We start from the raw sequence: 57671 nt of genomic DNA, 5'->3' as shown, positions 1-57671 counted from the left end.
ATTTTTTATTTTAGGAAACGGAACAAATACATTGATAAACGATGGGATTTTAGAGACAACATTCATATCTCTTAAAGATATAAACTATATAGATGATAAAGGTGACGGAATCGTTGAGGTTGGCGCAGGGTTAGATTTCTCAGATTTAATAGATTATATGGGAGAAAAAAATTATTCTGGATTAGAAAATTTAGCGGGAATTCCAGGAACTGTTGGTGGATTAGTATTTATGAATGGTGGAGCTCACGGGACAGAGATATTTGATAAAATAATCTCAGTTGAAATTATAGATGAAAACAAAGAGATAAGAAAAATTTCTAAAGAAAATTTAAAGTTTTCGTATAGAGTTACAGAGATAAAAGAGAAGAAATGGGTTGTAGTAAGTGCAACATTTAAATTTGATATAGGATATTTAGCTGAAGTGGTAGACAGATACAAAGTGAAGAGAAGCGAAAATCATCCGTTGAATGAACCGAACTTAGGAAGTACATTTAAAAATCCAGAAGGATATTTTTCAGCAAGATTGATAATAGAAGCAGGACTCCAAGGTGAAATTGTTGGAAATGCTCAAGTATCGATGGTCCATCCTAACTTTATAGTAAATAAAGGAAATGCTAAGTTTATGGATATTATCAATATAATTGAAAAAGTAAAATCTGGTGTAAAGGAAAAAACAGGAATACAACTAGAAGAAGAAATAATAATTGTAAGAGACTAGGAGGAGTATTATAACATGAAGATAGCAGTTGTTATGGGTGGAATTACATCTGAAAGAGAAGTTTCTTTAAGAAGTGGAGCTGCAATATTAAATAGCTTATTAAGACAAGGATATGATGCATATAAAATTGATTTAACACACGAAAATTTAGTGTCAGCATTTTTAGATAATGAATATGACTTAGTTTATTTAGCTCTTCATGGAGAGTATGGAGAGGATGGAAGAGTTCAATCTATACTAGATATGTTAGGGAAGAAATATACGGGTTCTGGAGTTACTGGAAGTGCTGTAGCAATGAATAAGATTTTAACTAAAATAATAGCTAAAGATTTAGGAATTAGAATGGCAAAAACATACTACACAGTAGATGAAATAGATAGTTATCCAGTTGTAATTAAACCTGCTAAAGAAGGTTCGAGTGTAGGTTTATATATTTGTAACACAGAGGAAGAGGCTAGATTGGCATTTGAAAAATTAAAGGATAAAGAACCTTTAATAGAGGAATTTATAAAAGGTGATGAATTAACTGCGGGAGTTTTAAACGGAGAAAAATTAGGCGTAGTAAGAATAAAGCCAAAATCAGGACTATATGATTATGAGTCAAAATATACAGTTGGAAAAACAGAGTATGAATGCCCAGCACAAATAAGTTTAGAAGCTTATGAAGAAGCAGCGGAAGCAGCAAGAAAAATTCATGAAAAATTAGGATTAAAAGGAATTACAAGAAGTGATTTCATACTAAAAGATGGAAAAACATATTTCTTAGAAGTTAATACTTGTCCTGGAATGACAGAAACAAGTTTAGCTCCGAAATTAGCATCACTAAAGGGATATTCATTTGATGATTTAACAAGGATTCTAGTTGAAAGCTGCTAACCATAAAATATAAGAAATAACAGGGAGAGATTCTTGAAAAAAATACTTAAAATTGCTATAATATTGGCACTAACTTTCATTATAATTCAAATAGAAAAAGATTTCAAAAATAGAGAATTTTTTAATATTTCAAAAGTTCAAATTAGTGAGGTTTCAAGAAGTTTAGAATCAGATTTAGAAAAAATAAAGAATGAAATTTTAGGAAAAAATATCAACGATTTAAATTTAGATGGTTTAGAGAAAAAATTACTGAAAGATGTTAGAATTAAAAAAGTAAGTATATCGAAGCAAAATCTAAATGAAATAACAATTGATATTACTGAAAAAGAGAGTAGTTATTATATTCAGCACAAATCTAAGATATATACAATGGATGAAGATGGAACAATTTTTGGAAGACTAGAGGAGTATCCTAAAAAAAGTATGCCGATTCTTATGATTAAGGAGAGTTCTGAAAAGAATAGCCTTTTACAAATTATGCAGAAATTAAAGCAATTGGATTTGAAAGACGAGGTTTCTCAGATTTATGTTGAAAATAAAAATTTAATGTATGTGATTTTAAGAGATGGAACCAAAATAAAAACAGGAACAGAAGTTTCTAAAAATAAGTATGAAATAATGATGAGTCTGTATAAAAGTATAGTTAAAACGAGAGAGATTGATTATATAGATATAAGATTTAAGGATATAGTAGTAAAAGAGAAGGAGGGGAAAGGTGCAAGATAATATTACAAAATTAGCTTTAGATATTGGAAATGGAAAGATAAAGTTTATTTTAGGAGAACTTAGTACAGAAGGATTAAAGTTAAGAGTATTAGATTATTTAGAAGTACCTAGCGAGGGAATAAAAAGATCTGTGGTTGAAGACCCAGAATTGTTAGTTACAAGTATAGCTAAAGGGTTGAAAGAGCTAAAGGAAAGAAACGGAAGAGATTTTGAAGCTGTTTCTTTAGGAATTAGTAGTGATAGAATCCTATCTAAAACAGATCATGGATGTATTGAGTTTGAAGAAAAAGAGATTACAGCTCAAGATATGAATAATTTAGTGGAGTTAGTGAAGGAAAATATACTGAAAGATGACGAAATCATTATAGAACAAGAAGCTTATAATGTTAGAGTAAATAGTTCTGGGATATTAAAAAATCCAATAGGGCAAGTTGGTAAAAGTATTCAAGGAGATGTTCATCTAATAACAATAAAAAAGGAAGCTTTAGATCCACTAGTAGAAGTTGTTAATAAAGCAGGCTTAGAGATTGAAGATATATTCTTAAATGCTTCAGCATCTGCAAAATCAACATTAGAACAAGAGGATAGACAGATGGGAGTAGCTTTAATCGATATAGGAGAAGGAGTTACAGATATAGCTATCTATAAGAATGATAAGATTATTTATACAAAATCTTTATCAATAGGTGGAATGCACTTTGTAAATGATTTGAGTTATCTTCTAAAAATACCTAAAAAAGAGGCAAAAGAGATTTTAGAGAGATTGAGAGGTAAGCAATCATTTGATGGTTTAATAAGAACTTATAATGGTGAATATAAATTGGATGAGATAAAAGAGATAATAGATGCAAGAACAGGAGATCTAATAAACTTTATCTCAAAAACTATTGAAGAATCAGGATTTAATGGATACTTAGGAAAAGGGCTGGCATTTACTGGTGGAGCTGTCTCTATAGATGAGATTTTCAGTAAGGTTGGAAGCAAAATGGAGTGTGCAGTTAGAAAAGTTAATCCTTTCCCACTAAGAGGACTTGAAAATGTAAACCCTTCAATGTCTACAGTAATAGGTATTTTATTGACAAAACTAGAAACAGAATTCAAAAAGAGAAATGAAATAATAGGTGAAACCTTAGAAAAAGAAGTTGTAACAGAGGAAAAACAAGAGGAAACTTTTGTGGAGCTTCCTATAAATGAGACAGTCTTTAGACAAGAGGACTTTGAAGAGGAGTATGAGGAAGAAGTAGTTACAGATGGTGCTTTAAACAAAATAAAAAAATGGATTTCTAACTTTATATAATAAGGAGCTGTATGAATATGTTTAATAACGAATGTGAAGTAAAGATAAAAGTAATTGGGGCTGGAGGAGCTGGAGGAAACGCTATAAATGATATGATTGCAGCTGGAGTGACAGGTGTAGAATACATTGCAGCAAATACTGATGCTCAAGATTTAAATAACTCTTTAGCAGATATAAGAGTTCAATTGGGAGAGAAATTAACAAGAGGACTTGGAGCTGGAGCAGATCCTGAAGTAGGAAAGCAAGCAGCAGAAGAGGATGTAGAAAAATTAAGAAACTTATTAGAAGAAACAGATATGTTATTTATAACAGCAGGTATGGGTGGAGGAACTGGAACAGGTTCAGCTCCAGTTATTGCTAAAATAGCAAAAGAGATGGGTGTTTTAACTATCGGTATAGTTACAAGACCATTCTCTTTCGAAGGTAGAAAAAGAAAAAATAATGCTGACTTAGGATTATCAAATCTTGAAAAGCATGTAGATTCATTAGTAATCATACCAAATGATAAATTATTTGAATTACCAGAAAAAACAATAACTCTTCAAAATGCTTTTAAAGAAGCAAACAATATCTTAAAAATAGGGATTAAAGGAATCGCTGATCTAATGATTGGTAGAGGTCTTATAAACTTAGACTTTGCAGATATTAAAGCTACAATGCAAAATTCAGGAGTAGCAGTATTAGGATTTGGAGAGGGAGAGGGAGAAAACAGAGTTGCTAAAGCTACTGAAAAAGCTTTATCATCACCTCTTTTAGAGAAGTCTATTATGGGAGCAAGCAAAGTTTTAATAAACATTGCAGGTTCTTCAAACTTAGGACTTATGGAAGCACAAGCAATTGCAAATATAGTAAAAGAAGCAGCTGGAAAAACTGCTGAAGATATCATGTTTGGTATCACTGCAGATGAAACTTACGGAGATAAGATTCAAGTTACAATTATTGCTAATAGTTTTGGTGACGAGCAAGAGAAAACTGAATCATTTATAAATGTAGAAAAAAAAGCTGAAGCTCCAAAGGTAGAGGAAACAGCAGAAGTTAGAGATGAGTTAGATCTTCCACCTTGGATCAGAGCTAACAGATAATATTAATAGTATCAAAAAAAGCTTGTAAAACTTTAAAAATTATGATACTATTAATAATACCCTGCTCAGAATCATTACGTGTTTTGGGCTAAAACCATAGGGAGGAGGTAATAACATGAAAAAGTATGAATTAATGTTCATCATCAATCCAACTATATTAGAGGAAGGAAGAGAAACTGTAATAGCTAAAGTTAACAACATTTTAACTACAGCTGGAGCAACTGTTCTTAAATCTGAGAAGTGGGGAGAGAGAAAGCTTGCTTATCCAATCGATAAGAAGAAAACAGGATTCTACGTACTAACTACTTTAGAGATGGACGGTACTAAGTTAACTGAGGTTGAGTCAAAGCTTAACATAACTGAAGAAGTTATGAGATACATGGTAGTTAAGAACGACTAATTAGACTAAAGAAAACGTTTATTCTCAAATAAGGAGGTTATTAGAATGGCAGAATTCAGAAGAAGAAGAGCTAAATTAAGAGTTAAAGCTGAAGAAATCGATTATAAAAATGTTGATTTATTAAAGAGATTCGTATCTGATAAAGGTAGAATCAATCCTTCTAGAGTAACTGGAGCTAACGCTAAGTTACAAAGAAAGATAGCTAAGGCTGTTAAGAGAGCTAGAAACATCGCTCTTATTCCATACACAAGAGTAGAGAAGTAAAAATAATGAGACTGAGGATTTTATCTTCAGTCTCTTTTTCTATTTCTTATAAAATTATATTTGAACCAAAAAATAAAAAAAAGACAGGCTTTGTTGTTTAAAGCTGTCTTTTTTTATAAGCATTATTTGCTTAATATTTTTCTAAGTCTAGCGCTTAGAGTATTAGCATTTGCTTTAAGGATTTGCATAACTTCAACTTCGTTAGCAGCCTTTAGAGATTTTAAAGTTTTAGTACAAACTTTAACTTTAACAGTAACACCGTTGATAACGATCTTAGTTGTTTGTAAGTTTGGTCTCCAAATTCTTCCAGTTACTCTGTGTGAGTGAGAAATTTGATTTCCGAAAGTTATTCCTTTTCCAGTAATTTCACATCTTTGCATTCTATTACACCTCTCTTTCGTTATAAACATGCAAATAATTATACCATTATCGAAAGAAAATATCAAGGTATTTTTTAAATTATTTGGAATAGTTTATAAAAAGTATTAAATATGCTATAATATTTGAGTAAAATATATATAGAAAAGGTGATATGTAGAATGAATATTCATAGCTATAAAGTATTAGAATTCAGTAAATTGAGGGAAGAACTGACTCAATATGTAACAATTGAAGAAAATCAAGAGAAAATTTTAGAGTTAGAACCGTTTAAAGATATAAATTCATTGAGAAAAGAGTTGGATATCGTTAATGATTTTATGGATTTTTTAAAGTTTGATGGTGGCTTTGATCCTGCAGGAATGAAAGACGTTAGAAATATAACAAGAAAATCTCAATTAGTAGGAATGTATTTAGAGCCAGAAGATTTGTGGTCATTAAATATAAATTTAAGAATTTTCAGAATATTCAAGGGAAGATTAGAAACTTTAGAAAAATATAAAAATCTTAGAGCAAGATTTGTTTCTATTCCGACTTTGAAAAATTTTGAAGATCTTATAAATAAAGCGATTGATCCAGAGAGAAATATAAAGGATGATGCATCAATCGAATTGAGAGAGTTAAGATTCCAAAAAAAGAATATGGTAACAAATATAAAAAGAAAGTTTGAAGATTTATTTACAAATCCAAACTTTGCAAAAGCAATCCAAGAAAAGATTATAACAACAAGAGATGGAAGAAGCGTAATACCTGTTAAAACTGATTTTAAGGGGCTTATAAAAGGAATTGAACATGATAGATCATCTAGTGGGTCAACTGTCTTTATAGAGCCTATATCGATTGTCTCGTTAAATAATAAAATGAGAGAGTTAGAAGTTAGAGAGAGAGAAGAGATTAGAAAAATTCTTTTAAGATTAACAGATCAAGTGAGATTAAACACTGCAGTTATAAATGAGATTGGAGCTGCAATAATGTACTTAGATATACTGAACGCAAAATCTCAGTATGGAGTAGAAAAAAAGTGTAGTATTCCAGAGGTAAATAATAAAGAGATGGTATCTTTAGTGAAGGCTAGACATCCATTTATAAATCAAAATATAGTTGTGCCTTTAACATTTGAAATAGGAAGAGAGTATAATACTCTTTTAATAACAGGACCAAATACAGGAGGAAAAACAGTTGCTTTAAAAACAGCTGGATTATTAACTCTTATGACATTAGCAGGGATACCAATTCCAGCTGATGAAAAAACAAGTATTGGTTTCTTTGGAGGAGTTTATGCTGATATAGGTGATGAGCAAAGTATTGAGCAATCACTATCATCATTCTCGGCTCATTTGAAGAATATTCAAGATATACTAAACTCTGTAACAAAAGCGTCTTTAGTTTTATTAGATGAGTTAGGTTCTGGAACTGATCCGATGGAAGGATCAGCTTTTGCAATGGCTGTAATTGATTATCTAAAAGATAAAAAATGTAAGTCGATGATAACAACTCACTATAGTGAAGTAAAAGCTTATGGTTATAACGAGATTGATATAGAAACAGCATCGATGGAATTCAATGTAGAGACGTTATCGCCAACATACAAACTGTTAATAGGAGTACCCGGAGAGAGTAATGCTTTAACAATAGCTAGAAGACTTGGAGTATCTGAAGTTATTATAGAAAAGGCGAAGAGCTATATAAGTGATGAGGATAAAAAAGTAGAAAAAATGATTTCTAATATCAAGGATAAATCATTAGAGTTAGAGGCTAAACAGATTGAAGTTGACGCACTAAAGGCTCAAGCTCAAAAAGATAAAGAGGAATACGAAGAAAAATTAAGAGTTTTAGAAAAAGAGAAGAATCAAATCCTAAAAGAGGCTTATGAAAAAGCAGAATCTATGATGAGAGATATGCAAAATAAAGCAGCAGCTCTAGTTAATAAAATTCAAAAAGAAGATAAGACGAAAGAGGATATGAAAGAGGTTCAAAAGAAACTTAATATGCTTAGAACATCTTTACAAGAAGAGAAGAGTGAGAATGTTGAGGTAAAACCAAAGGTTGCAAGAAAAATTGATTATAAAGTTGGAGAAAGAGTATTTGTAAACAGTTTAAATCAATACGCTATAGTTAACAAGATTAACTTAAATAAAGAAACACTTAATATTCAAGCGGGAATTTTAAAATTAGAGGTTTCGATGGATGATGTTAAAGTTGTTGTTGAACCAAAGAAAAAAGAGTATAGACCAATAAATGCACATACAAAAACTAAGGTAAAAAATGAGGTTGATTTAAGAGGAAAACTTGTAGACGAAGGAATTTATGAGCTAGAAACTTATATGGATAGAGCATTAATGAATGGATATACAGAGATATATGTAATTCATGGTAAAGGAACAGGAGCTTTAAGAAACGGAATTATGGAGTTCTTAAAAACATCTAGATACGTTAAAAACTTCAGAGCTGGAGGACATAACGAAGGAGGAATAGGATGTACTGTGGTGACTCTAAAATAACTTTGATTCTTGCAGCAGCAGGAGTAGGAAAGAGAATGAATTTAGGGTATCCTAAGCAATTTTTAGAGATAGATGGAAAACCACTTTTTATTATTGCTTTAGAAGTAGCTCAAAAAAGTGATTTAATAGAAGATATAGTAATTGTAACAGGAGAAGACTCTATAGAATTTGTGAGTAAAGCTTGTGAAGAATATAAAATTTCAAAAGTTAGAAAAGTGGTAGCAGGTGGAAAAGAAAGACAATATTCTATAGAAAATGCGTTGGAATATTGTGAAGATAATAGTATAATAGCTGTACAGGATGGAGTTAGACCATTTTTAAAAGAGAGATATTTTTCTGAAAGTTTAGAGATTTTAGATAAGGATATAGAATTATCTGGAGTTGTTGTGGGAGTGCCATTAAAAGATACTATTAAAAGAGTAGATTTAAGTGGAGTTGTTGTAGAAACTCCAAAAAGAGAGCAATATATAGCAGTTCATACACCACAAATTTTCAGAGGTAAAGTATTGAAGGAGGCTTATAACAAAGCTAGACACGATAACTTTTTAGGAACGGATGACTCATCTTTAGTGGAGAGATTAGGTAAAGAGATAAAAGTTATTATAGGAGATTACGATAATATAAAAATTACAACGGTAGAGGATTTAAAATTTCTTTAAATGATAAGGAGAGATAGATGAACGTATTTTTGGCTCAAATAAAACCAATGTTGGGGAATACAGAGAAAAATTTAAGTAAAATGGTAGAGGTGATAGAAAGAGAGATAGAAAAAGGAACAGAGTTAGTGGTGTTTCCAGAGCTATCTTTAACAGGGTATTTATTAGAAGAAATGGTATATGATGTAGCTATAGAGAAGATACCTGAGATACTAATAGAACTATCTAAGAAAATCTCTATAATATTTGGAGCGGTTGAATTAGGAGAAGATTTATATCACTATAACACAGCATTTTACTTAGAAGATGGAGAACTAAAGCATAAACACAGAAAGGTTTATCTACCAACTTATGGTCTTTTTGATGAGGGAAGATATTTTAGAGAGGGAGATAGCATAAGAGCTTTTAATACAAAGTTTGGAAGAGTAGGGATGTTAATATGCGAAGATATATTCCATCAAAGTAGTTCGTATATTTTAGGTCAAGATGGAGCACATACCATTTTTGTTATAGCAAACAGTCCAACAAGATTTACAAATAAAGGACTAGAGATTGGAAATCTTTGGGAATCGATTTGTAAAACAACATCTGTAAGTAACGCGTGTTTCACTTTAATGGTAAATAGAGTTGGAGTAGAGGATGGAGTTAACTTCTGGGGAGGAAGTTTAGCGATAAATCCATCGGGTGATACAATAAAAAGATTAGAGTATTTTAATGAGGATGGAGCTAATATCTTAATAAATAAAAGAGAAGTAGCAAAGGTTAGATTTGCATCGGGATCGAGTAAAAATGAAAAAATAGATTTAGTACTAAGTGAATTAAAAAGAATTAAAAAAAGTAGATAGATTTATTGAAAGGGAGTACCGATGAATAGAACTTTAAAAGTAACACTGAGTATCTTTTGTGGATTATCTATTTTAGCAGGAATTTTTTATGCTACAAAAGAAAATCCAAGGGTTTATTTAAGCGATAGAATAAACTTAGCTTATGTAAATGAGGATATAAACCATAAAGATTTTGAAAATCTAATAGAACTTTTAAATAAAGCTGATTTTAATGTTGACGATAGTATGAAAGAGGGATTAAAATATATAAAAGGACTTTACATATTGTCGGATAGTAGTTTTATATCTGATAAAAAAACGGCTGTTGGAATAGTTGACTTTGGATATCTTTATCCTTTGATGAAATTTAGAGTAGAAACATATTTTGATAAAGCAGATGATATGTATCTATTAAAAGAGGAGTATAAAAAGAAATATTTCAATGGAGAGAGACTTTATTTAAAAATAGAAAAGGGAAATTTCTTAGTTGCAACAAGAGAAAAGGATATAGAGAAAGCATTAAAAAGTGAAAGATATTTTAATCAAAATATAATAAAGATATTGGATAGAGAAAATAACAATAACTTAGGAATGTTAATTTTAAATCTTGGAAAAAATCCTTTAGGAGGATTTGATGAACTTGTTTTAACAGGAGATGTAAATTTAAAAAACGAAGTAATATTAACTGCTAATATTGGTGGAAAAAATGATATTATAAAGAGTTTTAATGGAATTGAAGACGATAATTTATCAGGTGACAGAGTTGTTGAAAAAAATAAGTTATACTTAAGAAGTTCAAGAGATGCAGAGTTAAGATCATTTTTATTTTTCTTAAACTATTTCTTCAGAAATAGTTTTATAGATGGTGTTGCTTCAAAAGTAAATATAAATGTTCCTAAAGATGATAAGAGATTGGAGAGTTTACCAAAAGAAAATCTTATTGATGTAAATATCTCTTCGAAGCAGTTTATTTATAGTTATCTAGATATTAAGATCAAAGATAAAGAGATAGGGAAAGTTGAGTTGAAAGGATTAGCACAGGATAATAGATTAAAAATAAGTACAACTTTAGATGAAGAAACAACTCTTAATCTATTAAAGGCAGTTAAATAGGAGGCTAAAAAGATGATAAAAATATATAACACGCTTAAAGGCGAACTAGAAATATTTAAACCTCTAAAAGAGGGAGAGGTATCGATGTATGTTTGTGGTCCTACAGTTTATAACTATATTCACATAGGAAATGCAAGACCAGCAATATTCTTTGATACGGTTAGAAGATATTTTGAATTTAGAGGATATAAAGTAAAGTACGTTCAAAACTTTACTGATGTTGATGATAAAATGATAAAAAGAGCTAACGAAGAAGGAATAACTCTTGAGGATGTAGCTAAAAAATATATCGATGCTTATTTTGAGGATACAGCAAAAGTTAATTTAAAAGAAGAGGGAATGATTAGACCAAAAGCTACAGAGCATATCGGTGATATGATAAAAATCATAAAAACTTTAATCCAAAAAGGATACGCATATGAATCTCAAGGAGATGTATACTTTGATGTAAATAGCTATAAGAGCGAGTATGGAGAGTTATCTGGACAAAGTATAGATGACTTACAAAGTGGTGCAAGAATAGATGTATCTGAGATAAAGAAAGCTCCATTAGATTTTGCTCTTTGGAAAGCTGCAAAAGAGGGAGAACCGTTCTGGAACTCGCCTTGGGGGAAAGGTAGACCAGGTTGGCATATAGAGTGTTCAGCAATGTCTAACAAATACTTAGGACCAACGTTTGATATCCATGGAGGAGGACAAGATCTTATATTCCCTCACCATGAGAACGAAATAGCTCAATCAAAATGTGGAACAGGTGGAGAGTTTGCTAGATACTGGATACACAATGGTTACATAAATGTAAAAGGTGAAAAAATGTCAAAATCTCTAGGAAACTTCTTCCTTTTAAGAGAGGTTTTAGAGCAATTCGAAGGAAGAGTTGTTAGATTCTTTATTCTGAGTTCTCATTATAGAAAACCGATTGATTTCTCTGATAATGAATTAATTCAAAGCAAAGCAGGATTAGAGAGAATAGAGAATGCTGTAACTAGAGGAAAAGAGAAGTTAACATCTAAGCCAGTTGATGGTGGTTCTGATTTAACAGAACTAGCTCAAATGTTGGAAATATCAAAAGATAAATTTGTAAAATGTATGGACGAGGACTTCAATACAGCGGGTGGAATCGGAGCTATATTTGAACTTGTAAAAGAGTTAAATAAAGCTGCTGAAGAGGAGAAAATATCAAAAGCTGGATTTGAAGCTATTGAAGCAACAGTTGAATATATAAGAGATGTAATGGAAAATGTGTTTGGAGTTTTACTAAAAGTAGAGGTTCAAGTAGGAAATATGACAACTGAATTGATAGAGTTCTTATTAGAATTAAGAAGAGAAGCTAGAGACAATAAAGATTGGACTTTCTCAGATAAAGTAAGAGATAGACTTTTAGAGATGGGAATAAAAATAAAAGACGGAAAGGAAAAAACAACATGGTCAATTTAAATGTGCGTGAAGCAAATGGATTAGTTTTAGCATATTTAGGTGACTCTGTATGGGAACTTTCTATAAGAACATATTTTATAAATAAAGGTTATAATATAAAAAATCTAAATAGACTTGTTAAAGAACACGTAAATGCACAAGTTCAAAGCAAATATTTGAAAAATATAATTGATGACTTAGATGAAGAGAAGTTAGGACTTGTAAATAGAGCTAAAAATAGTAATATAAAAACATTCCCTAAGTCATGTACTGTCATGGAGTATAAAGAGGCTACAGCATTCGAAGCTCTAATTGGTGCTTTGTATGCCGAAGGAAAATTTGAAGAGATAAAAAAAATAGTTGAAAAAAACTTAGATTAAGGAGAAGTGATATTAAGTGGGATTCAAATTGAAACTACCTGGATTTAGCAGAAGTATAGGAATAGATTTAGGAACAGCAAATACATTAGTATATAGTAAAAAACATGGAAAAATAATATTAAATGAACCATCTGTTGTTGCAGTAGAAAGAGAAAGCAGAAAAGTTCTAGCTGTTGGAAATGAAGCTAAAGATATGCTAGGAAAAACACCAGACTCAATAGTTGCAGTAAAACCTTTAAGCGAAGGAGTTATTGCTGATTATGATATAACAGAAGCAATGATAAAATATTTTATAAAAAAAGTATTTGGAAAATACTCTCTATTCATGCCAGAAGTTATGATTTGTGTACCGATTGATGTTACAGGAGTAGAGAAAAGAGCGGTTTTAGAAGCTACTTTATCAGCAGGAGCTAAGAAGGCTTACTTAATAGAGGAAGCAAGAGCAGCAGCTTTAGGTTCTGGAATTGATATATCAGCACCAGAAGGAAATATGATTGTTGATATCGGAGGGGGATCTACAGACGTGGCTGTAATCTCATTAGGTGGAACAGTTGTAAGTAAAACAATTAGAACAGCTGGAAATAATTTTGATATGGATATAATAAAATATATTAAGAAGACTCATACTTTATTAATTGGAGATAAAACAGCTGAAAGTATAAAAATGCAAATAGGAACAGCTATTCCTTTAGCTGAAGAGGAAACTATGACAATAAAAGGAAGAGATTTAATAACAGGTCTTCCTAAGTCAGTTACAGTTGGTTCAGAGGAGATTAGAGAAGCTATAATGGATTCTTTAATGGAGATTGTAACATGTGTAAAAGATGTATTAGAGAAAACTCCACCAGAGTTAGCTGCTGATATAATTGATAGAGGAATAGTTATGGCAGGAGGAGGCTCTCTAATTAGAAACTTCCCTGAGCTTATATCTAAACACACATCATTGAATGTAAGATTAGCAGACTCACCATTAGAAAGTGTTGTAAAAGGTGCAGGAATGGCATTAGATCAAATCTCTGTATTGAGAAAAATCGAGAAGGCCGAAAGATAATGTTTAAAGATTTTAGCTCAAATAAAAAAGCTATCGATTTTCTTCAAAAAGAACTTAATTTTGGTAGAGAGGCAGGAACGTATCTATTTTATGGTGCTGATAGAGAGCTTTTAAAAAAGTTTGCAAAAGCTTTTGCAAAGAGCTTAAATTGCAGTAATTATATAGATGACTTTTGTGGAGTATGTGAGAGTTGTATCAGAATAGAGAGTGAAACTCATGGTGATTTAGAGGTTTTAGACGATATAACAGGAATTAAAATCGAAAAAATAAGAGAGCTTGCATATAAAGATTCTACGACTTCATACGAAGGAAAAAGAAGAATATATCTTATTAGAGATATTGAAAAGTTAAGAAAAGAATCAGCGAATGCTTTATTAAAACTTATAGAGGAACCAAATTCAGGAAGTTTCTTTATATTGATGTCATCTGGTTTAAACATATTACCAACTATAAAATCGAGATCGATTCTAGTAAATTTTATTCGTGAAACTTATTTAGAGATTGGAGTAGAGGAAGATGAATATAATTTCTTTTTAGGAAAATCAAAAGAGCTTGATTTTTATAAAAATTCAACTTCAATAGATTTGAAAGAAGGGTGTTCGTTTGAAAAAATAGGAAGTAATATAAAAAATTATATAGATACAGATGAATTTTATTATAAAGTTGAAATGTATAAATCGATAAGAGATTTTATAAATACAAAAGAGTATCTAACTTTAGTAGATAAGCTATATTTTATAGATGAGATTTTATTAAGTACAAATGACAGAGAGTTAATAAGAGATGTTTTAACTTACACTTTATCTTTAGTTGGAAATAGAAATAAAAATTTAGAAAAATTATTAGAATTAAAAAATATGGCAAAAAGCTCTATAAATTTAAAAAATCTGCTGACAATATTTTATACAAACATTTAAGAGAGTGATTAGAAATCACTCTCTTTCATTTATATTATTTATGTATCGTGCATACTTGTTATAATACTTATTGATGGTTTACATATTTTTCATTCAAAAATAATATGATTTTTTCGAAAATAGGCTTAAAATAATTTAAAAAAAGTATTATAATATATATGTAATTAATAAATCATGGAGAGAAGGAATCTAGATGTATTTTAAAAATTTTATTGTTTTTGGTATAACACATCAAAGTTTAGATTTATGCCAAAGAGAAAACTTTATACAAAATGATCCGACATCTTTAGTTGAACGATTGTTCAAGGATGGGAAGATTGTGGGATATGTAAACCTGTCTACCTGCTTAAGAGTAGAATATTATCTTCATTTAGATAAAAACTACTCATTAGAAAAGTTTAGAAAAGATGTTGGTCTAGAAGATATCTTTATAAAACAGGGACATGAAGCTGTAAATTATCTGTTTAGAGTTACCTGCGGATTTGAATCTGTGATAAAAGGTGAGGACCAAATTCTAGCTCAGATAAAGAAAGCTCAACTTACAAGTATGGAAAATAAAATCTCGAGTTCGAATATAAATGTGATTTTTAATAAAGCTATTGAACTTGGAAAGAAATTTAGAAATAAAAGTAAGATATGCCATAATGCACTATCTTTAGAAGCGATATCATTGAAGTTTATAAAAAATAAAGTTACCGACTTAAAAGATAAAAAGATTTTGATATTAGGAGTCGGAGATTTAGCAAGAGATATAATGGAACTTATAACAAAAGAGGAGTATAGTAGTCTAACAATTACAAATAGAAGTTATCATAAAGCTTTAGAAGTGAGTAATATATACAATGCGGATGTTATTAGTTTTGAAAATAAATTAGAAGAGGTAGCAAAAAGTGATATAATAATATCTGCAACATCAGCACCTCATGCCATTATAAAGAAAGAGGAAATACTTCCACTTTTAAGTGAGGATAAAGAGTATATATTTTTAGATTTAGCGGTTCCAAGGGATATTGAAGAGGAATTAAATGATTTAGGAAATATAAATTTATACAATATAGATGATGTTTGGGGAGTTTATTATGAAAATTTAGAAAATAGAGAGAATTTATTAACTAAATATGAATATATGCTTAGTGAACAGATGATAAACTTAAAAAAATGGTTTGAATACAAAGAAGGGATTGCATAATGAAAGAGAAAATCGTAATTGGAAGTAGAGGAAGTATATTGGCGTTAGCTCAAAGTGAAATGATAAAAGGAAGATTACAAAATAATTATCCAGAGCTAAAGTTTGAGATAAAGGTAATTGTGACGAGTGGGGATAAGGATTTAGTAAGTAACTGGAACAACAGTGATAAATCACTTAAAAGTTTCTTTACAAAAGAGATCGAGCATGAATTGTTAGATGGGACAGTAGATATAGCTGTACATTCAATGAAGGATATGCCGATAATATCACCATCAGGATTAATATGTGGAGCTACACCAGACAGAGAAGATAATAGGGATGTAATTGTATCTAGAACTGGAAAAAAATTATTGGAGTTACCAATTGGAGCGATAGTAGGTACAAGTTCTTTAAGAAGAACTATGGGATTGAAAACTCTAAGACCAGATTTAGAGATAAAGCAATTGAGAGGAAATATACACACAAGATTAAAAAAACTTGATGAGGGACAATATGATGCTATCCTTTTAGCAGCGGCAGGACTTAAAAGAGTTGGACTAAAAGATAGAATAACTGAAGAGTTAGATTGTGAACTAATGATGCCGGCACCAGCTCAAGGAGCTTTACACATTCAGTGTAGAGAAAATGATGAATATATAAGATCTATTTTAAAGAGTATTCATAATCCTGAAATAGAGGAGATTGTAGATATAGAAAGAGAGTTCTCAAAGATTTTCGATGGAGGGTGCCATACTCCAATGGGGTGTTCGGGAGAAAGAGTTGGAGATAAAATATCTTTAAAAGGTGTTTACTGCCATGAGGATATAATGTATAAAGCTGAAGTTTTAGAGGAGAGAGTTTTAGGTAAAGAGATTGCTCATAAATTAGCTGCGAAAATAAGGGAGAAAATAAATGGTTAATAAAAAAATGGGGAAAGTATACATAATAGGTGCAGGCTGCGGAAATATAGATTTATTGACACTAAAAGGAAAAAGATGTATAGAGGAAGCAGATTGTGTAGTTTATGATAGATTGATAGATCCAAAGGTTTTAAAATTAGCTAAGCCATCAGCAGAGATGATCTATTTAGGAAAAGGAAATACGGAAGGTGGAGTAATCCAAGATGAAATAAATAAGACTTTGGCTTCAAAAGCTTTAGAGGGTAAAGTGGTAGCGAGAGTTAAGGGTGGAGATCCTTTTGTTTTTGGTAGAGGTGGAGAGGAGATAGAGGAGATAGTAAAACACTCTATTCCATTTGAAATTGTTCCAGGAATAAGTTCATCAATAGCTGTACCTGAATATGCAGGAATCCCTGTGACTCATAGAGGACTAGCAAGGTCATTCCATGTATTCACAGGTCATACAATGGAAAATGGCGAGTGGCATGACTTTTCGACAATAGCAAAATTAGATGGAACTCTTGTATTTTTAATGGGAATTAAAAATTTAGATTTAATCACAGGAGATTTAATAAGTAATGGTAAAAATCCAGATACACCAGTGGCAGTTATAGAAAAAGGAACGAGTGAGAACCAAAGAGTTACAGTTGGAACTTTAAAAGATATAGTAGAAAAAGCTAAAGAGGAAAAAATTGTTCCGCCTGCAATAACTATAATTGGTGATGTTGTTAATATGAGAGAAACATTTAAGTGGTTTGAAAATCAATCACTTTCAGGAAAGAAAGTTTTAGTGACAAGAGATGAAAAACAAGCTACAGAGTTTTCTGAGAAATTAAGAGTTAAGGGAGCTACAGTAAGAGAGTTACCTTTTATAAATATTGAGAGTGCAGAATCTTTTGATGAAAGAGAGTTGAAAGAGTATAGTGCAATTTTGTTTAACTCACCAAATGGAGTTAAATACTTTATGGAAAATGTAAAAGATATTAGATCATTAGGGCATTTGAAAATTGGTGTGGTTGGAGCTAAAACAGATGAACTATTAAGGGAGTATAAAATAATACCTGATTTTATACCAGAAAAATATATGGGTACAGAGTTAGCAAAAGAGGTTGTTAATTTTACGAAGGATGGAGATAAAGTTTTATTTGTAACTTCAGATATCTCTCCAGCAAAGTGTGAGAAATGGAGTGAAGACTACAATAGAGAGTTTCATAAGTTAGTAGTTTATAAAACTGGAAAAAATATTCATTCAAAAGATAAAGTGGAGTCTATGCTAAATGAAGTGGAGTATATTACATTTTTAAGTTCATCGACGGTTGAGGCTTTCCATGAAAGTATAGAGGGAGATTTATCGCTTTTAGATAGCAAAAAACTTGTATCGATAGGTCCTGTAACAACAAAGACTATGTTAGAGTTAGGTTATAAAGTATCTTTAGAAGCAAAAGTTTTTGATGTAGATGGTGTTATATCTATAATAGGAGATGAAAAGTAGTATGTTTAATAGAAACAGAAGATTGAGAGTTTCTCAAACTATGAGAGATTTAGTTAAAAATATAGATTTTTCTTTGGATAATCTGATCTATCCTTTGTTTATAGAGGAGGGAGAGAATATAAAAGTTGAAATTTCATCTATGAAAGGACAGTTTAGAATATCTATAGATAGATTAGAAGAGGAGTTAAAAGAACTAAAAGAGTTAGGAATAAAATCACTGCTTCTTTTCGGAATACCGAAGAAAAAAGATTTAGTTGGTAGTGAAGGATACAATGAAACAGGAGTTGTTCAAGAAGCTATAAGATTCATTAAATCTAAATATCCAGAATTTTTGATAGTGACAGATGTTTGTCTTTGTGAGTATACTTCTCATGGGCACTGTGGAATTTTAAGAGGAGAAGAACTTTTAAATGATGAAACGTTAAAACTTCTTCAAAAAGTGGCACTATCACATGCTAAGGCTGGAGCAGATATAGTTGCTCCTTCAGATATGATGGACGGAAGAATTGGTGCAATAAGAGAAATTTTAGATGAAAATGGATTTATAAATTTACCAATCATGTCTTATAGTGTTAAATACGCCTCAGCGTATTATGGACCTTTCAGAGAAGCTGCAGATTCAGCACCATCTTTTGGAGATAGAAAAAGTTATCAAATGGATTTCAGAAATTCTAAAGACTATATGATTGAGGTTCAAAATGATTTAGATGAAGGTGCAGATATAATAATGGTAAAACCAGGAATGCCATATTTAGATGTAGTTAAAGGGGTGGCAGACGCAATAAATAATCCAGTAGCTATTTATAATGTGAGTGGAGAATATTCGATGGTTAAAGCTGCAGCAGAGAATGGTTGGATAGATGAAGAGAAAGTTGTAATGGAAAATATGTATGCAATGAGAAGAGCAGGAGCAGATATAATAATAACATATCATGCTAAAGATGTGGCAAAATGGTTAAAAAGAGGAGTTTAATATGAGATACAGTAATTCAGAAAAGATATATGAAAGAGCTGTAAAGATTATTCCAGGTGGAGTGAATAGTCCGGTTAGAGCTTTTAAATCAGTAGATAAAACATACCCTATTTTTGTAAATAGAGGAAAAGGATCTAAAGTATATGATGAGGATGGAAATGAATATATAGATTATATTTGTTCATGGGGGCCGTTAATTTTAGGACACAATAATGAGATAGTTTTAAATGGTGTTAGAGAAGCTATTGAGCTTGGAAGTTCGTTTGGATTACCAACAAAGATGGAAGTAGAGTTAGCAGAGTTAGTTTGTAAGTGTTACCCATCTATGGATATGATCAGATTTACTACTTCGGGAACAGAAGCTACAATGGCTGCAGTTAGAGTCGCAAGAGCTTTCACAAATAGAAATAAAATACTGAAGTTTGAAGGATGTTACCATGGGCATTCAGATTCACTTTTAGTGAGCTCGGGTTCAGGACTTTTAACAGATGGATACCAAGATAGTAATGGAATAACAGAGGGTGTTTTAAAAGATACTTTAGTTGCTAAGTTTGGTGATGTTGAAGGAGTAAGAGCAATTTTAGAAAGTGAAGAGGTTGCAGCTTTAATAATGGAGCCAGTTCCAGCTAATATGGGATTGATAGATAGCTCGAAAGAGTTTTTAACAGCTATGAGAGATATTTGTACAGAGACAGGAACACTTCTTATATTTGATGAAGTAATATCAGGGTTTAGAGTAGCTCTTGGTGGAGCACAAGAGTACTATGGAATAACTCCAGATATAACAACATTAGGAAAGATAATAGGAGGGGGATATCCTGTAGGTGCTTTTGGTGGAAAAAAAGAGATTATGGATATGATTGCCCCTGTAGGAAGAGTTTATCATGCAGGAACCTTATCAGGAAATCCGGTAGCTGTAAGAGCCGGATTTGAAATGGTAAGCTATTTAATGAAAAATAAAGAGATTCTTTATAAGGAATTGGAAGAAAAAGTAGTTTATATAACTGATAAAATTGAAGAGTTAGGAGAGAAATATGAGGTGCCTATTAAGATAAACAGATTAGGTTCTCTATTTACGATTTTCTTTACAAATTTAGAAGAAGTGACAGCTTTAAATCATGTTATCGATTCTAATACAGAGCATTATTCAGTATATTTCAATACTTTATTAGATAATGGAGTTATAGCACCACCTTCAAAATATGAAGCCCACTTTGTTTCAACAGAACACTCTAAAGAGGATTTGGATAAAACTTTAGAAGTTATAGAGTTAGCATTTAAAAAAATTGGTGAACTTAATGGAAAGTAGAAAGTCTTTTTTTCCTTTATTTATAGATTTAACAAATAAAGAGTGTTTAGTTGTAGGTGGAGGAAATATAGCTTTAAGAAAGGTTAAAAGTTTGGTAGAGTATGGTGCGAGAGTTATTGTTGTAGCTCCTTATATTCTGCCTGAAATTGTTGAACTGGATATTGAAGCAGAAAAAAGAGTTTTTAAAGTTGAAGATATAAAAGATAAGTTTTTAGTTGTAGCAGCAACAGATGATGAAAATCTAAATGAGATGATAGTAGACCTTTGTGAAGATAATAATATTTTAGTAAATAATATAACATCAAAGGTTTATATGTCAGCTAGATTTACAGCACATATAGATACAAATGAGTATCAAATTGCAGTTTCAGCAAAAGGAAATCCAAGAGAATCTGTAAAATTGAAAAAAGAGTTAATAGAGTATTTGAAAAATAGAGTGAAGTAAAAAAGACTAGTTTACCTAGTCTTTTTATTTTTTAAAGTCTTCAAATAGGCAAAGAACATCTTGGGAGTATTTACCATCATTATCATGAGAGATGAATGGAGGTAAAATGTTAAGAGCATCTTTTCCATTTCTAATTCCTTCAATTAGAAGTATTTTAGCTGGTTTATCAATTTTTGAATGACAGAATTGAACTCTTTTAGGTGCAATTCCATATTTTCTCATTGTATCAATAATCTCTAAAAAACGGTCAGGTCTATGAACCATAGCAAAATAGCCCTTATCTTTTAAAAGTTTTGATGCAACTTCAATCAATCCATCTAAATCTATAGTAATCTCATGTCTAGCAAGAGTGAGTTGATCAAGATCATTCAACTGGTTTTCATTGCCATGAAATTTGAAAAAAGGTGGATTTGTAACTACAACATCTTGAGAACCATGCTGTAAATATCTGTTCCAATTTTTCATATTGTCATGGATAATAGAGATTTGTTCGCTCAAATTGTTTAGCTCAACATTTCTTAAAGCTAAATCAGCTGAAACGTCTTGTATTTCAATTCCAGTAATTTTAGCATCTGTTCTTTGTGAAAGAAATAGAGGTATAGCTCCATTTCCAGTTCCTAAATCCAAAATTTTCTTAGTTCCTCTAGTTAAAGAGATGAAGTTTGATATCAGTAGAGAATCCAAAGAAAAATTAAAAAAATCAGGTCTTTGAATAATCTTTAAATTTTTATTTAATAAGTTATTTATAACTTCGTTTTCATTAATAATCATTTCCTACCTCCAAAGTTATTATAACAAAAAAGGTAGGAAAATAAAATCTATATATCTCTAGTTAAAACAATATTTGATCCAGTTCCTAAGATATTTTCTAAAACAACAGTTCCAACCTTTTTAGGAGACTCTATTTTTATATCTTTTAAGAGTTCCATACAATCAAAAACCAACTCTTTAGGTATAGGTTTATCCGTTTTTACAGGAACCATATGGTGGATTCCACCATAAACTCTGACAATAGATGTTACAACTCTTTTGGGAGCTATTAACTCCTCTTTTCCATAAACCTCTCCTTTAGGACAAGAGTTACCAGTAACTTTGTAGTTATTTTCAACATCTATATTTAAATGACATCCCATAGGACATAAAATACAAATCATCTCTTTCATCTTAAGCCTCCTGTAGCTCTATAATAATATCTTTAGAAATTCTCTTCAATAAAACTTCTGGTAACAGAACTTTTTCCATCTCTCCAGGAGCTAGATGAGCTCTTTTAAAACTTGCAATTACATTGTCACCCTCTCGAATCACAATTTTTTTATTTTTATAGACATTATTAACTCTCATAAAAATTTCAAGTTTGTTTTGTAGATTATCTAAATTAATAACTTGTGGAACAGTATAAACAATTCCATCTCCATTTTTAAGATTTGAAACATTCTCTATCTTACAATTCTCTTCTGCAATGTAACATGCAGCGAACTTTCCAGCTCTTTCACCCTCTTCACTTACAAAGTCAACTAAATCATGAACATGAACAACATTTCCACAGGCAAATACACCAGGAATACTTGTTTCCATTGAGTTACTAACAATAGGACCGCTAGTTCTATTGTCTAGAATAACTCCAGCTTCTTTTGAAAGGTCGTTTTCTGGAATCAATCCAACAGAAAGAAGTAAAGTGTCGCAGTCGTAATGAATCTCTGTTCCAGGAATTGGTTTTTTATTTTCATCTACTTTAGCAACAACAACTTTTTCTAATCTATCCTTTCCTTTAACATCGATAACTGTATGAGATAGGAGTAAAGGGATATCAAAATCATCAAGACATTGAACAATGTTTCTGTTTAGTCCACCAGAAAATGGCATAAGTTCAACAACAGCCTCAACTTTAGCTCCTTCTAAAGTTAGACGTCTTGCCATAATAAGTCCAATATCTCCACTTCCAAGGATGACTGCTTTTTTTCCAACCATATATCCTTCCATATTTATGTATCTTTGAGCAGCTCCAGCTGTAAATATTCCGGAAGGTCTTTCTCCAGGGATGGCTATTGCACCTCTAGTTCTCTCTCTACATCCCATAGCTAGGATAACAGAGCTAGCTTCAATCTCTTGGTAACCGTCGATAGGGTTAATCATAGAGATAACTCTCTCTTTAGATATATTTAATACCATAGTTTCTAATTTTATTTCAATCGGGTATTGTTTAACAAATTCAATATATTTTTGAGCGTATTCAGGACCAGTTAACTCCTCTTTGAATCTATGAAGACCAAATCCATTATGAATACATTGTTGTAAAATACCACCTAACTCTTTATCTCTTTCTAGAATTACAATATTTTTAGCGCCATTTTCATAAGCTGACTTAGCAGCTGCAAGACCAGCGGGACCTCCACCTATAACAACAACATCATATCTCATTATTTCTTCAACTCCTCTGTTAGAATGTATGAATTAGCTTTATCTAAGATAACATCTTTAATATCTTTATTTAATTCTCTAGCTATAATCTCTTGGACTCTAGGACCACAGAATCCGCCTTGACATCTACCAGATCCAGGTCTACATCTTCTTTTTACAGCATCCATAGTAGTGGCTTTAACTGGTCTATGTATAGCTTCAACTATCTCACCCTCTGTAATCATTTCACATCTGCAAATCATTCTTCCGAATCTATCATCCTCAGCTATTTTTTTAGCTTTTTCCTCTGCAGAAAGATGCATGAAAAGAGTATGTTTTCTTGGAGCTATAAAATTATCTTTTGGTGAAAGAGTAGCACCTGAATTTTTTAATAGCTCTATCGCTGCTAGAGTTATAGCAGGAGCAGCAGAAAGCCCTGGAGATTTTATACCAGCGATATCAAAGAAACCTTTTACAGAAGACTCTTCAACTATAAAATCACCTCTATCAGATTCAGCTCTTATTCCAGCAAAAGTTCTTATATTTTCTCTAAAGTTGATATCTTTAATAGAGTGACTACCTTTGAACTTAATATATTCAAGTCTGTCAGTTGCAGTTGAAACATCATATCTATTATCTATATCTTGAGCATCAGGGCCAACTAAAAGATTTCCGTGAACAGTTGGAGTAACTAAAATACCTTTTCCTAATTTTGAAGGACATTGGAAAACTGTTTGATTAACTCTTTTTCCTTGATTTTTATCAAGAACAAAATATTCCCCTTTTCTTGGTAGAATTTTAAATGATTCAGGAGCAATCATGTTATGAATTAAATCTGCATGAACACCAGCACAGTTGAAAATATATTTAGTGTGGAATATTCCACTATCAGTGTGAACATCGAAAACTTCATCCTTTTTTACGATATTTTTAACTGTTGTATTTAGGAAAAGATCTACGTCGTTTTCAACAGCATTATCTATAAGAGCTTCTGCAAACTCCCAAGGAGAAACGATTCCTGCTGAAGCACAATGAAGAGCAGCAATAGCTTTATCATCCACATTTGGTTCTAATTCTCTTAGTTTTTCTTGAGTGATAATACTTAGGCCAGGAACTTTATTTATGATACCTCTATTGTAAAGAACATTTAAATGTTCTGCCTCTTCTTCATTGAATGCTAAAACAAGCGAACCGTTACGCTTGAATGGAACAGAAAGCTCATTGCACAAATCTTCATATAAAGAGTTACCTAAAACATTTAATTTTGCCATAAGTGATCCCTCTTTAGCATCGTATCCACCGTGTACTATAGCACTATTGGCTTTTGTTGTTTCATTAGATACATCTGTATCTTTTTCTAAAATTGCAACTTTAAGTTTATACTTAGAAAGCTCTCTTGCGATACCAGTTCCAACAATACCAGCACCAATGATTAAAATATCATACATAAAATTCCCTCCTAGTTTTTGATAGCAAAAAAGAGAGCACAAAAAGGTGGTAACTGCGTTACCAACACTTTTTAGCTCTCTTCATCTCTATTGCTAATATTTAATTTCTAATCTAACTATACTACTTTTTTTTTAATTAGTCAAGCTCCCAATTTAAAGATCTTTCAACAGCTTTTTTCCACTTTTTATGTTTTAAATTTCTCTCTTCTTCGTTCATGTTAGGAGAGAAAGTAGTTTCTAAACACCAGTTTTTCTTAATCTCATTTTTATCATTCCAGAATCCAACTGCAAGACCAGCAAGGTAAGCTGCTCCTAATGCTGTTGTTTCAACTGTAGATGGTCTATGAACTTCTTTACCTATTATATCGGCTTGGAACTGCATTAAGAAGTTATTAGCAGATGCTCCACCGTCGACTTTAAGTGCTTTTAATTCAATTCCAGAGTCAGCTTGCATAGTTTCTAAAACATCTCTAGTTTGATATGCTATAGATTCTAAAGTGGCTCTGATAATATGATTTTTATTAGCTCCTCTAGTAAGACCTAAGATTGCCCCTCTAGCATACATATCCCAGTGAGGAGTTCCTAATCCAACAAATGCTGGAACGAAATAAACTCCACCATTATCTTTAACTTTACTTGCAAAATACTCAGTATCTTTAGAATCTGTTATTAGTTTTAACTCATCTCTTAACCATTGAACAGCAGCACCAGCTACGAAGATACTTCCTTCAAGGGCGTACTGTACTTTTCCATCTAATCCAATAGCGATTGTAGTTAGAAGTCCATTTTTACTTTGATACATTTTTTCACCTGTATTCATAAGCATGAAGCATCCAGTTCCGTAAGTGTTTTTAGCTTCTCCTTTTTCAAAACAAGCTTGACCGAATAAAGCAGCTTGTTGATCTCCGGCAACCCCACAAATAGGGATTCTATGTCCACCTTTTCCACCAAGATTAGCATAACCAAATGTTCCACTTGAATCCTTAACTTCAGGTAGCATAGATTTTGGAATGTTTAATTCGTCTAAAAGCTTTTCATCCCAGCAAAGATCTTTTATATTATATATCATTGTTCTTGATGCATTTGTATAATCTGTTGCATGTGATTTACCGTTAGTAAGTTTCCAAATTAACCAAGTGTCAACAGTACCAAAAAGAAGTTCTCCTCTTTCAGCTTGTTCTCTAGCTCCTTCAACATTATCTAAAATCCATTTAATTTTAGTTCCAGAGAAATAAGCATCAACAACTAATCCAGTGTTGTCTCTTATATATTCAGCTAATCCCTTAGCTTTTAAATCATCACAGATGTGGGCTGTTCTTCTACATTGCCAAACAATAGCGTTATAAACAGGTTTACCAGTAACTTTATTCCAAACGATTGTAGTTTCTCTTTGGTTTGTGATACCAATACCGATAACATCATGCTGAGATACTCCTGATTGAGCCATGGCTTCAGCTAAGACACCACTTTGACTAGCCCATATTTCCATAGGGTCGTGTTCAACCCATCCCTCTTTAGGATAGATTTGTTTAAACTCTTTTTGTGCACTTGCAATTATATTTTGTTGCTCATCAAAAATTATAGCTCTTGAACTAGTTGTTCCTTGATCTAATGCAATTATATATTTCATAAAAATCCTCCTAATATTTAGAAATTTAAAATTCAAAATAAAAACTATTAATTAAAAACAGCCACGAAAGTCAACGCTCCAATTATACCTCCAACAATAGGTCCAGCTACAGGAACCCATGAGTATCCCCAATCAGAATCTCCTTTATTAGCGATAGGTAAAATAGCATGTATAATTCTTGGACCTAGATCTCTCGCTGGATTAAGTGAATAACCAGTTGGACCACCTAAACTTAAACCTAAGCTCCAAATATAGAATCCTGCAAGTAAAGGACCTACAATTCCAGTGAAACCTTTAATTAATTCTCCGTTAGGTAGTGTAGCAGTAAAAGCTTGGTTATTAATATGACCGATAGCCAATAAACCAAAAACAAGCATAAAAGTAGCAATAATTTCAGTTATAAAATTCCATTTTAAATCTCTAATAGCAGGACCAGTAGAGAAAGAAGCTAAAATAGAACCTGCATCAGATGTTTCGTCGTAGTGTCTTTTGTAAGTTAAAAATACTAATAATTGCCCTAGCATTGCTCCTAAGATTTGTGCAATGACATAACCTAAAACAAGATTTTTAGGGAAAAGACCTGCAATAGCAAAACCAATAGTAAGTGCTGGATTCAGATGTCCACCACTAACCCATCCAACGGCATATGCTCCAGCCATAACTGCTAGTCCCCAAGCTGTAGTAATTACGATCCATCCTGAATTATTTCCTTTTGTTTTGTTTAAAACTACATTTGCAACAACACCATTACCTAGTAAAACCAGAATTGCAGTACCTATAAACTCAGCTACAAAAACATTCATGATACCCTCCCATATTATTTTTTTTATATTAAAAAAAGCCATTCAAAAAAAGAAGAATCTGAAATTCCTTTTGATTGAATAGCTTCTCTAATATCTCTAGCTAAATTAACTTATGATATTTAATTTTGTCGTGGATATTGCGACAGCTCCGCTCTTTAAGGCTAAATTTATATCGTCTTCATCAGATATAAGTCCACCAGCTATAATAGGAATTGAGCTTTGCTTTGAAATTTTTTCGATAATCTTTGGCATAACTCCAGGTAGAATTTCTATTGCATCAATATATGTCTCGTTAAAAAGTTTAAATGTTGTAGTCAATGAAAGTGAATCTATTAAAAAACATCTTAGAATAACTAAAAAACCTACTTTATGGGCGTATTTAGCCACGCCAGATTTAGTTGTAATAACACCATCGGCAAAAGTATTTTCTTTAAGATAGTCTATAGCAGAATTCTCTTTTGTGTTAAGGCCTTGTATCATATCTAAATGAACAAAACAAATCTTTCCACTAGCTTTAATTAGACGAGTTGTTTCCTCGATAGAGCAGATATCGCTACTCAATAAAAATATGATTTTAGCAGTGCTAGAAAGAGCGTTATCTAAAGTTTGTTGATCTTTTACAGCAAGTATCTTATTGTTTTTGATTAAAATCTTTTCGAAATTTGAGTTCATTTTGATCTCCTTTTGTCTCTTATCAATAATAAGTATACTATATTAATTTCAAATGTCAAGATAAAAAACAGTTAAAAAAAATGAAAAGATAAGAAGTATAAAAAAAGAGAGCTTTAAGCTCTCTTATAAATAAAGGAATTATATATTTTTAGATGGTTTAGTAATTCCTATTAAAACACATGTGATTAATGAACCGATTATAGCTGAAACAAGATACATTAATGGATTAGTAATGATAGGTAAAACGAATAATCCACCATGAGGAGCAGGAAGTTGACATTTAAATGCCATAGCAAGTCCACCAGCAACTGCAGAACCTATAACACAACTAGGAATTATTCTCATAGGATCAGCAGCAGCAAAAGGAATAGCTCCCTCTGTAATGAATGATGCTCCCATAATATAGTTAGTTAAACCAGCTTCTCTCTCATCTTTTGTAAATTTATGCTTAAAGAATGTTGTAGCAAGAGCGATTCCTAAAGGAGGAGTCATTCCACCAATCATAACAGCAGCATGAGGATAGTAGTTACCTGCAGCAATAGCAGCGATACCGAATGTAAATGCAGCTTTATTGATAGGTCCACCCATATCAATAGCCATCATACCAGCTAAAACAGCACCTAATAAAATTAAGTTTCCAGTTCCAAGACTATTTAAAAAACTTGTAATTCCATTGTTTATAGCAGCAACAGGAGATATAACAACAGTATACATAAGAAGTCCAGTTATTAAAATACCAAATAGAGGGTAAAGTAAAACAGGTTTGATACCTTCTAATTTTTCAGGTAGCTTAGCAAAAACTTTCTTTAAAAGAACAACTACATAACCACCAAGGAATCCTCCAACTAAACCACCAAGGAACCCACCGCCATTATTAGCAGAAATAAGTCCTCCAACCATCGCAGGAGCAAAACCAGGTCTATCTGCGATACTCATACCAATGAAACCAGCTAAAACTGGAACCATTAAGAAGAATGCGTTTCCTCCACCGATATCCATAAGAATCTTAGCTATTGGATTGAAACTAGGATCAGTGGGATTAGATGCATTAATTCCGAAGATAAATGATAAAGCAATTAATATTCCTCCACCAACAACGAATGGTAACATATTAGAAACTCCACTCATAAGATGCTTATAGAATCCTTTTCTATCACTAGGTGTAGACTTTGAAGTTTCATTAGAAGAGTATACAGGAGCTTTTTTATCTAAAGCGTTTTGTATAAGTTCTTGTGGTCTTTTGATTCCATCTTTAACAGGAACAATTTCGACATTTTTTCCATTGAATCTTGCCATATCGACATTTTTGTCAGCAGCAACAATGATACCTTTTGCATTTTTGATATCTTCATCTGTGATCATGTTTTTAACACCAGTTGAACCATTAGTTTCAACTTTTATTGTTACTCCCATCTCTTTAGCTTTTTTATTTAAAGCTTCAGCAGCCATATATGTGTGTGCAATTCCAGTAGGACAAGCAGTTACAGCTAGAACATCAAAGTTATTTCCAACAGATACGACTTCTTCTTTAGCAGGAGCATCTTTTAAAAGTATACTTAGAACCTCTTCTTCAGAAGTAACGTTTAAAAGTTGTTCTCTTACATCATCATCTAAAAGAAGAGATGTAAGCTGAGATAGAGTTTCTATATGAGAATCTGTAGCATCAGCAGGTGCAGCAATCATGAAGAATAGTGTTGAAGGTTCCCCGTCTAAAGAGTCATAATCGATTCCAGATTTTGACAATCCGAAAGCAACAGTAGGAATTTTAACAGAAGTTGATTTTCCATGAGGAATTGCAATTCCTTCTTCTAATCCTGTACTGCTTTGCTCTTCTCTTTTTATTATTGTCTTTTTAAATTCTTCTTTGTCATTAAGTCTTCCATTTGTGTATAAAACTTCAACAAGCTCGTCTATAACTTCAGATTTAGTTGTAGCTTTTAAGTTTAATTTCATACAGTTTTTAACTAACATTTTATCTAACATTTTTATCCTCCCAATTATAACTTATTAATTTTTATTTCTTTTAGTAAATTTTCCATTGTTTCGAAAGTAGCTAATCCTTTAGAGAAAGCTGTAGCACTACCAGATGCAATTCCTAATTCGTAACATTTATCAAGTGATAAATTTTTATTAAGTCCATATATGAAACCACCGATCATAGAATCTCCAGAACCGTTTGAACTGATTAAATTTCCTTTAGGAACTCCACTTATAAAAATCTCATTCTTTGTAATAAAGATAGATCCCTTAGCACCAAGAGAGATAAGAACATTTTCAGCTCCCATAGTTTGTAATTTTTTTCCAGCTTCAATTAATTCCTCATTTGTAGAGAAGTTTGAATGGAAAAACTCATTAATTTCATCTTGATTTGGTTTGATTAAAAATACACCTTTTTTCAAAGCTATTTCAAAAGGTAATCCTCTAGTATCTAAAATAACTTTAACATCTTTAGGGATAGCATCTATTATATCAGCATATATAGATGTAGGGATTGATGCTGGAACACTTCCTGAAAGAGCTAAAATATCTCCACTTTTTAGATTGTTTTTTAAGAAATAAAACAATTCATTAAGATTTTCCTCTGATATTGAAGGTGAAGTACCTGCAATCTCGCTTTCAAGTCCATTGTTGTTAATTTTTATATTGATACGCGTATCTTCTTTAACATTGAAGAATTTTGTTTCAAGTCCATCGTTTTCTAAAGTAGACTTGATAAAGTCCCCTGTGAATCCACCTATGAATCCAAGACAGATTGAATCTGTACTGAAATTTTTTAAAATTTTTGAAACGTTAATTCCTTTCCCTCCAGGCAATTTATAAGTCTCTCTAGGAGTATTAAGGTTTCCTTCGACAAAAGAGTCAAAGGCTAAAAAATAATCTATCGCAGGATTTAAAGTTAATGTATATATCATTTTACGACCTCCACTTTTACTAAATTTTGATATTCTTTAGGAAGGGGTTTATCTGTGATAATAGTTCCCTTATCTAAAGTCGAAAAAATTGTGAAACTATGTTTTCCTATTTTTGTATGATCACACAGGAAAAAAGTTTCTTGACCTCTATTGATTGCTTCAGATTTAATCATAGCTTCTTCAAAAGATGGGGTACTGTATCCATCAATATTAAAAGCATTTACTCCGATAAAAGCTGAATCGAAGTTGAAAGTTTTTAAATATTGAACAGCAGAAAATCCAACAGTACAACTTGTTTTACTTTTGATTTTTCCTCCGATTAAAAAACTTTCGATATCATATTTTTCTAATTCATCAATAAGATTTAAACCATTTGTGATAACTTTTACATTTAGATTTTTAAGGTATTTAATCATACAAAGAGTAGTTGTTCCAGCATCTAAAAAGATGCATGAATCTCTTTTGACAAAAGATGCAGCAAGTTGTGCAATTTTTTCTTTCTCCTCTTTGTTAAGATTTCTTCTGAATTGTATATTAAAATCCTTTGTAGTGTCCAAAGCATTATTTAAGATAGCTCCACCATGAACTCTCTTAACAAGTTCTTTTTTTTCTAAAGCAGCTAAATCTCTTCTAGCAGTAGCTTCAGAAACATTTAGAATATCAACGATTTCTTGGATTTTTACAACCTCTTTTTGCTTTAATAGTTCCAAAATAGAATTTTCTCTCTCTATATTTAACATAAAATCACTTCCTTTTATATGAAGTATATTATCATAGTATAAAATAAAAATCAATCATTTTCTTTCAAAAACTTTCAAAAACAATCAAAAATAAAAAAATGAAGGATTTTTTATAAAAAAGAGTTAAAATAAAGAAGGAGGAGATAGAGATGAAAAAACTTGATTTTACAGAAAAGATAATAGGGAAAGATAGATATTTTAATTCAGCGGTAATAGCTTTGGTTGTTGAAAAAAGTGATGGAAAATATTTTTTATTTCAAAAACGAGCAAAAGGTATCAGACAAGCAGGAGATATATCATTTCCAGGGGGACGAGTAGAAGAGCATGAAACTGCTTTAGAAGCTTCTTTGAGAGAATCTTTTGAAGAGATAGGGATAAAAAAGATTGATATAAAAGGAAAAATTGGGACATTGGTTATACCTTCGGGAGTTATGGTCGAAGCTTTCCTTGGGTTTATGAAAGAGAGCGAATTGATTAATATAAAAATTAATGAAGATGAAGTAGAGGAGTGCTTTTTAGTTCCAGTTCAATTTTTTATGGAAAATGAACCTCGAGTGGAGAAGTTAGAAGTAGAAACACGACCGTATTATGAAGAAAATGGAGTTAAATATATATTTCCAGCTATAGAGTTAAATCTTCCGAAGATGTATCATTCACCTTGGAAAAGTTCTCCTAGAGAAGTATTTTTATATATTTATGAAGACAAGGTTATTTGGGGATTGACTGCAGAGATTGTAAAAGCTGCAATAGAGTATATAGATTAAAAAGTAGGAAATAAAAAAAGAGGTTATACCTCTTTTTTTATTCAAAACTATTTTGTATAAAAGCTAGAAACATGGTGATAGCTAGTAAGTCAGCAGCTCCACCAGGACTGATTCTTTTACCAATAAAATCTTGTTCGATTTCTGTTAAGATTTCTATATTTAATGGTTTGTCATAAAATTTCTCTTTTAGATGTATTGCTGTTTGTTTAACTTGATTTAATACTTCGATATCGTGCCTATGCAAAATAGTGGTATCCTCTAAAATACTCATTAGATATATCAATGTTCTAATCATGGCATGATTGATATGTTCATCGTTAGCAATAGACTTTTTAAAAATAGAGATTCCGCCATTGAAAACCATATCCAAACCATTTTTAGCAACACCTCTAACACCCACAATTCCATGCTTGATAAATAGTTTTTCTCCATGAGTAAGAGTTTTCTTTAGATGAATATTGTCAAAATCTTTTAAGATATCTTTACACATCTCTTGAATAAAAATAGAGATATTTTCAAAAGTTAAATTTTGAGATTTGGCTTTAGCAGCACAAGTAGCTGTAATTCCCATTAAAAAAATTAATCCTTTATGTGTATTTACATTATTTGTAGCTAAAAACATATTTTTTTCAGCAACTTTTCCCATATATCTAATTTTTTTAAAAATTAAATCGATTGGAAGTTTTGAGCAACCAGCTTTTACGACTTCTCTAAAGTAGGTATTTAATGAGAAACCACTATTGATAAATGTAAAGAAGTCCATATCATTATGAGAACCGGTACTCTGAGGAGAAACTAAACCAAACGATGGAAAGGCTGAAACCTCTAGGATAACAGATTTTAAAGCAAGATTTGAAAATGTATTGACAATACTATCTGTTATTTTTTGATTTTCTAAATATAACTCTAATTTTTTTTGAATAGCAGATTGAACTTCAATTTGAGTATGATTTTTCTTACGTGCACAAACGAATGCCATCTCTTCACAAAGAAGACATTTTCTTTTTTCGCCGTTGAAATCTTTTCTAGAGAAAGCATATCCATCAGAGTCAAAAACATCAATATCTACACATCTTCCAAGATCGTGATTTTCTTCAATTAGCATGGCTATTTTTTTTATTTCTTTTCCAGAGTTTTTTATAACGTATATATATGTTGGACCTTCAATTGATTCTATTTTTTTTGAAAACAGAATCTCAGAATTGAAAATCTCAACTACTTCATCTTTTATAATTTCTATAATATATTTTGGAACAAAGTTGTTTTTATCTTCACCAGGATAGTTTGCTCTTAAAACCAAAATAGGTTGATTGAACTCCTTTATAATTTCGTTTTGAATATCAACTCTTTTTTCTCTCATTAATAAAAATTCTTCTAAATTAAACATAGATAATTAGTGAACAGAGTCAGAATTTTTAATTCTCTCTGTAACCTCCCTTCCTTTTTCAGAGATTAGATAATCTAATGTAGATTTAGGAACTAGACTTTTAATTTCATCAATCTGGTCATTTTTAAGGAGTTCTCTAACTCGTGAGGCACTAATAGCTTTTTCTCCCATCTCTTTTCTAGGTATGATTAAGATATTTAGATTGAAATTTTTAAAAGTTTCAATCATAGTTTCGTTATATTTTTGAGTAATTTTGCAATAAGGTTCCTCTCCAACAAATCTTGTATTGATATTTAGTTTTTTGCAAAAATGTTCAGCAGTGATAAGTGTATCAAGTTTCATAAATTCAACAAGAGAATCATCCTCTTTTCTAAGGAAATAATTAGGAAATGTTGCTGAAGATATAACATACTCAGTACTAGGTAGAACAGTAACATTATTTAAATGAGAGGTTCCTTTTTTTACTAACTCCATCCTATCTATAAAAGGGAATGAAGATTTATTTTCCTCAACTACTAAAATTAAAATATTATCCATTTGTTTAGAAGCATATTCGATTAAGAATTGATGGCCTAATGTAAATGGATTGCAATTCATTATTAGAAGACCATTGTTACTATTTTCTTGCCAATTGAGTTGGGATTTTATTTTATTTATAGTTTTGTCGATAGAGTTCATTCCAATTTCAAGTAATGCAACTTTATCTGTTTTTGAAATAGATTTGAATCCGACACCTTTAAAAATATCTTCATTAGAAGGTTTCGTGAATACAAAGCTATGGAATATCCCTTCGTCGAAAGATTTATTTAGAAGTGTTGTAACTAAAGTGTTTGTAACTCCTTCTCCTCTTAAAGAATCGTCGATAGCAAAACATTTAATGATATCCTTACTTTTTGATGCTGTTGCAACAATCTCTTCATCTTTTCTAATGACTAAAGAGTAGTCTATAGCTTCATCAAAAGTTAAATCAAATTTTTTTAAAAAATCTTTTAACTCATTTTTTTGATAGTTACTTTTTAGATTAAGTGTTTCTATATTCATTGTGATTGATTCACTCCCTCTTTTATAAGTTGAAACTTACTAGTTATATCATCAAGATATTGAATAAATATATTTTGAGATTCACTTAAAATCTCACTTTTTGACATACTATAAACAATATAAACTTTGTTGTTCTCTGTCCATGTATCTTTTTCAGCAGCTCTTTGTACTAATTGCGTAGCTGTATAATCCATTAAATCAGAAAGTGCTGGTGAAAGAATTTTTTTTGTATATGGGTCAGCAGGAACTAAAAATGACTTGAAGATGATATCTTCTTCGGCTAAAATTCTAGATTTTAATCGATCTTTTGCTTCACGGGAAGCTTTCCCATTAGCTACTAATGTTCCGCTGCTACTGATTTTTGCAGATCCTATTCCTATTACTTCATTTTCAGAATCAACAGAAGTTGTAGCACGATCATTTGATTCTGAATTTTCTATAGGATTTGGAATAGATAGACTATTACAACCTAAAAATAAAATAGAAAAAAGTATTGCTATTATTTTTTTTAACATGTTCCCTCCCCCTGTTATTTTAATAGTTTTATTAGTTATTAGGTATGACTCCTAAAATAGTAGAGTCACTAAAAAGTTCGATATTTTCGTAAGGTATCAAACTTATAAAGGTTTCATTATTTATTTCGATAAAATCATCTGAAAGTTTCGTCGATTCTAAAATCATCGCGATATCGTTATCCTTAAATATTTTATTTTCGAAACTTGAAAATAAATAAAGTGTTTCATTATTTATATGAGCTCTGTTTATAACAGACCAACCTTTTTTTTGAATAAAATCTAATATTTCTTTATTAAATGGAGCCAAAATATATTTTATATCTGTATTGATGTCTTCAAAACTTTCAACAAAAATGGAGTTTACATGCTCACCGAATAGTTTTTTAACACCAAGTAAAGAATAAGAATCCTTTTTAATAGCTACATCTAAAATTCCTTCAAGTTTTCTACAAAATGAGATAATCTCTGTATAAAAATTTGAGATGTCTTTATTTGAAATTCCAGAGAGTACACTGAGTTTTTTATAAATAGCAATTTCTCTTTCAGGAACATATATTCGACTATTATCTTTAGATTTTGTAACTCCAACTTGATGAACAATTTCCATTCTTTTTAATATCAACTTGATTATCTCTTTATCAATACTATCAATTTTCTCTCTTAATATGTTAATATCGTTTGTAATTTTAATCACCCATTTCATGAATATTATCAATAGACATTTTATAATATAAAAGTGTCAAAATCAAATAATTATTGAAATATAGTGAAAAATCTTATAGAATGAGATATTGAAATATTAAAAAAATAATGAAGTTTCAGGAGGAAAATATGAAGTTTTTTTCTTTGAATAAAAAAAAGTATGCGACTTTAACTGTTAAGGAAAATAAATCAGAAAATAAAAAAGTTGAAGAAAAAGAGGAAAAAATAATAAAGAAGACCAAAATAACTGGTTTGTGGGAGAAATGCCCAGAGTGTAATGAGATTATCTATAAAAATGATATTGAGCAAAATTTACAAAAATGTCCACATTGTGATTATTATTTCTCGATGAGTGCAAAAGAAAGAGTTGCACTATTGATTGATGAAGATACGTTCCAAGAGATGGATAAAAATTTAGTTTCAGAAAATCCATTAGATTTCCCAGGATATAAAGAAAAATATGAAGCAGCAGTAGAGAAAACAGGGATGTTTGAAGGTGTAGTAGCAGGAATTGGAGATATTTTTGGAATAAAAGTAAGTATGGCTGTTATGGATTTTGATTTTTTAGGTGGAAGTATGGGATCAGTTGTTGGTGAAAAGATAACTAGAGCAATAGAAAGAGGAATTAAGTTTAAGATTCCTGTTGTAGTTGTATCTTCATCGGGAGGAGCTAGAATGCATGAAGGGATACTATCACTTATGCAAATGGCAAAGACTTCAGCTGCATTAGAGAGATTAAGAGCGGCAGGACTACCATTTATATCTATACCAGTAAATCCTACAACAGGAGGAGTTACTGCCTCGTTTGCAATGCTAGGAGATATTATAATGACAGAGCCAGATGCACTGATAGGATTTGCAGGTCAGAGAGTAATTGAGCAAACAATAAAACAAAAATTACCTAATGGATTCCAAAGAAGTGAATTTTTACAGGAATGTGGAATGGTAGATGTTATTGTAAAAAGAGAGGATATGAAGAGAACTCTTCATAAAATTATAGATAATATAATCTAGAAATAGCTTATTTATAGGAGAGTGTCATGAAATTTAATAACGAAATTTTGGATTTAGAAACGAAAATATCGGAACTTAAAAATTTTTCGAAAGAAAAAAAGATAGATTTGAGCTTAGAGATAGAAAAACTGACAAAGCAAAGAGATGAGTATTTAAAATCGGCATATGAAAATTTAAATGACTGGGATAGAGTAGCTATTGCTCGTCATCCAGAGAGACCATATACATTGGATTACATAAAAAATATGACGACAGACTTTGTAGAACTGCACGGAGATAGATTGTGCAAAGATGATCCAGCAATTGTTGGTGGACTTTGCAAAATTGATGGAAAAAAAGTGATGATTATTGGTCATCAAAAAGGAAGAAGTATAGAAGAAAATCTGCATAGAAACTTCGGAATGGCTAGCCCTGAAGGATACAGAAAAGCATTAAGATTGTTTAGAATGGCTGAAAGATTTTCGATACCAATAGTAAATTTAATAGATACAGCGGGTGCTTATCCAGGAATAGAAGCTGAAAAACATGGACAAGGAGAGGCAATTGCTAGAAATCTATTAGAGATGGCAGGTATAAAAACTCCAATAATCTCGATAGTAATAGGTGAAGGAGGGTCAGGAGGAGCATTAGCACTAGGGGTAGCAGATAAAGTTTATATGCTAGAAAATTCGGTTTATTCTGTTATATCACCAGAAGGCTGTGCAGCAATTTTATACAAAGATTCATCTAAGGCACCAGAGGCTGCAAATAACTTAAAAATATCAGGTAAAAGTTTACAAAGTTTAGGTATAATTGACGGCATTGTAAAAGAACCATTAGGTGGCGCTCATAGGGATTATAAGTGTGCAGCAAATGACCTTAAAAGTGTTATTTTGTCATCACTTTCAGAGTTATCTAAATTAGATGTAGATACTTTACTAAAAAATAGATATAATAAGTTTAGAAAAATGGGAAGTTTTATAGAGAAAACAATCTAAATTTTAATAGAAAGTGTCGGAGGTGCAAGTCTTTATGAAAAGAATAGCGGTTTTAACAAGTGGAGGAGATGCTCCAGGAATGAACGCTGCAGTAAGAGCGGTAGCTAAAGTAGCTTTAGCAAAAGGAATGGAAGTATTTGGAGTAAAAAGAGGATACTTAGGAATGTTACACGATGAGATATTCCAAATGAATGGAAGCCATGTATCAGGAATAATTGATAGAGGTGGTACGGTTCTTTTAACTGCTAGATGTTTAGAGTTTAAAGATCCAAAATTCAGAGCTATAGCTGCAGAAAATCTTAAGAAAAGAGGAATCGAAGGACTAGTAGTAGTTGGAGGAGACGGTTCTTATAGAGGAGCAGACTTACTATCTAAAGAGCATGGATTTAAAGTTGTAGGATTACCTGGAACAATAGATAACGATATAATCGGAACAGATTACACAATAGGATTTGATACTTGTTTAAATACAATATTAGATGCTATATCAAAATTAAGAGATACAGCAACTTCTCATGAAAGAACAATCTTGATGGAAGTTATGGGAAGACATGCAGGAGATTTAGCTCTTCATGCAACACTAGCAGGTGGAGGAGATGGAGTTTTAATTCCAGAAATCGACGAACCAATTGAAATGTTAGCTTACCAAATTAAAGAGAGAAGAAGACAAGGAAAATTACATGATATAGTACTTATAGCTGAAGGTGTTGGAAGCGTTCTTGAGATTGAAAAACAATTAAAAGAAAAAGTAACAACTGAAGTTAGAAGTGTTGTTTTAGCTCACGTTCAAAGAGGTGGAACTCCATCAGGATTTGATAGAGTACTAGCAACTAAAATGGGTGCAAAGGCAGTAGAACTTCTTGAAGCTGGAGAAGGTGGAGTTATGGTTGGAATTGAAAGCAACGAATTAGTAACTCATCCAATATCATTTGCTTGGGAAGGTACAAGAAAATACGATATTACTAAAGATTATGAATTAGCATTAACACTTTGTAAATAGGAGCTGGTGAAAAGTTATGATTACAGTTTTAGATGTTGTTAGAAAAGAAAGAAGAAAAAATAAAATAAAAAGAGAGATTGAAGATAACGATAGAAAAATTAGAGATAATAGAAAAAGAGTAGATCTTCTATCAAATTTAAAAGAATACTTAAAGCCTGGAATGACTTATGCTGAAATTATTGATATAATTGAAAACATGAAGGGTGACTACGAGGATAGAGTTGATGATTATATCATAAAAAATGCTGAGTTAGGAAAGGAAAGAAGAGAAATTTCTAAAAGCATAAAAGAGATTACAAGATCATTAGCTCAAAAGACTACAGTAGAAAAAAAGTAGTAAGGAGTTTAAATGGCAACTAAGTCATTAGAAATATTGATTGATGAGTTTAACAGATTACCTGGAATCGGAAGAAAAAGTGCTGTAAGATTAGCATTTCACGTTTTAGAAATGAGTGATACTGAGGTAGAAAGATTTTCTAAAGCGTTGAAAGATGTAAAGGAAACTGTTAAAAAATGCTCAGTGTGTGGAAATTTTAGTGAGAATGAAACGTGTGATATTTGTAGAGATGAATTTAGAGAAAAGGATATCATCTGTGTCGTAGAGGATAGTAGAGATATTATTCCATTAGAAAAAACAAAGAGATATAAAGGTACATACCATGTTTTAAATGGAAAAATTGATCCATTAAATGGAATGACACCAGACAAGCTAAATTTGAAATCTCTATTAGAAAGAGTAGCGAAAGATGAGATAAAAGAGGTTATTCTAGCTTTAAATCCAGATTTAGAGGGAGAAACAACAGCACTTTATTTAACTAAGTTACTAAAGCCGTTTGATGTAAAAATAACTAAGATTGCAAGTGGAATTCCAATGGGAGGAAATATAGAGTTTGCAGATGTTGCAACAATATCAAGAGCCTTAGATGGAAGACAAGAGATATAAAAAATTAAAAGTCGGCATATTTTGCCGACTTTTTTTATTGTATAATTATTTTAAATCGATAATGGCCTTTTCTAAACAGTCTAAAGTGAAACGAACTCTATCTTCACGAGCGTTTTCACCCATATGTCCAATTCTTATTACCTTACCGGCTAAAGGACCGTAAGAACCTGAAAGTAAAATATTGTATTTAGTTCTTAAATGAACTAAAAGATCTTCAGCTCTTATTCCTTCTGGAGGATAAAAGGCTGTAACTGTAGGAGAGAAATTATCTTCAAGATATAAAGTACACCCAAGTTCTTTTAGTCTTTCAATACAAAGATCTCTCATCTCTTCGTGTCTATCAAAAGTTCTATAAAGAGTTTCTGACAAAAGATTATCAATAGCTGTACCTAAGCTGATAATATCGCTTGCAGGCATAGTGTATGGGAATGATTTTTTCTCTTCAATATTTTTCCAATGTAAAAGATTACAATAGAAAGATGGAATTGGAGTACTTCTGTTTTCCATAGCTTTCCAAGCGTCATCACTAACAGCAACGATAGTTAATCCAGGAGCTGCTGAAAAAACTTTTTGAGATGCAGAAAGTGCAATGTCAACACCCCATTCATCCATTCTGAAATCTACTCCACCAAGAGCAGCAACAGTGTCTACAACAGTTAAAATTCCTTTTGATTTTAGCAGTTGACAAACAGGTCCGATATCATTTAAAAGTCCACTAGGAGTATCACAGTGTATAATAGTGGCGTATTTGAAATCAGAATCTTTTTCTAAGAAAGATTTTAAACTTTCTAAATCAATTGATTTTTTCCAGCTTGATTCAAAAATTGTAACATTCCCACCATAAGGCTCGATAAGTTCTTTAAATCCTTCGCCAAAAAATCCGTTTGAAATAACAAGAACTTTGTCTCCTTTTTCAGTTAGAGATGCACATGCGGCATCAAGTCCAAGCATACCTTCTCCACTCATAATAAGAATTTTAGATTCTTCAGAGCCGATAAAGTTTCTAAGTCTGTGACAAACAAACTTATAGTAACTTAAAAAATCTGGATCAAGATCAGGATTACCAAAAACTTTACTTCTAGCGTGTAGAGCATTTCCAGAAACAGTTGTTGGCCCAGCTGTCATCATAAGGTAATTAGGTCTGTAAAATAACATTATAAAAATCCTCCTTCAACTAATTATATTTGAGATTATTATACCTAAAAAGTAAAAAAAAAGCCATCAGAATTGGAAAAAGTAAAAACACCTTGTAAAGTTATACTTGAATTTAATTGTGCACTTATTAATAAATATTGCAATTTTTGATCTTAGGTGTTACTATGTTTCTATAAAAACATAGAAAAAACTTATTTTTAAATGTGCACAAATTAAAAAAGGAGTTAATATGCAGTTAACAGAAAGACAAAAAGAGATTGTGGAAATTATTAAGAAACATGGACCAATAACAGGAGACGAAATAGCAAAGATGATATACATAACTAGATCGGCTCTGAGAACAGATTTTTCTATTTTAAGAAAAATGTCAATAATAAAATCTAAACAAAAAGTTGGATATACTTATAATGAAGCTTTTGTGGAGTCAAATAATAAGACTTTAGTAAAACATATTATGAGTATGCCGATAACAATTGATGAGAGTTACTCAGTGTATAAAACGGTATTACTTATGTTTGAAAAGGATATTGGAACAATTTTTATAACAAAGGATGGGAACCTTGCTGGAATTGTTTCAAGAAAGGATTTGCTTAGAATCGCTATTGGGAAAAGAGATATTGAGCAGATTCCTATAAATCTTATAATGACAAGAATGCCAAACATAGTTTTTGCCACAGAGGATGAAACTATAGAAAGTTGTGTAAAAAAAATAATCGAACACCAAATAGATTCAGTTCCTGTGGTTAGAATAACTGAGAAAAATGGAAGAGAGAGTTACAAAGTAGTTGGAAGATTTACTAAAACAAATGTTAGTAAATTACTTCTTGATATAGTTGCGAATCAGAATAAAGAGAAAAGTGAATAGTTCAGTAAAATAAATTAGGAAATACAGGAGAGAAAGTATGAAAAATATTTACTTGTTCAGTGAGGGAAATGGTTTAGGAAAAATGATACTAGGTGGAAAGGGAGCCAACTTAGTTGAAATGAAAAGAATAGGATTACCTATTCCAAATGGAATGATTGTTACAACAACAGCTTGTAAAAATTATTTTGAGAGTGATAACTCTTTATCTAAATCAATGATTGATGAGATTGAGAAATCACTTCAAAAACTTCAGGAGGAAACGAAAAAGAGTTTTGAGGGAGAAAACTCTTTATTAGTTTCTGTGAGATCTGGAGCACCAGTTTCAATGCCTGGAATGATGGATACGATATTAAACTTAGGATTGAATGATATTGTAGTTGAGAAATTGATTGAAAAAACGAAGAATGAAAAATTTGTATATGAAATTTATTTAAGATTTATTGAGATGTTTAGTGAGATTGTAAAAGGAGTTCCAAGAGAAAAATTTTTAAAGATTAAAGAGTTTTCAAATGGAAAATCAGAAAAAGAGATTGTTGAGATATTCAAAAATATATATTGGATAGAAACAGGGGAGTTTTTCCCAGAAAATCCAAAAGAGCAGATAAAAATGGCAATAGAATCAATATTTAATTCTTGGAATAACGATAGAGCTAAAATATATAGACAACTTCAAGGGATTGATGAAAGTATGGGAACTGCCGTTGTTATTCAAGAGATGGTATTTGGTAATTATAATGAACTTTCGGGAACAGGAGTTGCATTTACTAGAAATCCATCGACAGGAGAAAATGTATTGTTTGGAGAATATTTATTAGAAGCTCAAGGAGAAGATATCGTAGCAGGTATAAGAACACCGAATTCAATTCAGAGTATGAAAGAGCAATTACCTAAAATCTATGAAGAGTTTTCAAAGATTGGGAAACTTTTAGAGAATCACTATGGAGATATGCAAGATATCGAATTTACAATAGAAAATGAAAAACTTTTCATACTTCAAACAAGAAGTGGAAAAAGATCACCAAATGCAGCTATAAAAATAGCTGTAGATATGGTAAAAGAAGAGATTATAACAAAAGATAAAGCTATTTCAATGATAGATACAGAACTTTTACCTCAAGTTTTTAATGGTACTTTTGAGGAGAGTGATTTAGTAGGAAAAAAGCTTCTAGGGAAAGGGTTACCGGGTTCAGCAGGGGTTGCAGTAGGAAAAGTAGCTCTTTCCACAGATATGGTGAAAGAAGGAGAATCTGTAATTTTAGTAAGAGTGGAGACATCCCCAGAAGATATCAAAGGCATGAGTTTAGCAAAAGGAATAGTAACGGTTAAAGGTGGAGCGACATCTCATGGAGCTGTAGTAGCTAGAGGAATGGGTAAATGTTGTGTAACTGGATGTGAAAGTATAAAAATAGATTCGAGTGAAAAGTTTTTCCAAATAGATGGAGAGAAGATTTTTGAAGGAGATATTATATCTATAAATGGATATAATGGTGAAATATATAAAGGTGAAGTAAAACTTAAAAAAGGTGAGATAAGTCAAGAGTTGAAAGAGCTTCTTGAGTGGTGTAAGGAGTTTAAGACTTTAGAGATTAGAATGAATGCAGATACACCAAATGATGTTTTGGTGGGAAGAGAGTTTGGAGCTGAGGGAATAGGTCTTTGTAGAACAGAGCATATGTTTTTTGAAGATGAAAAAATCTGGAGTGTTAGAGAGATGATAATAGCTAATACAAAAGATGAGAGAGAAAAAGCCTTAGAAAAACTTTTAGAACTTCAAAAGAAAGATTTTAAAAATATGCTTCACAAAATGGGTGGAATGCCTATGAATATAAGATTGCTAGATCCACCTTTTCATGAGTTTCTACCTAAAACTGAAAAAGATGTAAATAGATTAGCTCAACAATTAGAGAGGTCACCTTCTGAAATAGCAAGCAGAATAAAAGAATTAAAAGAAGAAAATCCTATGTTAGGTCATAGAGGGTGTAGATTGGCAATAACTTTCCCAGAGATATATGAGATGCAAGCAAGAGCTATAATGGAATCTGCGATTGAATGTAGTCATGAGGGAGGTAGTTGTGAGATTGAAATCATGATCCCTTTTATTGGAGGAATTAGTGAGTTTAAGTATATTAAAGAGGGAATTTTAAAAGAGATTGAAAAAGTATTTGAAGAGAAACAGAAAACTATAGATTATAAATTAGGAACTATGATGGAACTTCCAAGAGCGTGTTTAATTGCGAATGAAATAGCTGAAGAGAGTGCATTCTTTTCGTTTGGAACAAATGACTTAACTCAAACAACATATGGTATTTCAAGAGATGACTCAATAAAATTTATAGATCACTATAAAGCTAAAAATATAATGAAAAGAGATCCGTTCCAGTCAATAGATACTCGTGGAGTTGGAAAGCTTATAGTGTTAGCAAAAGAACTAGGGCAATCGGTGAAGCCAGACATAAAAATAGGAGTTTGTGGTGAACATGGAGGAGATCCGAAAAGTATAGAATATTTTAACGAATTAGGATTTAGTTATGTAAGTTGCTCGCCATTTAGAGTTCCAATTGCTATAGTAGCTGCTGCTCAAAGTGCTATACAAAAAAGGATGGGATAGAATGAATTTAAAAGAGGAAGAAATAAAATATTTAAAACTTTTATCGAAGAGTTTTCCAACAATTTCTGAAACGGCAACAGAGATAATAAATTTAGAAGCAATTTTATCTCTACCAAAAGGAACAGAACATTTTATAAGTGATATTCACGGTGAATATGAGGCATTCAATCATGTTTTAAAAAACTGTTCAGGAGTTATAAAAGAAAAAATTGAGAATCTATTTCCTAACATAATAGAAAAAGAGAGAAATCAGTTAGCAACAATAATTTATTATCCAAAAGAAAAAGTTGAGCTTATTCAAAGTTCGGGAATAGATATGCAGGAATGGTATAAAAAAACTATTCCCAGAGTTTTAGAAGTTTTAAAGATTGTTTCCTCAAAGTATACTCGTTCAAAAGTAGGAAAGGCTATGACAAAGGAGTTTTCATATATAATACAAGAGTTATTATATGAACGAGTTGAAGAAAAAAATAAAAAAGATTATGTTGAAGGTATAATTAAAACAATTATAGATATAAATCAAGGAAAAGAGTTCATAATAAATGTAAGCACTTTAATTCAGAAATTAGTGGTAGATAATCTTCATATAGTAGGGGATATATATGATAGAGGGCCGTATCCACATAAGATAATGGATAAGTTAATTAAATATCATAATGTAGATATTCAGTGGGGGAATCATGATATCCTATGGGTTGGGGCAGCATGTGGTCATGAGGCCTGTATAGCAAATGCGATAAGGATATGTCTAAGATATTCTAATCGTGAGATTTTAGAGGATGGATATGGAATAAATTTACTGCCATTGGCAACGTTAGCTATGGAGTATTACAGTGAAGATTCTTGTATAGAGTTTCAACCCAAAGGAAAAACAGAAAACAAAGAGACACAGTTATTATCTAAAATGCATAAGGCGATATCGATTATTCAATTTAAATTAGAGGGAGATATTATCAAAAGAAATCCAACTTTTGATATGCAAGATAGACTTCTTATGCATACTTTAATTGGTAAGAATAAAACCGTGGATTTGATTAATCCATATCTTTTGAATGAAGATGAGAAAGAGGTTGTAGAAGGCTTAGTTAGAAGTTTTAGAAACAGTGAAAAACTTCAGGAACATATAAAGTTTCTTTTAGAAAAAGGAAATGTGTATTTAAAAAGAAATTGTAATTTACTGTTTCATGGATGTATGCCTTTAGATGAAAAGGGTGGATTCAGAGAAGTAGATATCTTTGGAAAAAAATACTCAGGAAAACGATTGTTTGAAAGATGTGATCAACTTTGCAGAGAGGGATATTACGATGAGAATATTCAAGGCAAGGATTTTATCTGGTATCTTTGGTGTGGAAAAGATTCACCATTGTTTGGAAAAGATAAGATGAGAACTTTTGAAAGATATTTTTTTACTCAGAAAGAAACTCATAAAGAGGTCTATGATAACTATTATGAGTTTTTCGATAAAAAAGAGGTTGCTGAAAGAATTCTAAAGGAATTTGGAATTGAGGATGAGTATTCTCATATAATAAATGGTCATGTTCCAGTCAAAGTTAGAAAAGGAGAGACTCCAATAAAAGGGGACGGAAAAGTAATTCTAATTGATGGAGGCTTTTCAGAAGCCTATCAATCAACTACAGGAATAGCTGGTTATACTTTAATTTTTAATTCTCACGGAAAAAGATTGGTATGTCATAAACCTTTTGAAAATATAGGGGAATCTATTCAAAAATGTTTGGATATTCAGTCTACAACTGAGATTGTAGACAGTCGTTATGAAAGGTTAAAAGTTAGAGATACAGATGTGGGGAAAGAGTTAGAAGGTCAAGTGAAAGAGTTGAAAAAATTATTATTTTGTTATAAAAAAGGTATTATAAAAAGTTTGTAATAAAAATGGAAGAGTCAACTCTTCCATTTTTTAGTTTATTTACTTAAAATTTTATTTAAATTTGTAACGAATTCTAAAGGATTTTCTAAAGAAAAACCTTCAAGTAAAAGACCTTGATTATATAGAATATTAGAAAGTTCTTTTAGATCAGTTTCATTTGCTACTTGTAATTTATTAAATAGGGGGTGGTTTGGATTTATCTCTAGAACTTTTTGAGCTTTAACTCCCTCATTTCCAGGAATTTGAGATAAAAGCTTTTCCATCTCTAAAGATACTTCACCTTTAGAAGAAAGAGAAATTGAGCTATCTCCAAGTTCTGGATTAAGTTTTACTTCAACAACTTTTTCATTTAAAGTAGATTTTATTTTATCTAATAGAGATTTGTTGATTTCTGAAAGTTTTTTTAATTCCTCTTTTTCTTGTTCGCTCTCAAAAGAAACTTCGTAGACAGATTTAAACTCTTTTTCAGAGAAATTTTGCATAGTTTTTAAAGCAAATTCATCAGCAGCTTCTGTTAAATATAAAACTTCAAAATCTTTACTTAAAACATTAGAAACTTTAGGCATTTTTTCTAAAATTTCAATATTTTCACCAACAGCATAATAGATTTCATTTTGCTCAGGTTTCATTCTTTCTACATACTCTTTAAGAGATATAAAATCTTTATTTTTAGAGCTTTTAAACATAAGTAGGTTTTGTAGTTTATCTTTGTTTAATCCGAAATTTTCATGAACTCCGAATTTTATATGTCTTCCGAAAGTTTCCCAGAATTTTAGATATTTATCTCTATCATTATTCATAAGTTTTTCAAATTCTGAGATTATTTTCTTTTCTAAATTTTTAGATATATTTTTTAATTGTTGAGTTTTTTGTAGAATCTCTCTAGAAATATTTAGAGAAAGATCATCGGTATCAACAAGTCCTTTTATAAAGTTGAAATATTGCGGAATAAGTTCTTCGCATTTATCCATAATAAAAACATTTTTTGTATAAAGTTGTAATCCTCTTTTATATTCACGAGTATATAGATCATATGGCGGAGTAGTAGGAACAAATAAAATCGCATTATACTCTAAGCTACCTTGAATATTAAAGTTAAAGTGTAATAAAGGATTTTGCCAATCATGGAAGTTTGACTTATAAAACTCATTGTAATCCTCGTCTTTTAGTTCGTTTTTAGGTGTTTTCCAGATAGGTTTAGTAGAGTTAAGCCTTTCATCTTTAAAAAGAATTGGGTACTTAACATAATCTGAATATTTTTTAATAAGAGCTCTAAACTTATGTTCATTTAAAAACTCTTTATCTTCATCGTTATCTTTTATATGTAAAATAATAGAGGTTCCTATCTCAGCTCTATCAATCTCTTCGATATCATAGCTTCCTTCACCAGCTGAAATCCATCTAACTCCTTTATCAGAGTAAGGAGACTTTGTCTCTAAAATAATTTTGTCCGCTACCATAAAAGCAGAGTAAAAACCGACTCCAAATTGACCGATTATATTTAAATCACCACTTTTTTTAGCTTCCTCTAAAGAGTTTAAAAAAGCTTTTGATCCAGATTTTGCGATTGTACCAATGTTTTCAACGACTTCATCAAAAGTCATTCCAATACCCGTATCTTTGATAGTTAATGTTCTAGAATCTATATTTGGAATGATAGATATACTAAGTTCTTTAGAAGAATCTAAAATATGGGTATCTGTAAGAGCCTTGAATTTTAGTTTATCAATTGCATCGCTAGCATTAGAAATTAACTCTCTTAAAAAGATCTCCTTGTGAGTGTAGATTGAATGAACCATAAGGTTCAGAAGTTCTTTAGTTTCTGCTTGAAATACTTTAGTTTCTTTTTTCATCTTGTCCTCCTTAAAATAGCACTCCACACTTCTTGTGGCTAAGAAAATATATATCATATACTCTAAAAAAATGTCAAGAACTAAAAGAAAAACTTGTATTTTATAGTTCTTTGGTATATAATCTTTATGGAATTAGTAAAGAATTAGAAAAAGGTTGGTATATAGATGATTTTTCAAAGAACAGAACTATTGATAGGTAAAGAGAATCTAAATAAACTGAATAACTCACATGTACTTGTTTTTGGAGTAGGAGGAGTGGGAGGATTTGTAGTTGAGTCTTTAGTAAGAGCCGGAGTAGGTGAACTTACAGTTGTTGATTTTGATACTGTAGATATAACAAATTTAAATAGACAGGTTATTGCAACACAAGATACTATTGGTCAGGATAAGGTTGAAGTGATAAAAAAGAGAGCTCTTTCAATTAATCCAGAAATAAAGGTTAATGCCTATAAAGAAAAGTTTTTTAAAGATAAAAAAGAAGTGTTCTTCTCAGAAGATAAAAAATATGATTATATAGTTGATGCTATTGATTTAGTTACAGCTAAGTTAGATTTGATAACAATAGCCAAAGAATTAAAAATTCCAATAATCTCATCGATGGGAACTGGAAATAAAATAAATCCGACGATGTTAGAGATTGCAGATATTAGTAAAACGTCAGTGTGTCCTTTAGCGAAAGTCATGAGAGCGGAATTAAAGAAAAGAAGAATAGGAAAAGTTAAAGTATTATTCTCGAGAGAGTTACCGATGAAACCTAAAAGTTCAGAGGGCGATAGAGCAAAACAAAATAATGTAGGAAGTATATCATTTGTACCTTCAGTTGCAGGACTTATTATAGCAAGTGAAGTGATAAAAGATATAACTGGTTTAAAGAATGGTGGAGGAAATTAATATGAAAAAAATAGGAATTTTTTATGGAACAACTTCAGGAATAACTGCTGGGATTGTTGATGAAATAGAGTTTTATTTAAGAGGACAAGATTATGAAGTTTTTGACGTAGCCAACGGAATAGATGAGATGGCAGGATTAGATAATCTTATCTTAGTTTCTCCAACTTATGGTGTAGGAGAGTTACAAAGAGATTGGGAAACTGTTTATGAGACTTTTAAAACACTTGATTTTACAGGAAAAGTTGTAGGAATTGTAGGAGTAGGAAATCAATTTGCATTTGGAGAGTCTTATGTTGGTGCTATGAGAAAACTTTATGATGTTGTAGAGAAGAATGGAGCAAAAATAGTAGGATTTACTTCAACAGTAGGATATTCTTATGAAGAAACAGAGGCTATAGTAGGAGATCAATTCGTAGGATTAGCCCTAGATGAGAGTAATCAAGATAATGAAACTCCAGATAGAATAAAAGCTTGGATAGAGGAGATTAAACCTTTATTTAATTAAGAGGAAAAAGATGCAGAAAAGAAATTATAAAACATTGATAAAAGAGGAAGTTAAAAATCTTCTTAAAGATAAAGATACTGTACTTTTAGACGTTAGAACAGAAGAGGAGTATTGGGATGAATCTTTAAATGAGACAATTAATATTCCACTTCATGAACTAGGAGAGAGAATTACCGAGTTAGATAAAAATAAAACATATATAACTTTTTGTAGAAGTGGAGTTCGTTCAAAGTCTGCAGCTCTGATTTTATTAGAAGAGGGATTTGAAAATGTGTATAATTCTGAAGAGGGAATTTTAACTTGGTAACAAAAATTTGACAAAATTATTTTCATATGGTAATATAAATAAAATAAAAATTCAAGGAGAGTTCTAATGAAAAAAAATCAAGTTATTTCTAACAATGTAAATAGACAACCCATCCCCCCTAGATAGGGATTTGTGTTTTAAGCATTAGTTTATGTTTAGATACAGATCCATTTTGTGTTACAAATTTGGATCTGTATCTAAGGGGAAATAACTTTAAAAAAAGATTATTTTTATAGGATTCTTTTAATGAGGGTCACTTAGGTACAGTTGTACTTAGGTGACCCTCTTTTTATTTAAAAAAAATTTCGGAGGAGAAAAATGATAGGAGTAGAAACATTTATAACATTTGGAGCGTATTTAATATTTTTAATAGGAGTGGGAGTTTACTTTTATGGTAAAACCTCCAGTTCAGAGGATTACTTAATCGGTGGAAGAGGAGTAGGAAGTTGGGTAACTGCATTATCGGCACAAGCTAGTGATATGAGTGGTTGGTTGCTTATGGGTTTACCTGGAGCTGTTTATCTTTCAGGATTTGGGGAGATTTGGGTTGTAATAGGTCTTGCAATAGGGACTTATTTAAACTGGAAGTTTATAGCACCAAAATTAAGAGTAGAAACAGAGATTGAAGATACATTGACTTTACCAACATTTTTAGAAAGAAAATTAAAAGATGATAAGGGAACTATTAGAAAAATTTTGGCTGTAGGAACACTATTTTTCTTTACAATATACTCTTCATCTGGATTAGTAGCTGCTGGAAAATTATTTGAGTCGATACTTGGAATAGATTATAAGGTGGCAGTTGTAGTCGGAGCAGTAACAATCGTTGTGTATACATTTATGGGTGGATATTTGGCATCGTGTTGGACAGATTTCTTCCAAGGAGCTCTTATGTTTATGGCAATAATAGCTGTTCCAGTAATGGCTTATTATAAAATAGGAGATTTAGAAACTGTGAAGCAAGGAATAGAGTTAAAGGGAATAACTTTTGATATATTTAAACAAGGTGGAAAGAATATTGGAGTTATGGGTATCTTATCATCTTTAGCTTGGGGATTGGGTTATTTTGGACAACCACATATTTTAGTTAGATTTATGAGTATAAGTGATGTAAAAGAGTTAAAGAAATCTAGAAGAATAGCTATGATTTGGGTATTAATATCACTAATTGGAGCTATAGCAATTGGATTATTAGGAATTCCTTTATTTAAAGAGGTAAGTCAACTTGGTGGAGATGCAGAGAAGATATTTATTTATATGATAAAAGAGTTATTTAACCCTTGGGTGGCTGGAATTTTATTAGCAGCAATACTATCTGCAATAATGTCTACAATAGATTCTCAACTATTAGTATCATCAACAACATTAACTGAAGATTTTTATGAATATATAAAAAGAGATGCTACAGATAAAGAGATTATGTTTGTAGGTAGAGTTTGTGTAGTAGTGATTGCATTACTAGCTTTATTATTTGCTCTTAATCAAAATGCTAAAGTTTTATCGCTAGTTGCATATGCTTGGGGAGGATTTGGGACAATATTTGGACCAGCAATAATAGGTGTTTTATATTTAAAAGATGTAAGTGCAAAAAGTGTTTTATCAGGAATTTTAGTGGGGACATTTGTGTTTTTAATCTGGAAAGTTATTGGATTAGATGCTTATATGTATGAGCTATTACCAGGATTTATGACAAATTTAATAACAGTTTATATAGCTGAGAAAGTATTCTGTAAAAGGGTAGTTGAAGCATAATGAAAAAGGTACAAAATTATTTTGTACCTTTTTTTTCTAAATGTAATAATTCATCCTTTAAAGTTAATCCATACGCGTAACCTGTTAATTTTCCATTACTACCAATAACTCTATGACAGGGAATAACTATGGGAATTGGATTTTTATTATTTGCCATTCCGACAGCTCTACAAGCCTTTGGATTTCCAATAGCGATGGCAATGTCTTTATATGATTTTACTTCACCATAAGGTATTTTTAAAAGAGCATTCCAAACAGATTTTTGAAATTCTGTTCCTGATGGATTTATTTTAAAAGTGAAGTATTTTCTTTTTCCGTTTAAAAACTCTTCAATCTCTTTAAAAGCTTTTTCTAAAAGTTTTGTAAGTTTAAAGGTTCTATTTGAAGAGGGATTGTTGAGTTCTATTTTTGTGACTTCTTCTTCATTTGCTTCTATTTTAAGTAATCCGAGTGGAGTATCAAAAATATAAAAATAACCTGGAACTATATTTTTCATAAGACCTCCTATTAAAACATAATTTTAGATTATACTGAAATAATAGAAAAAAATCAAGATTATTTAAAAAAACATGTTCGTTAAAAGGTTAAAACTTTTAAAAACAAAATAATTGTAGTATAATAAATTAGTATGGTTTTGAAATTAAAAGGGAATTAAGTGAGAATCTTAAACGGTCACGCCACTGTGAAATGGACGAAGATAGTAAAACCACTGGGAAACTGGGAAGGGCTATTGTTAGGATGAAGTTGAGTCAGGATACCTGCCATAAAATTTAAATCTGCGAGTGACAGAATGGGAGGATTAAAAAAAGTGAATAAAAAATTTTTATTAGGAGCATTAGTTGTTGTAGCTAATTTAGCTGTGGCAGAACAAAAAGTTGTAAAGCTAGAAGAAAGTGTTATAACGAGTGAAAATACTTTTGCAACAGTAGCAGATATTCCAAAAAATATAACTGTTTTAACGGCCGAAGAGATAGAGCAAAGAGGAGCGAAGACAGTAGCGGAAGCTTTAAAATTAGTATCGAGTGTAACTGTTAAAGAGATGGGTGGAGCAGATGCGGCTTTTGATATGAGAGGGCAAGGAGCAACAGCAAAATCAAATGTAATAGTTCTTGTAGATGGGGCACCGATAAACTCAATAGATTTATCAGGATATAAAACAAGTTCAATCCCTGTAGATAATATAGAAAGAATAGAGGTTATTCCTTCGGGAGGTTCTGTTTTATATGGAGATGGAGCGATTGGTGGAACAATAAATATTGTAACTAAAATGCCAAAGGATAAAAAGAACTATGGTAGCTTAAATAGTGAAATAGGATCATATGGGTTAAAGAAACAGCAGGCTATATATGGAACTAAGATTAACGACAAACTATCTTTAGAATTAGATTATTTAAAAAAAGAGAAAGATGGATATAGAGATTATGCTAAGGATGATTTAGAAAGTTTTGGACTTAGAACAAGATATAAGTTAGCAGATGGAGAGTTTGGATTTAAATATAATTATTCGAATAATGAGTTTAGAGCTCCTGGAAGTTTAACAAGAGAAGAGGTTGACGGAGATAGAACTCAAGTTTCAAGTAACCCGAAGACATGGAAAGTTGATGGGAAAACAGAGAAAAATGATTTTGCTGGAGATTATGTATATAATATTGATTCTAATTTAGAATTTAAATTATTAGGAACATTTACTCATGAAAGATACTCTTCAAATGGAAGTAACTATAAAACCGAGATAAAATACTTAAAACCACAATTGAAATACTCTTACTTAGATGATAGTTATGTTGTTATAGGCGGAGATATTTATAAAGGACATACAACGGATTTTGCATATGGAAATGGAAAGGCAGAAAAAGATTCATTGGGTGGATTTTTAATAAATAGTTATACTATTGATAAGTTTAGATTTACCCAAGGGTATAGAAGACAAAATATAGAGTACAATGGTTTGAAGGATGATGAAAATAAAAATAAAATAAAATATAACAAAAAATTTAAAGAGGATGCAGTTGAGCTAACAGGAAGTTATCTATATTCAGATTCAGGATCGACTTATGTAAGTTATACAACAGGATTTAGAGCTCCAAATACTGATGAGATTCGTGCTTGGGATGGAGAATATAAACCTCAAAGAACAGAAACTTATGAAGTTGGAGTAAAGGATTACATAGGAAATACATATGTTTCGACATCTGTATTCTATATTGAGACTGAGAACGAAATTTTTTATGGAAAAAATGATTCAACTGATGAGAAAAGTAATAGAAATTTAGATGGAACAAGTAAAAGAAAAGGAATCGAGGTTTCATTAGAGCACTACTTTGATAAGTTGACGATTTCAGAATCATTGACATATATGAGAACAGAGTTTAAAGATGGAAAGGATATTCCAGGGGTTCCAAATGTAAAGGGAGTATTGAACTTTAATTATAGATTTAATGATAAGTTAACTTTAAATAACTCTTGGGAGTATTATGGTAAAGCTTTTGATGCATCTGATGAAGAAAATATAAGAGAAAAAGTGAATAGTTATTTAATAAGTGGAATATCTATGTCATATGACTTTAAAGATGGATTAATTGTAAGTGTAGGAGTAAATAACCTATTTAATGAAAAATATTATGATTACATAGGATATAAAGAAGCGAGTAGTTGGGATCCAAGATTTGGAAGAGTATATTATCCAGCAGCAGAAAGAAATTATTATTTAGGAGTTAAGTACAGCTTCTAAGAAAGAGATGCTCTTTTCAAAGTTTGAAAGGGGCATTTTTCATATTATTTGAAGGAGAGGGCAATGTTAAAAAAAATAATGATATTAAACACTTTCATTTTCACAATTTGTTTTTCAAGAGTATTAGTAGATAGTACAGGAAGAGTAATTGAAATACCAGAAAATATTGAAAGAGTAATATCGACTGTACCATCTAATACAGAGATTATTGTAGACATGGGTTTAGTAGATTTGCTAATAGGGGTAGATAGTTATTCAGAAAAAGTAGATGAAAGATTAAAGGGAAAAGGTTTTTTAAGAAGTGATGATTTGAATGAGGAAAAGATAGTAGAATTAATGCCAGACTTAGTAATTTCATCTCATCATAATTTGAAAAAAGGAAAAGAAAGTTTAAAATTTTTTGATGAAGTTGGAATTCCAGTGTATGTTATTAAAAGTCCAAAATCACTTTCTGAAGTAGCGGATTCTGTAACAGAGATAGGCGAAGTTTTAAATAGAAAAGATGAGGCCCAAAAATTGAAGGATAGATTTATTGAAGAGTTGAAGATGATAGTTTCAAATAGAAATTTAGAAAATAAAAGAGTTTATTTTGAAATTTTGGATAGCCCTATATATACAACAGGAGCTGAAACTTTTTTAAACGATGCTTTAGAAAGTATAGGTGGAAGAAATATTTTTAAAAGTGAGAAGGGATGGATTTCACCACCATTAGAATCTATTCTAGAAAAAAATCCAGAAATTATATTAGTAGGCGAAGATAGAAAATATATGATAGAAGAGATATTAAAAAGAGTTGAATGGCAAGAGGTAGATGCTATAAAAAATAGAAATGTTTATTTTGTTGATGAAAGCATTAATAGACCATCAACAAGGGTTTTAAAAGCTTTAAGAGCATTAAAGGAAGTGTTGAAGAGATGATAACATTTAGTTTTGTACCCAAGAAAAATGAGCAGCAGGAGTTTGAAGTTATATATAGTCAACTTAGTCAAAAAGGTATATCGGGAATAGAAACAATTATTGGAGATCACTTGGATTTTTCAGAGTACCGAAATTATCCAGTAAAAGGAGTGCATCTTTTATATTATCCAACGTGGTTGGAATTTTGGAAAGGTGACTGGAAGAAAGTTAAAGAGGATTTTTATAATGATGAAGGGATAAAAAATTATTATAGAGGCTTTGATAAAAATATTTTGTTAGAAACATTTAAAGAGCAATTTGAAAACGCTAAAAGAATAGGAGCTAAATACATGGTTTTTCATGTGTCACATGTTCGACCTAAAGATATATTTGATTTTGATTTTGAGTATACAGATTTAGAAGTTTTAAATGAGTGTATAAAAATAATAAATGAAGTTTTTGAGGGGGAAGGTCCGTTGTTGTTATTTGAAAATCTACCTTGGCCAGGATTAAATTTTAGAAGTTATGAGATGACAAAATATTTTATTGAAAAGGTGAACTATCAAAATAAAGGGCTTCTTTTAGATTTTTCACATCTAATTTGTTTAGAGAGATCAGTAACAAATTTTAAAGAAGCTGATGATTTTATAATTGATAGAATTGAGAGGATGAAAGAGTTGAAAAACTATATATTTGGATTACATGTAAATGGAGTGAAGTTTGGAAACTATTTGGATAGTGATTTCAAAACTGAAGTTTCTAAGTGGAAAGAAGGAGATCGATTTGAAAAATTTCAAATAGAACTAAAGCACATGAAAAATATAGATCCTCATTTAGTGTATGAAGGTGGTCTAAATAAAATAATGAAACACTTACCTAATTTGAAATATATAAATTTAGAGTTAGGTTTTACATCTCTGTTAGACTTAAAAGAGAAAGTTTTAGAGCAGTTAAATTATCTCAAAATAAATTCTTAAAAGATGAAAAATATGATATACTCTATATTATAGAACGTTAAGATTTTCGCGGGAGGAAATATGGCACAAGGAAATTTAGAAATAGATAAAAATATAGATGAAACAACATTAGCAAAAGTGGATGAAATTCAAAACGAAGAACAAAAAGAACAAGAAGAGATCGTATCAGATCCAAATAAACTTTACAATATACTAGGTGTTATGTTTGAAACTACAAAGAAAAGATATAGTTTTGAAATTGTAGATGATATAGAGTATAAAAAAGGTGACAGGGTAATCGTTGACACTATAAGAGGAAAAGAGATTGGTATTGTTTATGGTGGACCTATGCAGCTTCCAGAAAGAGTATTGGTTTTACCACTAAAACCAGTTGTAAAAAAAGCAAGCGAAGAAGAGATTAAAAAATATGAGACACTTCGTTTAGAAGCGAATGAAGCTTTTAAGGTATGTAAAGAGAGAATAAATCATCATAAACTTCCAATGAAGCTTATTGAAACTGAATATACATTTGATAAAACAAAACTTATATTTTATTTCACAGCTGAAGGAAGAATTGATTTCAGAGATTTAGTAAAAGATTTAGCAAATATCTTTAAATTAAGAATAGAGTTAAGACAAATTGGTGTGAGAGATGAAGCTAGAATTCTTGGAAATATAGGAGTATGTGGAAAGGAACTTTGTTGTAGAACATTTATCAATAAGTTTGATTCAGTATCAATAAAAATGGCAAGAGACCAAGGGCTGGTAATTAATCCAACAAAAATTTCAGGAGTATGTGGAAGATTACTTTGCTGTATCAATTATGAATATAAACAATACGAAGAAGCATTAAGAGTTTATCCAGCTGTAAATCAGTTAGTTAAAACAACTAAAGGTGAGGGGAAAGTAATGAGTATCAGTCCTCTAAATGGATTCTTATATGTTGATGTTGAAGGAAAAGGAATCATGAAAGTTCTTATCGATGAAATAAAATTCAATAAAAAAGAAGCTAAAAAATTACAAAATGTTTTATCGACTGAAGAATTGCAACATAAAGTTTTAGAAAAGGAGTAGTAAACACAAATGGTTTTAGAAAATGAAGATATAGCTAACATCTGTGATGGATATAGCTTAATTCAAAAAAAAGATGGATTTAGGTTTGGAACTGATGCAGTTCTACTGTCTAATTTTTTCAATGGGAAAAAGAATGCAAAAGTTTTGGAGATAGGCACAGGAAACGGAGCTATTCCAGTACTTTTATGTGCTAAAGATAAAATTACTAAAATGAAAGCTGTAGAAATTCAAAAAGAAATTGCTGAGTTGGCAGTAAGAAATATAAAGAGAAATAACTTAGAAGAAAAAGTTGAAATTGTGAATATAGATGTAAAAGATCTTGGAGAGGGAAATACATATGATTATATAATTTCAAATCCGCC

The 57671-nt window shown here is 31.0% G+C and carries 57 protein-coding genes and 1 riboswitch (2 of these 58 cut by a window edge); of the genes, 39 read left to right on the top strand and 18 right to left on the bottom strand.

From position 1 onward, the window contains the following. The 7 genes from murB to rpsR form a co-directional block, all read left to right on the top strand. On the top strand, positions 1–718 hold the 3' portion of the coding sequence (gene murB, locus L992_RS01110) for a UDP-N-acetylmuramate dehydrogenase (protein ID WP_047393973.1). The gene continues 125 nt to the left of window position 1, outside the view; the window shows 718 of its 843 coding nt (coding positions 126–843); its start codon lies beyond the left edge, outside the window; the stop codon is at positions 716–718. Between the two features lie 15 nt (positions 719–733). After that, complete coding sequence (locus tag L992_RS01105) at positions 734–1594, top strand: D-alanine--D-alanine ligase (RefSeq protein WP_047383253.1); 861 nt, start codon at positions 734–736, stop codon at positions 1592–1594. A gap of 33 nt (positions 1595–1627) precedes the next feature. After that, positions 1628–2320, top strand: coding sequence for a cell division protein FtsQ/DivIB (locus L992_RS01100; protein ID WP_052193871.1), 693 nt, complete (start codon positions 1628–1630; stop codon positions 2318–2320). Continuing rightward, positions 2310–3617 (top strand): cell division protein FtsA, encoded by a 1308-nt coding sequence (gene ftsA / locus L992_RS01095; RefSeq protein ID WP_047393970.1) that lies wholly within the window; start codon positions 2310–2312, stop codon positions 3615–3617. The genes L992_RS01100 and ftsA overlap by 11 nt, the downstream gene beginning before the upstream one ends. A gap of 17 nt (positions 3618–3634) precedes the next feature. After that, the gene (gene ftsZ, locus L992_RS01090; RefSeq protein ID WP_047383255.1) at positions 3635–4699 is read left to right on the top strand and encodes a cell division protein FtsZ; all 1065 of its coding nucleotides are present in this window, start codon (positions 3635–3637) and stop codon (positions 4697–4699) included. A 115-nt stretch (positions 4700–4814) separates the two neighbouring features. Then, positions 4815–5099, top strand: coding sequence for a 30S ribosomal protein S6 (rpsF, locus tag L992_RS01085; protein ID WP_047383256.1), 285 nt, complete (start codon positions 4815–4817; stop codon positions 5097–5099). A 45-nt stretch (positions 5100–5144) separates the two neighbouring features. Next, positions 5145–5363 (top strand): 30S ribosomal protein S18, encoded by a 219-nt coding sequence (gene rpsR / locus L992_RS01080; RefSeq protein ID WP_023051045.1) that lies wholly within the window; start codon positions 5145–5147, stop codon positions 5361–5363. Between the two features lie 122 nt (positions 5364–5485). On the opposite strand, the gene rpmB is transcribed toward rpsR, so the two are convergent. Next, positions 5486–5743 (bottom strand): 50S ribosomal protein L28, encoded by a 258-nt coding sequence (gene rpmB / locus L992_RS01075; protein ID WP_047381107.1) that lies wholly within the window; start codon positions 5741–5743, stop codon positions 5486–5488. Positions 5744–5902: 159 nt separating this feature from the next. Between rpmB and L992_RS01070 the strand changes: the two genes are divergently transcribed. The 14 genes from L992_RS01070 (at position 5903) to L992_RS01005 (ending at position 20885) form a co-directional block, all read left to right on the top strand. Continuing rightward, on the top strand, positions 5903–8242 hold the full coding sequence (locus L992_RS01070) for an endonuclease MutS2 (RefSeq protein WP_047381110.1): 2340 nt from the start codon (positions 5903–5905) through the stop codon (positions 8240–8242). Beyond that, positions 8218–8901: a 2-C-methyl-D-erythritol 4-phosphate cytidylyltransferase gene (gene ispD, locus L992_RS01065; RefSeq protein ID WP_047381112.1), complete on the top strand. Its 684-nt coding sequence runs from the start codon at positions 8218–8220 to the stop codon at positions 8899–8901. Before L992_RS01070 ends, ispD begins: the two co-directional genes overlap by 25 nt. A 17-nt stretch (positions 8902–8918) precedes the next feature. Continuing rightward, positions 8919–9743, top strand: a complete 825-nt coding sequence (locus L992_RS01060; protein WP_047381113.1) for a nitrilase-related carbon-nitrogen hydrolase — start codon at positions 8919–8921, stop codon at positions 9741–9743. Between the two features lie 21 nt (positions 9744–9764). Beyond that, entirely contained in the window at positions 9765–10835 is a 1071-nt protein-coding gene (locus L992_RS01055) for a hypothetical protein (protein WP_047381115.1), read from the top strand. A 12-nt stretch (positions 10836–10847) separates the two neighbouring features. After that, positions 10848–12272 (top strand): cysteine--tRNA ligase, encoded by a 1425-nt coding sequence (cysS, locus tag L992_RS01050; protein ID WP_047381117.1) that lies wholly within the window; start codon positions 10848–10850, stop codon positions 12270–12272. Further along, a complete protein-coding gene (locus L992_RS01045; protein ID WP_047381120.1) occupies positions 12260–12631 on the top strand; it encodes a Mini-ribonuclease 3 in 372 nt (123 codons plus the stop codon). The genes cysS and L992_RS01045 overlap by 13 nt, the downstream gene beginning before the upstream one ends. Positions 12632–12647: 16 nt before the next feature. Further along, positions 12648–13682: a rod shape-determining protein gene (locus tag L992_RS01040; RefSeq protein ID WP_369797055.1), complete on the top strand. Its 1035-nt coding sequence runs from the start codon at positions 12648–12650 to the stop codon at positions 13680–13682. Further along, positions 13682–14599, top strand: coding sequence for a hypothetical protein (locus L992_RS01035; RefSeq protein ID WP_047381122.1), 918 nt, complete (start codon positions 13682–13684; stop codon positions 14597–14599). Before L992_RS01040 ends, L992_RS01035 begins: the two co-directional genes overlap by 1 nt. A 193-nt stretch (positions 14600–14792) precedes the next feature. Next, positions 14793–15788 carry a glutamyl-tRNA reductase gene (hemA, locus tag L992_RS01030; RefSeq protein ID WP_047393967.1) on the top strand — a complete coding sequence of 332 codons (996 nt, stop codon included), beginning with the start codon at positions 14793–14795 and terminating at the stop codon, positions 15786–15788. Next, positions 15788–16687, top strand: coding sequence for a hydroxymethylbilane synthase (gene hemC / locus L992_RS01025; protein WP_047393964.1), 900 nt, complete (start codon positions 15788–15790; stop codon positions 16685–16687). Before hemA ends, hemC begins: the two co-directional genes overlap by 1 nt. Then, entirely contained in the window at positions 16680–18158 is a 1479-nt protein-coding gene (gene cobA / locus L992_RS01020) for a uroporphyrinogen-III C-methyltransferase (protein WP_047393963.1), read from the top strand. The genes hemC and cobA overlap by 8 nt, the downstream gene beginning before the upstream one ends. A gap of 1 nt (position 18159) precedes the next feature. Next, a complete protein-coding gene (gene hemB / locus L992_RS01015; protein ID WP_047393962.1) occupies positions 18160–19131 on the top strand; it encodes a porphobilinogen synthase in 972 nt (323 codons plus the stop codon). 1 nt (position 19132) lies between these two features. Next, entirely contained in the window at positions 19133–20440 is a 1308-nt protein-coding gene (gene hemL, locus L992_RS01010; protein WP_047393961.1) for a glutamate-1-semialdehyde 2,1-aminomutase, read from the top strand. Further along, positions 20430–20885 (top strand): bifunctional precorrin-2 dehydrogenase/sirohydrochlorin ferrochelatase, encoded by a 456-nt coding sequence (locus tag L992_RS01005; protein WP_047381133.1) that lies wholly within the window; start codon positions 20430–20432, stop codon positions 20883–20885. Before hemL ends, L992_RS01005 begins: the two co-directional genes overlap by 11 nt. Positions 20886–20909: 24 nt before the next feature. On the opposite strand, the gene L992_RS01000 is transcribed toward L992_RS01005, so the two are convergent. The 10 genes from L992_RS01000 to L992_RS00955 form a co-directional block, all read right to left on the bottom strand. Then, positions 20910–21650: a tRNA1(Val) (adenine(37)-N6)-methyltransferase gene (locus tag L992_RS01000; protein WP_197053368.1), complete on the bottom strand. Its 741-nt coding sequence runs from the start codon at positions 21648–21650 to the stop codon at positions 20910–20912. Positions 21651–21703: 53 nt separating this feature from the next. After that, entirely contained in the window at positions 21704–22048 is a 345-nt protein-coding gene (locus L992_RS00995) for a DUF1667 domain-containing protein (RefSeq protein WP_047381138.1), read from the bottom strand. A gap of 1 nt (position 22049) precedes the next feature. Continuing rightward, the gene (locus tag L992_RS00990) at positions 22050–23303 is read right to left on the bottom strand and encodes an NAD(P)/FAD-dependent oxidoreductase (RefSeq protein WP_047381139.1); all 1254 of its coding nucleotides are present in this window, start codon (positions 23301–23303) and stop codon (positions 22050–22052) included. Continuing rightward, entirely contained in the window at positions 23303–24730 is a 1428-nt protein-coding gene (locus L992_RS00985; RefSeq protein WP_047381141.1) for an NAD(P)/FAD-dependent oxidoreductase, read from the bottom strand. The genes L992_RS00990 and L992_RS00985 overlap by 1 nt, the downstream gene beginning before the upstream one ends. Before the next feature lie 136 nt (positions 24731–24866). After that, positions 24867–26360: a glycerol kinase GlpK gene (gene glpK, locus L992_RS00980; RefSeq protein ID WP_047381142.1), complete on the bottom strand. Its 1494-nt coding sequence runs from the start codon at positions 26358–26360 to the stop codon at positions 24867–24869. 47 nt (positions 26361–26407) lie between these two features. Continuing rightward, entirely contained in the window at positions 26408–27163 is a 756-nt protein-coding gene (locus L992_RS00975) for an MIP/aquaporin family protein (protein ID WP_047381144.1), read from the bottom strand. Between the two features lie 105 nt (positions 27164–27268). Continuing rightward, the gene (locus tag L992_RS00970; protein ID WP_047381145.1) at positions 27269–27835 is read right to left on the bottom strand and encodes a glycerol-3-phosphate responsive antiterminator; all 567 of its coding nucleotides are present in this window, start codon (positions 27833–27835) and stop codon (positions 27269–27271) included. 138 nt (positions 27836–27973) lie between these two features. Then, positions 27974–29818: a fructose-specific PTS transporter subunit EIIC gene (locus L992_RS00965; protein ID WP_047381147.1), complete on the bottom strand. Its 1845-nt coding sequence runs from the start codon at positions 29816–29818 to the stop codon at positions 27974–27976. Between the two features lie 14 nt (positions 29819–29832). Then, complete coding sequence (pfkB, locus tag L992_RS00960) at positions 29833–30747, bottom strand: 1-phosphofructokinase (protein ID WP_047393958.1); 915 nt, start codon at positions 30745–30747, stop codon at positions 29833–29835. Next, on the bottom strand, positions 30744–31487 hold the full coding sequence (locus L992_RS00955; RefSeq protein ID WP_047381151.1) for a DeoR/GlpR family DNA-binding transcription regulator: 744 nt from the start codon (positions 31485–31487) through the stop codon (positions 30744–30746). Before L992_RS00955 ends, pfkB begins: the two co-directional genes overlap by 4 nt. Before the next feature lie 149 nt (positions 31488–31636). Between L992_RS00955 and L992_RS00950 the strand changes: the two genes are divergently transcribed. After that, complete coding sequence (locus L992_RS00950) at positions 31637–32251, top strand: CoA pyrophosphatase (protein ID WP_052191644.1); 615 nt, start codon at positions 31637–31639, stop codon at positions 32249–32251. A gap of 37 nt (positions 32252–32288) precedes the next feature. Here L992_RS00950 and citX read toward each other — a convergent pair whose 3' ends face one another. From citX to L992_RS00930, 4 genes are read right to left on the bottom strand one after another with little or no spacing between them, the layout of a single operon-like run. Further along, positions 32289–33638 carry a citrate lyase holo-[acyl-carrier protein] synthase gene (gene citX / locus L992_RS00945; RefSeq protein WP_047393956.1) on the bottom strand — a complete coding sequence of 450 codons (1350 nt, stop codon included), beginning with the start codon at positions 33636–33638 and terminating at the stop codon, positions 32289–32291. Positions 33639–33644: 6 nt separating this feature from the next. Beyond that, a complete protein-coding gene (gene citC / locus L992_RS00940) occupies positions 33645–34679 on the bottom strand; it encodes a [citrate (pro-3S)-lyase] ligase (protein ID WP_047381156.1) in 1035 nt (344 codons plus the stop codon). After that, complete coding sequence (locus tag L992_RS00935) at positions 34676–35194, bottom strand: hypothetical protein (RefSeq protein WP_047381158.1); 519 nt, start codon at positions 35192–35194, stop codon at positions 34676–34678. The genes citC and L992_RS00935 overlap by 4 nt, the downstream gene beginning before the upstream one ends. 31 nt (positions 35195–35225) lie before the next feature. Next, complete coding sequence (locus L992_RS00930) at positions 35226–35897, bottom strand: chorismate mutase (RefSeq protein WP_047381160.1); 672 nt, start codon at positions 35895–35897, stop codon at positions 35226–35228. A gap of 107 nt (positions 35898–36004) precedes the next feature. On the opposite strand from L992_RS00930, the gene accD reads away from it, so the two are divergent. The 5 genes from accD to recR are packed head-to-tail and all read left to right on the top strand — an operon-like array spanning position 36005 to position 39830. After that, positions 36005–36910, top strand: a complete 906-nt coding sequence (gene accD / locus L992_RS00925) for an acetyl-CoA carboxylase, carboxyltransferase subunit beta (RefSeq protein ID WP_047393953.1) — start codon at positions 36005–36007, stop codon at positions 36908–36910. 26 nt (positions 36911–36936) lie between these two features. Then, positions 36937–37887 (top strand): acetyl-CoA carboxylase carboxyltransferase subunit alpha, encoded by a 951-nt coding sequence (locus L992_RS00920; protein ID WP_047381165.1) that lies wholly within the window; start codon positions 36937–36939, stop codon positions 37885–37887. Positions 37888–37921: 34 nt separating this feature from the next. Further along, the gene (pfkA, locus tag L992_RS00915) at positions 37922–38887 is read left to right on the top strand and encodes a 6-phosphofructokinase (RefSeq protein WP_047381170.1); all 966 of its coding nucleotides are present in this window, start codon (positions 37922–37924) and stop codon (positions 38885–38887) included. 16 nt (positions 38888–38903) lie between these two features. After that, a complete protein-coding gene (locus tag L992_RS00910; protein WP_047381172.1) occupies positions 38904–39224 on the top strand; it encodes a DUF496 family protein in 321 nt (106 codons plus the stop codon). Positions 39225–39236: 12 nt separating this feature from the next. After that, positions 39237–39830, top strand: coding sequence for a recombination mediator RecR (gene recR / locus L992_RS00905; RefSeq protein WP_047381174.1), 594 nt, complete (start codon positions 39237–39239; stop codon positions 39828–39830). Positions 39831–39875: 45 nt separating this feature from the next. Here recR and L992_RS00900 read toward each other — a convergent pair whose 3' ends face one another. Further along, complete coding sequence (locus tag L992_RS00900) at positions 39876–40985, bottom strand: alanine--glyoxylate aminotransferase family protein (RefSeq protein WP_047381178.1); 1110 nt, start codon at positions 40983–40985, stop codon at positions 39876–39878. 229 nt (positions 40986–41214) lie between these two features. Here L992_RS00900 and L992_RS00895 point away from each other — a divergent pair, with 229 nt between their 5' ends. From L992_RS00895 to L992_RS00885, 3 genes are read left to right on the top strand one after another with little or no spacing between them, the layout of a single operon-like run. Further along, positions 41215–41850: a helix-turn-helix transcriptional regulator gene (locus L992_RS00895; RefSeq protein ID WP_047381181.1), complete on the top strand. Its 636-nt coding sequence runs from the start codon at positions 41215–41217 to the stop codon at positions 41848–41850. Positions 41851–41887: 37 nt separating this feature from the next. After that, positions 41888–44458, top strand: coding sequence for a pyruvate, phosphate dikinase (ppdK, locus tag L992_RS00890; protein WP_047393952.1), 2571 nt, complete (start codon positions 41888–41890; stop codon positions 44456–44458). A gap of 1 nt (position 44459) precedes the next feature. After that, positions 44460–46343, top strand: a complete 1884-nt coding sequence (locus L992_RS00885) for a fructose-bisphosphatase class III (protein ID WP_047381185.1) — start codon at positions 44460–44462, stop codon at positions 46341–46343. Between the two features lie 35 nt (positions 46344–46378). Here the strand turns inward: L992_RS00885 and htpG are convergent, their stop codons facing one another. Continuing rightward, positions 46379–48196 (bottom strand): molecular chaperone HtpG, encoded by a 1818-nt coding sequence (htpG, locus tag L992_RS00880; RefSeq protein WP_047393949.1) that lies wholly within the window; start codon positions 48194–48196, stop codon positions 46379–46381. 165 nt (positions 48197–48361) lie between these two features. Here htpG and L992_RS00875 point away from each other — a divergent pair, with 165 nt between their 5' ends. From L992_RS00875 to putP, 4 genes are all read left to right on the top strand, one after another. Continuing rightward, positions 48362–49087, top strand: coding sequence for a ThiF family adenylyltransferase (locus L992_RS00875; RefSeq protein ID WP_047393946.1), 726 nt, complete (start codon positions 48362–48364; stop codon positions 49085–49087). A 1-nt stretch (position 49088) separates the two neighbouring features. Further along, positions 49089–49592 carry a flavodoxin gene (locus L992_RS00870; protein ID WP_047381194.1) on the top strand — a complete coding sequence of 168 codons (504 nt, stop codon included), beginning with the start codon at positions 49089–49091 and terminating at the stop codon, positions 49590–49592. 10 nt (positions 49593–49602) lie between these two features. Then, positions 49603–49899: a rhodanese-like domain-containing protein gene (locus L992_RS00865; protein ID WP_047381195.1), complete on the top strand. Its 297-nt coding sequence runs from the start codon at positions 49603–49605 to the stop codon at positions 49897–49899. 318 nt (positions 49900–50217) lie between these two features. Beyond that, positions 50218–51651: a sodium/proline symporter PutP gene (putP, locus tag L992_RS00860; RefSeq protein ID WP_047393944.1), complete on the top strand. Its 1434-nt coding sequence runs from the start codon at positions 50218–50220 to the stop codon at positions 51649–51651. Positions 51652–51667: 16 nt separating this feature from the next. Here the strand turns inward: putP and L992_RS00855 are convergent, their stop codons facing one another. Further along, positions 51668–52147 carry a methylated-DNA--[protein]-cysteine S-methyltransferase gene (locus tag L992_RS00855; protein ID WP_047381197.1) on the bottom strand — a complete coding sequence of 160 codons (480 nt, stop codon included), beginning with the start codon at positions 52145–52147 and terminating at the stop codon, positions 51668–51670. A gap of 116 nt (positions 52148–52263) precedes the next feature. Then, a riboswitch (cobalamin riboswitch) is annotated at positions 52264–52432 on the top strand. 27 nt (positions 52433–52459) lie between these two features. On the opposite strand from L992_RS00855, the gene L992_RS00850 reads away from it, so the two are divergent. From L992_RS00850 to L992_RS00830, 5 genes are all read left to right on the top strand, one after another. Continuing rightward, on the top strand, positions 52460–54382 hold the full coding sequence (locus L992_RS00850; protein WP_047393987.1) for a TonB-dependent receptor: 1923 nt from the start codon (positions 52460–52462) through the stop codon (positions 54380–54382). Between the two features lie 63 nt (positions 54383–54445). Then, complete coding sequence (locus L992_RS00845) at positions 54446–55300, top strand: ABC transporter substrate-binding protein (RefSeq protein WP_047393943.1); 855 nt, start codon at positions 54446–54448, stop codon at positions 55298–55300. After that, positions 55297–56256 (top strand): TIM barrel protein, encoded by a 960-nt coding sequence (locus L992_RS00840; RefSeq protein WP_047381200.1) that lies wholly within the window; start codon positions 55297–55299, stop codon positions 56254–56256. The genes L992_RS00845 and L992_RS00840 overlap by 4 nt, the downstream gene beginning before the upstream one ends. A gap of 126 nt (positions 56257–56382) precedes the next feature. Beyond that, a complete protein-coding gene (locus tag L992_RS00835; RefSeq protein WP_047381281.1) occupies positions 56383–57309 on the top strand; it encodes a stage 0 sporulation family protein in 927 nt (308 codons plus the stop codon). 9 nt (positions 57310–57318) lie between these two features. Continuing rightward, positions 57319–57671 carry the 5' portion of a tRNA1(Val) (adenine(37)-N6)-methyltransferase gene (locus tag L992_RS00830; RefSeq protein ID WP_047381201.1) on the top strand. It continues 322 nt past the right edge of the window, so only the first 353 of its 675 coding nucleotides appear in the window; it begins with the start codon at positions 57319–57321; its stop codon lies off the right edge, out of view.

Source organism: Cetobacterium sp. ZOR0034 (assembly GCF_000799075.1).
Classification (GTDB): domain Bacteria; phylum Fusobacteriota; class Fusobacteriia; order Fusobacteriales; family Fusobacteriaceae; genus Cetobacterium_A.
This window is presented reverse-complemented; position numbering and strand designations above follow the sequence as displayed.

Coding starts and splice junctions, on each gene's coding strand:
- hemC (WP_047393964.1), top strand. CDS start 15,788: ATGAAAGAGAAAATCGTAATTGGAAGTAGAGGAAGTATATTGGCGTTA.
- L992_RS00930 (WP_047381160.1), bottom strand. CDS start 35,897: ATGAAATGGGTGATTAAAATTACAAACGATATTAACATATTAAGAGAG.
- L992_RS00995 (WP_047381138.1), bottom strand. CDS start 22,048: ATGAAAGAGATGATTTGTATTTTATGTCCTATGGGATGTCATTTAAAT.
- ftsZ (WP_047383255.1), top strand. CDS start 3,635: ATGTTTAATAACGAATGTGAAGTAAAGATAAAAGTAATTGGGGCTGGA.
- L992_RS00910 (WP_047381172.1), top strand. CDS start 38,904: ATGATTACAGTTTTAGATGTTGTTAGAAAAGAAAGAAGAAAAAATAAA.
- L992_RS01070 (WP_047381110.1), top strand. CDS start 5,903: ATGAATATTCATAGCTATAAAGTATTAGAATTCAGTAAATTGAGGGAA.
- L992_RS00885 (WP_047381185.1), top strand. CDS start 44,460: ATGAATTTAAAAGAGGAAGAAATAAAATATTTAAAACTTTTATCGAAG.
- pfkA (WP_047381170.1), top strand. CDS start 37,922: ATGAAAAGAATAGCGGTTTTAACAAGTGGAGGAGATGCTCCAGGAATG.
- L992_RS00950 (WP_052191644.1), top strand. CDS start 31,637: ATGAAAAAACTTGATTTTACAGAAAAGATAATAGGGAAAGATAGATAT.
- citC (WP_047381156.1), bottom strand. CDS start 34,679: ATGAATATAGAAACACTTAATCTAAAAAGTAACTATCAAAAAAATGAG.
- hemL (WP_047393961.1), top strand. CDS start 19,133: ATGAGATACAGTAATTCAGAAAAGATATATGAAAGAGCTGTAAAGATT.
- L992_RS00845 (WP_047393943.1), top strand. CDS start 54,446: ATGTTAAAAAAAATAATGATATTAAACACTTTCATTTTCACAATTTGT.
- L992_RS00975 (WP_047381144.1), bottom strand. CDS start 27,163: ATGAATGTTTTTGTAGCTGAGTTTATAGGTACTGCAATTCTGGTTTTA.
- L992_RS00900 (WP_047381178.1), bottom strand. CDS start 40,985: ATGTTATTTTACAGACCTAATTACCTTATGATGACAGCTGGGCCAACA.
- L992_RS00985 (WP_047381141.1), bottom strand. CDS start 24,730: ATGTATGATATTTTAATCATTGGTGCTGGTATTGTTGGAACTGGTATC.
- L992_RS01055 (WP_047381115.1), top strand. CDS start 9,765: ATGAATAGAACTTTAAAAGTAACACTGAGTATCTTTTGTGGATTATCT.
- L992_RS00920 (WP_047381165.1), top strand. CDS start 36,937: ATGAAATTTAATAACGAAATTTTGGATTTAGAAACGAAAATATCGGAA.
- hemB (WP_047393962.1), top strand. CDS start 18,160: ATGTTTAATAGAAACAGAAGATTGAGAGTTTCTCAAACTATGAGAGAT.
- accD (WP_047393953.1), top strand. CDS start 36,005: ATGAAGTTTCAGGAGGAAAATATGAAGTTTTTTTCTTTGAATAAAAAA.
- glpK (WP_047381142.1), bottom strand. CDS start 26,360: ATGAAATATATAATTGCATTAGATCAAGGAACAACTAGTTCAAGAGCT.
- hemA (WP_047393967.1), top strand. CDS start 14,793: ATGTATTTTAAAAATTTTATTGTTTTTGGTATAACACATCAAAGTTTA.
- ispD (WP_047381112.1), top strand. CDS start 8,218: ATGTACTGTGGTGACTCTAAAATAACTTTGATTCTTGCAGCAGCAGGA.
- htpG (WP_047393949.1), bottom strand. CDS start 48,196: ATGAAAAAAGAAACTAAAGTATTTCAAGCAGAAACTAAAGAACTTCTG.
- L992_RS01060 (WP_047381113.1), top strand. CDS start 8,919: ATGAACGTATTTTTGGCTCAAATAAAACCAATGTTGGGGAATACAGAG.
- L992_RS00865 (WP_047381195.1), top strand. CDS start 49,603: ATGCAGAAAAGAAATTATAAAACATTGATAAAAGAGGAAGTTAAAAAT.
- L992_RS00875 (WP_047393946.1), top strand. CDS start 48,362: ATGATTTTTCAAAGAACAGAACTATTGATAGGTAAAGAGAATCTAAAT.
- rpmB (WP_047381107.1), bottom strand. CDS start 5,743: ATGCAAAGATGTGAAATTACTGGAAAAGGAATAACTTTCGGAAATCAA.
- cysS (WP_047381117.1), top strand. CDS start 10,848: ATGATAAAAATATATAACACGCTTAAAGGCGAACTAGAAATATTTAAA.
- L992_RS01035 (WP_047381122.1), top strand. CDS start 13,682: ATGTTTAAAGATTTTAGCTCAAATAAAAAAGCTATCGATTTTCTTCAA.
- ppdK (WP_047393952.1), top strand. CDS start 41,888: ATGAAAAATATTTACTTGTTCAGTGAGGGAAATGGTTTAGGAAAAATG.
- recR (WP_047381174.1), top strand. CDS start 39,237: ATGGCAACTAAGTCATTAGAAATATTGATTGATGAGTTTAACAGATTA.
- pfkB (WP_047393958.1), bottom strand. CDS start 30,747: ATGATATATACATTAACTTTAAATCCTGCGATAGATTATTTTTTAGCC.
- rpsF (WP_047383256.1), top strand. CDS start 4,815: ATGAAAAAGTATGAATTAATGTTCATCATCAATCCAACTATATTAGAG.
- rpsR (WP_023051045.1), top strand. CDS start 5,145: ATGGCAGAATTCAGAAGAAGAAGAGCTAAATTAAGAGTTAAAGCTGAA.
- L992_RS01045 (WP_047381120.1), top strand. CDS start 12,260: ATGGTCAATTTAAATGTGCGTGAAGCAAATGGATTAGTTTTAGCATAT.
- L992_RS01005 (WP_047381133.1), top strand. CDS start 20,430: ATGGAAAGTAGAAAGTCTTTTTTTCCTTTATTTATAGATTTAACAAAT.
- L992_RS00955 (WP_047381151.1), bottom strand. CDS start 31,487: ATGTTAAATATAGAGAGAGAAAATTCTATTTTGGAACTATTAAAGCAA.
- putP (WP_047393944.1), top strand. CDS start 50,218: ATGATAGGAGTAGAAACATTTATAACATTTGGAGCGTATTTAATATTT.
- L992_RS00855 (WP_047381197.1), bottom strand. CDS start 52,147: ATGAAAAATATAGTTCCAGGTTATTTTTATATTTTTGATACTCCACTC.
- L992_RS01105 (WP_047383253.1), top strand. CDS start 734: ATGAAGATAGCAGTTGTTATGGGTGGAATTACATCTGAAAGAGAAGTT.
- L992_RS00990 (WP_047381139.1), bottom strand. CDS start 23,303: ATGAGATATGATGTTGTTGTTATAGGTGGAGGTCCCGCTGGTCTTGCA.
- L992_RS00840 (WP_047381200.1), top strand. CDS start 55,297: ATGATAACATTTAGTTTTGTACCCAAGAAAAATGAGCAGCAGGAGTTT.
- cobA (WP_047393963.1), top strand. CDS start 16,680: ATGGTTAATAAAAAAATGGGGAAAGTATACATAATAGGTGCAGGCTGC.
- citX (WP_047393956.1), bottom strand. CDS start 33,638: ATGTTTAATTTAGAAGAATTTTTATTAATGAGAGAAAAAAGAGTTGAT.
- L992_RS00965 (WP_047381147.1), bottom strand. CDS start 29,818: ATGTTAGATAAAATGTTAGTTAAAAACTGTATGAAATTAAACTTAAAA.
- L992_RS00895 (WP_047381181.1), top strand. CDS start 41,215: ATGCAGTTAACAGAAAGACAAAAAGAGATTGTGGAAATTATTAAGAAA.
- L992_RS00970 (WP_047381145.1), bottom strand. CDS start 27,835: ATGAACTCAAATTTCGAAAAGATTTTAATCAAAAACAATAAGATACTT.
- L992_RS00870 (WP_047381194.1), top strand. CDS start 49,089: ATGAAAAAAATAGGAATTTTTTATGGAACAACTTCAGGAATAACTGCT.
- L992_RS00935 (WP_047381158.1), bottom strand. CDS start 35,194: ATGTTAAAAAAAATAATAGCAATACTTTTTTCTATTTTATTTTTAGGT.